Origin of the sequence: Streptomyces sp. AC555_RSS877, assembly GCF_019049245.1 — a bacterium.
GTDB lineage: Bacteria > Actinomycetota > Actinomycetes > Streptomycetales > Streptomycetaceae > Streptomyces.
This window is the reverse complement of record NZ_JAGMUK010000023.1, coordinates 1-45,203: the sequence shown is the minus strand read 5'-3', so window position 1 is coordinate 45,203 and position 45,203 is coordinate 1. Positions and strand designations below refer to the sequence as shown.

56 protein-coding genes, 1 tRNA gene and 2 pseudogenes are annotated in these 45,203 nt (G+C 70.1%); 13 read left to right on the top strand and 46 right to left on the bottom strand.

Annotated elements, in window-relative coordinates:
- A pseudogene (locus KUM49_RS10455) lies at window positions 1–232 on the top strand (hypothetical protein); the annotation flags it as partial.
- Between the two features lie 141 nt (window positions 233–373).
- Here KUM49_RS10455 and KUM49_RS10450 read toward each other — a convergent pair.
- Window positions 374–985 carry a hypothetical protein gene (locus KUM49_RS10450; RefSeq protein ID WP_217236458.1) on the bottom strand — a complete coding sequence of 204 codons (612 nt, stop codon included), beginning with the start codon at window positions 983–985 and terminating at the stop codon, window positions 374–376.
- Here KUM49_RS10450 and KUM49_RS48215 point away from each other — a divergent pair.
- Together KUM49_RS48215 and KUM49_RS48210 are read left to right on the top strand one after the other, a co-directional pair.
- Window positions 975–1,259, top strand: a complete 285-nt coding sequence (locus KUM49_RS48215; RefSeq protein ID WP_254401034.1) for a hypothetical protein — start codon at window positions 975–977, stop codon at window positions 1,257–1,259. The two genes, KUM49_RS10450 and KUM49_RS48215, sit on opposite strands and share 11 nt — an antisense overlap.
- 232 nt (window positions 1,260–1,491) lie before the next feature.
- Window positions 1,492–1,911: a protein kinase gene (locus KUM49_RS48210; protein ID WP_308406597.1), complete on the top strand. Its 420-nt coding sequence runs from the start codon at window positions 1,492–1,494 to the stop codon at window positions 1,909–1,911.
- A 94-nt stretch (window positions 1,912–2,005) separates the two neighbouring features.
- On the opposite strand, the gene KUM49_RS10435 is transcribed toward KUM49_RS48210, so the two are convergent.
- Both KUM49_RS10435 and KUM49_RS10430 read right to left on the bottom strand, forming a co-directional pair.
- The gene (locus tag KUM49_RS10435; RefSeq protein WP_217236457.1) at window positions 2,006–3,271 is read right to left on the bottom strand and encodes an XRE family transcriptional regulator; all 1,266 of its coding nucleotides are present in this window, start codon (window positions 3,269–3,271) and stop codon (window positions 2,006–2,008) included.
- Between the two features lie 227 nt (window positions 3,272–3,498).
- Complete coding sequence (locus KUM49_RS10430) at window positions 3,499–4,929, bottom strand: Twin-arginine translocation pathway signal (RefSeq protein WP_254401032.1); 1,431 nt, start codon at window positions 4,927–4,929, stop codon at window positions 3,499–3,501.
- A gap of 377 nt (window positions 4,930–5,306) precedes the next feature.
- Here KUM49_RS10430 and KUM49_RS10425 point away from each other — a divergent pair, with 377 nt between their 5' ends.
- The 10 genes from KUM49_RS10425 (at window position 5,307) to KUM49_RS10380 (ending at window position 13,665) form a co-directional block, all read left to right on the top strand.
- A complete protein-coding gene (locus KUM49_RS10425; protein ID WP_217236456.1) occupies window positions 5,307–6,005 on the top strand; it encodes a PIG-L deacetylase family protein in 699 nt (232 codons plus the stop codon).
- 114 nt (window positions 6,006–6,119) lie between these two features.
- On the top strand, window positions 6,120–7,016 hold the full coding sequence (locus KUM49_RS10420; protein WP_217236455.1) for a 2-keto-4-pentenoate hydratase: 897 nt from the start codon (window positions 6,120–6,122) through the stop codon (window positions 7,014–7,016).
- A 68-nt stretch (window positions 7,017–7,084) separates the two neighbouring features.
- Window positions 7,085–7,954 (top strand): acetylating acetaldehyde dehydrogenase, encoded by an 870-nt coding sequence (locus KUM49_RS10415; protein WP_217236454.1) that lies wholly within the window; start codon window positions 7,085–7,087, stop codon window positions 7,952–7,954.
- Window positions 7,955–7,959: 5 nt separating this feature from the next.
- The gene (gene dmpG / locus KUM49_RS10410) at window positions 7,960–8,982 is read left to right on the top strand and encodes a 4-hydroxy-2-oxovalerate aldolase (protein ID WP_217236453.1); all 1,023 of its coding nucleotides are present in this window, start codon (window positions 7,960–7,962) and stop codon (window positions 8,980–8,982) included.
- Window positions 8,979–9,989 (top strand): beta-ketoacyl-ACP synthase III, encoded by a 1,011-nt coding sequence (locus tag KUM49_RS10405; RefSeq protein ID WP_217236452.1) that lies wholly within the window; start codon window positions 8,979–8,981, stop codon window positions 9,987–9,989. The genes dmpG and KUM49_RS10405 overlap by 4 nt, the downstream gene beginning before the upstream one ends.
- Window positions 9,986–10,225 (top strand): acyl carrier protein, encoded by a 240-nt coding sequence (locus KUM49_RS10400; protein ID WP_217236451.1) that lies wholly within the window; start codon window positions 9,986–9,988, stop codon window positions 10,223–10,225. The genes KUM49_RS10405 and KUM49_RS10400 overlap by 4 nt, the downstream gene beginning before the upstream one ends.
- Window positions 10,222–11,079, top strand: coding sequence for a CoA ester lyase (locus tag KUM49_RS10395; RefSeq protein ID WP_308406596.1), 858 nt, complete (start codon window positions 10,222–10,224; stop codon window positions 11,077–11,079). Before KUM49_RS10400 ends, KUM49_RS10395 begins: the two co-directional genes overlap by 4 nt.
- Before the next feature lie 28 nt (window positions 11,080–11,107).
- A complete protein-coding gene (locus KUM49_RS10390) occupies window positions 11,108–11,638 on the top strand; it encodes a MaoC family dehydratase (protein ID WP_217236449.1) in 531 nt (176 codons plus the stop codon).
- Between the two features lie 10 nt (window positions 11,639–11,648).
- Window positions 11,649–12,824 carry an enhanced intracellular survival protein Eis gene (gene eis / locus KUM49_RS10385; protein ID WP_217236448.1) on the top strand — a complete coding sequence of 392 codons (1,176 nt, stop codon included), beginning with the start codon at window positions 11,649–11,651 and terminating at the stop codon, window positions 12,822–12,824.
- Between the two features lie 142 nt (window positions 12,825–12,966).
- Window positions 12,967–13,665 carry an NUDIX domain-containing protein gene (locus KUM49_RS10380; RefSeq protein ID WP_308406595.1) on the top strand — a complete coding sequence of 233 codons (699 nt, stop codon included), beginning with the start codon at window positions 12,967–12,969 and terminating at the stop codon, window positions 13,663–13,665.
- Between the two features lie 406 nt (window positions 13,666–14,071).
- Here KUM49_RS10380 and KUM49_RS10375 read toward each other — a convergent pair whose 3' ends face one another.
- From KUM49_RS10375 to KUM49_RS10165, 43 genes and pseudogenes are all read right to left on the bottom strand, one after another.
- Window positions 14,072–14,281, bottom strand: coding sequence for a DUF6207 family protein (locus tag KUM49_RS10375; RefSeq protein ID WP_217236446.1), 210 nt, complete (start codon window positions 14,279–14,281; stop codon window positions 14,072–14,074).
- Between the two features lie 1,007 nt (window positions 14,282–15,288).
- The gene (locus tag KUM49_RS10370) at window positions 15,289–16,239 is read right to left on the bottom strand and encodes an ATP-dependent DNA ligase (RefSeq protein WP_254401031.1); all 951 of its coding nucleotides are present in this window, start codon (window positions 16,237–16,239) and stop codon (window positions 15,289–15,291) included.
- A 182-nt stretch (window positions 16,240–16,421) separates the two neighbouring features.
- The gene (locus KUM49_RS10365; RefSeq protein ID WP_217236444.1) at window positions 16,422–16,631 is read right to left on the bottom strand and encodes a DUF6207 family protein; all 210 of its coding nucleotides are present in this window, start codon (window positions 16,629–16,631) and stop codon (window positions 16,422–16,424) included.
- 82 nt (window positions 16,632–16,713) lie between these two features.
- Complete coding sequence (locus tag KUM49_RS10360; RefSeq protein WP_217236443.1) at window positions 16,714–16,917, bottom strand: hypothetical protein; 204 nt, start codon at window positions 16,915–16,917, stop codon at window positions 16,714–16,716.
- 524 nt (window positions 16,918–17,441) lie between these two features.
- Window positions 17,442–18,353: a replication-relaxation family protein gene (locus KUM49_RS10355; protein WP_217236442.1), complete on the bottom strand. Its 912-nt coding sequence runs from the start codon at window positions 18,351–18,353 to the stop codon at window positions 17,442–17,444.
- Window positions 18,354–18,872: 519 nt separating this feature from the next.
- The gene (locus KUM49_RS10350; RefSeq protein WP_217236441.1) at window positions 18,873–19,571 is read right to left on the bottom strand and encodes a hypothetical protein; all 699 of its coding nucleotides are present in this window, start codon (window positions 19,569–19,571) and stop codon (window positions 18,873–18,875) included.
- Between the two features lie 127 nt (window positions 19,572–19,698).
- Window positions 19,699–20,046, bottom strand: a complete 348-nt coding sequence (locus KUM49_RS10345; RefSeq protein ID WP_217236440.1) for a hypothetical protein — start codon at window positions 20,044–20,046, stop codon at window positions 19,699–19,701.
- Window positions 20,047–20,299: 253 nt separating this feature from the next.
- The gene (locus tag KUM49_RS10340) at window positions 20,300–21,331 is read right to left on the bottom strand and encodes a phosphoadenosine phosphosulfate reductase (protein WP_254401030.1); all 1,032 of its coding nucleotides are present in this window, start codon (window positions 21,329–21,331) and stop codon (window positions 20,300–20,302) included.
- Window positions 21,332–21,422: 91 nt separating this feature from the next.
- A complete protein-coding gene (locus tag KUM49_RS10335; RefSeq protein WP_254401029.1) occupies window positions 21,423–22,322 on the bottom strand; it encodes a hypothetical protein in 900 nt (299 codons plus the stop codon).
- Window positions 22,319–22,801, bottom strand: coding sequence for a DUF6248 family natural product biosynthesis protein (locus KUM49_RS10330; RefSeq protein WP_217236439.1), 483 nt, complete (start codon window positions 22,799–22,801; stop codon window positions 22,319–22,321). Before KUM49_RS10330 ends, KUM49_RS10335 begins: the two co-directional genes overlap by 4 nt.
- Window positions 22,798–23,430: a hypothetical protein gene (locus KUM49_RS10325; protein WP_308406594.1), complete on the bottom strand. Its 633-nt coding sequence runs from the start codon at window positions 23,428–23,430 to the stop codon at window positions 22,798–22,800. Before KUM49_RS10325 ends, KUM49_RS10330 begins: the two co-directional genes overlap by 4 nt.
- An 85-nt stretch (window positions 23,431–23,515) precedes the next feature.
- Entirely contained in the window at window positions 23,516–24,739 is a 1,224-nt protein-coding gene (locus tag KUM49_RS10320) for a hypothetical protein (RefSeq protein WP_217236438.1), read from the bottom strand.
- A 142-nt stretch (window positions 24,740–24,881) separates the two neighbouring features.
- The gene (locus KUM49_RS10315) at window positions 24,882–25,706 is read right to left on the bottom strand and encodes a DNA-processing protein DprA (protein ID WP_217236437.1); all 825 of its coding nucleotides are present in this window, start codon (window positions 25,704–25,706) and stop codon (window positions 24,882–24,884) included.
- A gap of 88 nt (window positions 25,707–25,794) precedes the next feature.
- Window positions 25,795–26,322, bottom strand: a complete 528-nt coding sequence (locus KUM49_RS10310) for a single-stranded DNA-binding protein (RefSeq protein ID WP_217236436.1) — start codon at window positions 26,320–26,322, stop codon at window positions 25,795–25,797.
- Between the two features lie 43 nt (window positions 26,323–26,365).
- Window positions 26,366–27,166: a hypothetical protein gene (locus KUM49_RS10305; protein ID WP_217236435.1), complete on the bottom strand. Its 801-nt coding sequence runs from the start codon at window positions 27,164–27,166 to the stop codon at window positions 26,366–26,368.
- 41 nt (window positions 27,167–27,207) lie between these two features.
- Window positions 27,208–27,822, bottom strand: a complete 615-nt coding sequence (locus KUM49_RS10300) for a cell envelope biogenesis protein OmpA (protein WP_217236434.1) — start codon at window positions 27,820–27,822, stop codon at window positions 27,208–27,210.
- A 63-nt stretch (window positions 27,823–27,885) separates the two neighbouring features.
- The gene (locus KUM49_RS48205; protein ID WP_254401028.1) at window positions 27,886–28,728 is read right to left on the bottom strand and encodes a hypothetical protein; all 843 of its coding nucleotides are present in this window, start codon (window positions 28,726–28,728) and stop codon (window positions 27,886–27,888) included.
- Between the two features lie 176 nt (window positions 28,729–28,904).
- Window positions 28,905–29,279, bottom strand: a complete 375-nt coding sequence (locus KUM49_RS10290) for a hypothetical protein (RefSeq protein ID WP_217236433.1) — start codon at window positions 29,277–29,279, stop codon at window positions 28,905–28,907.
- Window positions 29,280–29,396: 117 nt separating this feature from the next.
- Window positions 29,397–29,723 (bottom strand): hypothetical protein, encoded by a 327-nt coding sequence (locus KUM49_RS10285; RefSeq protein ID WP_217236432.1) that lies wholly within the window; start codon window positions 29,721–29,723, stop codon window positions 29,397–29,399.
- 78 nt (window positions 29,724–29,801) lie between these two features.
- Window positions 29,802–31,322 carry a ParB N-terminal domain-containing protein gene (locus KUM49_RS10280; protein WP_217236431.1) on the bottom strand — a complete coding sequence of 507 codons (1,521 nt, stop codon included), beginning with the start codon at window positions 31,320–31,322 and terminating at the stop codon, window positions 29,802–29,804.
- Window positions 31,323–31,444: 122 nt separating this feature from the next.
- The gene (locus KUM49_RS10275; RefSeq protein WP_217236430.1) at window positions 31,445–31,777 is read right to left on the bottom strand and encodes a hypothetical protein; all 333 of its coding nucleotides are present in this window, start codon (window positions 31,775–31,777) and stop codon (window positions 31,445–31,447) included.
- Window positions 31,778–31,793: 16 nt separating this feature from the next.
- Window positions 31,794–32,279: a hypothetical protein gene (locus tag KUM49_RS10270; RefSeq protein ID WP_217236429.1), complete on the bottom strand. Its 486-nt coding sequence runs from the start codon at window positions 32,277–32,279 to the stop codon at window positions 31,794–31,796.
- A 207-nt stretch (window positions 32,280–32,486) separates the two neighbouring features.
- Complete coding sequence (locus tag KUM49_RS10265) at window positions 32,487–32,681, bottom strand: hypothetical protein (RefSeq protein WP_217236428.1); 195 nt, start codon at window positions 32,679–32,681, stop codon at window positions 32,487–32,489.
- A gap of 102 nt (window positions 32,682–32,783) precedes the next feature.
- Window positions 32,784–33,233: a hypothetical protein gene (locus KUM49_RS10260; protein ID WP_217236427.1), complete on the bottom strand. Its 450-nt coding sequence runs from the start codon at window positions 33,231–33,233 to the stop codon at window positions 32,784–32,786.
- Between the two features lie 170 nt (window positions 33,234–33,403).
- Window positions 33,404–33,703 (bottom strand): hypothetical protein, encoded by a 300-nt coding sequence (locus KUM49_RS10255; RefSeq protein WP_254401027.1) that lies wholly within the window; start codon window positions 33,701–33,703, stop codon window positions 33,404–33,406.
- A 115-nt stretch (window positions 33,704–33,818) separates the two neighbouring features.
- Window positions 33,819–34,400, bottom strand: coding sequence for a PP2C family serine/threonine-protein phosphatase (locus KUM49_RS10250; RefSeq protein ID WP_217236425.1), 582 nt, complete (start codon window positions 34,398–34,400; stop codon window positions 33,819–33,821).
- 182 nt (window positions 34,401–34,582) lie between these two features.
- Window positions 34,583–35,281, bottom strand: coding sequence for a hypothetical protein (locus KUM49_RS10245; RefSeq protein ID WP_217236424.1), 699 nt, complete (start codon window positions 35,279–35,281; stop codon window positions 34,583–34,585).
- A gap of 59 nt (window positions 35,282–35,340) precedes the next feature.
- A complete protein-coding gene (locus KUM49_RS10240; RefSeq protein WP_217236423.1) occupies window positions 35,341–35,580 on the bottom strand; it encodes a hypothetical protein in 240 nt (79 codons plus the stop codon).
- Window positions 35,581–35,641: 61 nt separating this feature from the next.
- Complete coding sequence (locus tag KUM49_RS10235) at window positions 35,642–35,986, bottom strand: hypothetical protein (RefSeq protein WP_217236422.1); 345 nt, start codon at window positions 35,984–35,986, stop codon at window positions 35,642–35,644.
- A gap of 156 nt (window positions 35,987–36,142) precedes the next feature.
- On the bottom strand, window positions 36,143–36,841 hold the full coding sequence (locus tag KUM49_RS10230; protein ID WP_217236421.1) for a hypothetical protein: 699 nt from the start codon (window positions 36,839–36,841) through the stop codon (window positions 36,143–36,145).
- Between the two features lie 163 nt (window positions 36,842–37,004).
- Window positions 37,005–37,646: pseudogene (locus tag KUM49_RS10225) on the bottom strand (hypothetical protein); the annotation flags it as partial.
- A 59-nt stretch (window positions 37,647–37,705) separates the two neighbouring features.
- Window positions 37,706–37,779: transfer RNA gene (locus KUM49_RS10220), tRNA-Ile, on the bottom strand.
- Between the two features lie 188 nt (window positions 37,780–37,967).
- Window positions 37,968–38,579 carry a hypothetical protein gene (locus tag KUM49_RS10215; RefSeq protein WP_217236420.1) on the bottom strand — a complete coding sequence of 204 codons (612 nt, stop codon included), beginning with the start codon at window positions 38,577–38,579 and terminating at the stop codon, window positions 37,968–37,970.
- Window positions 38,580–38,589: 10 nt separating this feature from the next.
- Window positions 38,590–38,793, bottom strand: coding sequence for a hypothetical protein (locus KUM49_RS10210; RefSeq protein ID WP_217236465.1), 204 nt, complete (start codon window positions 38,791–38,793; stop codon window positions 38,590–38,592).
- Complete coding sequence (locus KUM49_RS10205) at window positions 38,790–39,083, bottom strand: hypothetical protein (RefSeq protein WP_217236419.1); 294 nt, start codon at window positions 39,081–39,083, stop codon at window positions 38,790–38,792. The genes KUM49_RS10210 and KUM49_RS10205 overlap by 4 nt, the downstream gene beginning before the upstream one ends.
- A gap of 51 nt (window positions 39,084–39,134) precedes the next feature.
- A complete protein-coding gene (locus tag KUM49_RS10200; RefSeq protein WP_217236418.1) occupies window positions 39,135–39,506 on the bottom strand; it encodes a hypothetical protein in 372 nt (123 codons plus the stop codon).
- Between the two features lie 55 nt (window positions 39,507–39,561).
- On the bottom strand, window positions 39,562–39,804 hold the full coding sequence (locus tag KUM49_RS10195; protein WP_217236417.1) for a hypothetical protein: 243 nt from the start codon (window positions 39,802–39,804) through the stop codon (window positions 39,562–39,564).
- Between the two features lie 289 nt (window positions 39,805–40,093).
- Window positions 40,094–40,873, bottom strand: coding sequence for a hypothetical protein (locus KUM49_RS10190; protein ID WP_217236464.1), 780 nt, complete (start codon window positions 40,871–40,873; stop codon window positions 40,094–40,096).
- A gap of 280 nt (window positions 40,874–41,153) precedes the next feature.
- Complete coding sequence (locus KUM49_RS10185; protein ID WP_217236416.1) at window positions 41,154–41,369, bottom strand: hypothetical protein; 216 nt, start codon at window positions 41,367–41,369, stop codon at window positions 41,154–41,156.
- Window positions 41,370–41,512: 143 nt separating this feature from the next.
- Window positions 41,513–42,001 carry a hypothetical protein gene (locus KUM49_RS10180; protein ID WP_217236415.1) on the bottom strand — a complete coding sequence of 163 codons (489 nt, stop codon included), beginning with the start codon at window positions 41,999–42,001 and terminating at the stop codon, window positions 41,513–41,515.
- Window positions 42,002–42,349: 348 nt separating this feature from the next.
- Window positions 42,350–43,528, bottom strand: a complete 1,179-nt coding sequence (locus KUM49_RS10175; protein ID WP_217236414.1) for a DUF932 domain-containing protein — start codon at window positions 43,526–43,528, stop codon at window positions 42,350–42,352.
- A 125-nt stretch (window positions 43,529–43,653) separates the two neighbouring features.
- A complete protein-coding gene (locus tag KUM49_RS10170) occupies window positions 43,654–44,229 on the bottom strand; it encodes a hypothetical protein (protein ID WP_217236413.1) in 576 nt (191 codons plus the stop codon).
- Between the two features lie 159 nt (window positions 44,230–44,388).
- On the bottom strand, window positions 44,389–44,757 hold the full coding sequence (locus KUM49_RS10165) for a hypothetical protein (protein ID WP_217236412.1): 369 nt from the start codon (window positions 44,755–44,757) through the stop codon (window positions 44,389–44,391).
- Window positions 44,758–45,203: the final 446 nt, after the last annotated feature.

The window sequence follows — 45,203 nt, the reverse complement described above, 5'->3', positions numbered from 1 at the left end:
AGCCGACACCCCAACCGCAGAGCCGGTTCTGGGACGGCTGGGTGGCGAACCCGACTGGATCCAAGGTGACGAGACCCCCGGCTGTCCCTCCTGCGCCGGCCGTATGACATTCACGGCCGAACTCGAAGAGGGATCCGACTTCGCCACCTCCGCCAACTTCGGCGGAGGCGGCCGCGGCTACGTCTTTCACTGCCACCCCTGTAGCGAGGCCGCCTTCCTCTGGCAGCGATGAAGACTGCCTGCAAGCTCATATTCGGAGCCAGAGCCGGATCGCTGGGGACTGCTGCCGGGTTGATTCTCCCTCCTCGCCACTTCGACACGTCAACCACAGGACCCGCGAGCCGAAGCTCGACGGCCACGGGCCGTGGAGCGGTCAGACAGTGCGGTCGAGGAATTCGCGGACTGCCGGGAGCTGCTGGTGGGCTCGGAGCTTGGTTCGTAGACCGGTAAGGACAGTTGTGCCACGTGCGGAGGTGACGCCGCCCATAGCTTGTACAGCCTGGTCGGCCGTGTGCACCGCGGCGTCCACGTCACGAAGTGAGAGGTGGGCGTCGGCTTCGCGGCTCAGGCGCAGCGCGCGCGAGCGGGGGTAGGCATCGTCGTCGTGCGTCTCGGCCTGGTGGGGTGTGGCGATGGCGGCGTAGTGGGCAAGCGCGCGGCGGGGGTCGTTGAGGTCGGATGCGTTGCTCGCGGCCCAGCTGTGGAGTTCGGCCCGGCTGACCCAGTACACGCAGGCCGGTTCGTCGTCCGGATTGCCTGCGCGGTCGTAGACGGTGAAGGCCGCGTCTTCGGCGCGTTGGCTGGCGCGCAGGTCACCGGCCTTGGCGTGGGCCCGCGAGGCCCGTGCATGGACCATGGCGATCATCCGGGGGGAGCCGGTATGGATTGCGTTCCTGAGTGCTTCTTCGGTGTAGCTCAGGGCGCCGGAAATGTCGCCGTCGCTGTAGCGGGCCATGGACCAGAAGGCGAAGACGTTGGCTTGCACGACGGGGTCGTGGGCGCTCGCGGCCGAGATCGAGAAGCTCGGCGCCTCCGTACGCGGCGACGACCCCGAGCATCCCGCCGCCGAGCCGGCCGAGCCCGCCGCCGTCGAGCCGGTCGTCGAGCCCGAGCCCGGCGAGGAGCCGGTCACCGCCGCTGCGGCGCCCGAAGGCCGCGCCCTGGACCTGTCCCGGTCCGCGTCCACCAGCCGCGCGTTCCCCGAACCGGACGTGGTCCCGGCCGACGCGCCCGTCCCGATCGAAGTGACTCGTGCCTAGCGCCGCCGCCAGGCCGCGGCCACCGAGGCCGCCGTCCTGCACCGGGCTCGGCAAGAGCGTGCGGCTCGGGAAGCCGGGGCGCCAACCGTCGGTCCGCCGACTGCACTGCGGACCACCACCTGAGCCGAAACACCGTCAGCACTTCCCTGGTTACAGGTGGTTGTCCCGGCGTAGCGTGACGGGTACACGCCTGGTACCCGTGTGTATCGGTGCGCGCGGAAAGGGGGGAGTCGTGCAGGAAGGGACCGTGCTGGACGGGCGCTACCGGCTGATCGAGGCGATCGGTGCGGGCGGGTTCGGACAGGTCTGGGCAGCACACGATCCCAAGATCGACCGCCTGGTGGCGGTCAAGGTGCTCACCGGTGACGCGGGTAGCAGCCGGCAGGTGGCCCGGTTCGCCCGCGAAGCCGCAGTCGCCGGCGGCCTCGCCCACCCGAACATCGTCACCGTCCACGACTTTGGCTCCACGACACACAACACCATGCCCCGGCTGTCGAGTTCTGTGCGGCGTGGTGAGGGGATGCCGCCGGTCAGCAGTGACACGGACCGACTCGCGACCGTGGCGGAAGCGCGAGGACCGGGCGGCGCGGACCGCGTCACGTGTCGTCGGCGAACCGGATCTGGCCGAACCAGGCCCGGAAGGCGTACGTGAGGGCGGCATCCCGGGCGAGAAGGCGCCGGCCCGCGCCAGCCCCATCAGAACCGGGTTGCTGACTCGGTTCGAAGCCGGGCTACTCGTCTTCGCGCTATGCGGCAGCGAGTTGGAGGAGTTCCGGAACGCCCTGGGCGTCCTGGTAGGGCTGGAAGCGGGGGAGCAGGTCGTCGACAAGCTGCACGCAGCGGGGTGCTCCGATGCGGCGGGCCAGGAGCAGGGACCGGGTGGCGGCGGCCGCGGCGGGCTCGGGTTCCTTCAGATCCAGGTAGCTTGCGGCGCGGTAGGTGAGGAACACGCCGCGGGTCTTGTCCCGGGCTGCGGGTAGCAGCCGTTCGCCTTCGGTTATGAGTTGGTGGGCGCGGCCGGTGTCGCCGAGGTCCAGGAGGGCCTGGCCGGAGTCCACGGCGAGGTCGGCCTCGGACACCCAGGCGCACCAGGCGGGCCGGTCGGCGCCGGCGTCGTTGAGGTGTTTCTCTGCCGCGGCGAGGGCGCGCAGTACGGCGCGTCGTTCGCTTCGGTCGCCTCGTGCGGCGAGGGTGCGGGCGAGGCGTAGTTGGAGCAGGCAGCGTGCGGCGGGGTTGTGGGCGCGGGTCAGTGCGTGGTGGAGGATGCTGGCCGCGGTGGCCTGATCGTGGCGCCAGGCGGCCTGGTAGGCGAGATCGCCCAGGAGGCCGGCGCCCATGTCATGATCACCCGCGGCGTGAGCGTTGTGCAGGCCAGCGATCCAGCTCTGACTGGCGTGTGTGTGGCGCCCTTGGTCGAAGCTGTGCCAGGCGACGGTCTGCGACAAGGAGGCCGCCAGCGTGTGCAGACGCAGCCCGAGGGCGGGGGTGTAGCGGCCGTGTTCGAGCAGTTCGGTCACCGTGGACAGGTGGGCCTCCAGCAGTTTGGCGGTGTGCTGGCGCTGCTCGGTGGCGAGCGAAGCGAGTTGCTGGGTGGTGGTCTCCAGGAAGGCGACGAAGTCTTCGCCGATCGGTTTGCCGTCGCGGGCTTGGGCGAGTGCGGTAGCCGGGCTGACGGCCCAGTCCGCGGCCAGGGCGGACAGGGCGGCGCCGGAGACGGTGAGGAAGGTGCGGCGTTCCATGGCTGTTCGCAGGGCCTCTCTGAGGGCGGGCGCGGAGCTGTTCGGTCCGAGCGGTATGACGCCGTCGGTGGTGAGTGGCAGCCAGTGCGGCCAGTCCTGGGGGCGGATGATGTCCGCGGGCAGGCCGAGGGCTTCGGCGAGGTAGAGCTGTGATTCGCCGTTGGGCTCTACCCCGCGTTCCCACTTGCGGATGCGGGCCTTGTCGGTGCCCGAGCGCAGCCCCCTGCGGTGAGCGGCGGCCTGGACGCCGGTGGCGAGGGCATCCTGCGTCATGCCGCGGGCTGTGCGCGCGACGGCCAGTGGGTGACGAACGGTCTCTTCCACACCGTCATGCAATCACTCACCGCGCATGGCCGGTGACTGCTTCCCGGAGCGGGACTCCTCAGGGACTCCCTTTCAAGCCATCGAGCCCGGTTCGCAGTTTGTGGAACGTCCGCCGGAGGCGCCGGAGGCGGAGGCGTTGTTCTTGCCGGGGGGCAGGCTGGCCGCTTTGGGTGCGGTCAGGATGAGGCGGTGCCGTAGGCGTCGACGGGCGGCGGGAGAACACGCAGCCGGTCGTGGAGGTCGTCGGCGTGGCCGCCGGGGCGGGTGGCGAGCAGCCCGTCGAGGCTGTGCAGTCGGGCGCGGGCGGTGGAGCGCAGGCGGCTGGACGGGACCCGGTCGAGCACGTCCAGGCCTCGTTGGGCTGCGTCGGACGGCTGGGTGGAGGCTTCCGCCTGGGCCAGAACGAGGGTGGCGGCCGCCCATCCCGGGGTGCCGGTCGTGCAGGCGGCCGCGGATGCCTCGGCCCGGGAGCGGGCCTGGTCGGTGCGTCCGAGGGCGAGGTGGGCCTCGGCCTGGTGCAGCGCCAGCTCGGCTGCGTCGAACCCGAACCGGCCCGGCGCCTCACCGACAGGGTCGGCTTCCAGGTGAGTCAGGGCTTCCTGGAGGGCGGCGTCCGCTTCCCGGTCGCGGCCCTGGCGGGCGAGCGTGGGCAGCAGGGCCCAGGCGTGCAGTTGGGCGGATACAAGACCGTGGGGCGCGGCGGCGCTGCCGCGTTCGGCGTGGGTGAGGGCGGCGGGGAGGTGGCCGGCGGCGCGGGCGACCATGCTCAGTGCCCCGTAGGCCCAGGCGGCCAGGGCTGCGTCACCGCACCGCTCTGCGTAGGCCACCGCGGTGCCGAGATGGGCTCGGGCACCGGAGGGATCATCAAGGTGGAAGGCGAGATTGCCCAGGAGAGCCGACAGGCGGCCGACCTGGCGCCGCATTTCGGTGCTCGCCTCGCCCGACGCGAGGACCGGGGCCAGCAGGGCGCGGGTGGCGCGGACCTCGGTGAACAGCACGGGCACCGGATGCCGGGAGTAGTTGTGGGCGTAGTGCTCGGCTGCGGCCTCGGCCAGCTCCTCCACCAGGGTGCTGCCGACCGGTTCGGCCAGCAATGCCAGTTGGAGGGACTCACGGACCGACGGGAGTCCCGCATCGGTGGTCATCTGCTCCGCCCCTTCCTGCCGGTCGGACCGGGCGACGCCGGCGTCGTGGCGACCGTACCCGATCAGCTCCGTCGTCCACGCGGACAACTGCCGTACACGCCCGACCTGGTGAAGGCCGAGTTGCTCGGGCCGGGCGCGGTAGACCCGGCACAGCATCACCGCGTAGTCGGGCCCGGGCCACTCGTCGGGGTCGTGTTCCCACCGGCACAGCATCGACTCCGATAAGCCCGGAGGCATCAGACCGTCCGCCCGGTAGAGCTCACCGATCTGGGTGACGGTGTCGGCCCGGGACCAGCCCAGCGCGAAGCGCCATGCCTCCAGTTCGGTGACTTCGGGGAATGCAGTGCGCAGGGCCGCGACTGTTTGTTCGGTGCGGTAGCCCGCCCGCTGGCACCGCATTCTGATCCGGGCGGCTTCCCGCACGATGGCGGCGCGGCGCGAGCGGGTGATTGAGGCGGGCATGGCACCCCCGGTCAAGCAGTCCTGGAAGTCCTCACGGTAGCCGAGTGCGCGGCCGGTCCGGCAGGGCGATGACGCTCATTGCGGGGGCCCGCAATTCGCGCCCCCAACAGGCGCAATGACCTCCCGCGCGGGCTGCGTGACGCTGTCGAAAGCGGCTTTTCGCTCTGGGGGAGGGGACTCCCGGGGGACTGCCTGACACTCGTCGACGATTCGAACGCGTGAGCCCATCCTCGGGGAAGTGGCAGTGCCCAACAGGGCCGGACACTGCACCGCCTGCGGGCATCCCGGGCCGCGTCGGTACCGGGCCGCCCGCTGGTGAGCCACAAGCAATGGCCGGCTCCGACCGGCTGGCACTACTCCTTCGTGAGGTGAGGTAGTTGACTCGAGTCCTGGTCTTCGCACCGCATCCGGATGACGAAACACTCGGCTGCGGGGGGAGCATCGCCCACCACACCGAGATGGGCCGGTGCGTGAGCATCGTTTTCCTGACCTCGGGAGAACAGGGTGTGGCCGGCACCGTGCCTCAACTGGCCGGTGAGATCAGGGAACGGGAAGCCGAGGCTGCGGCAGGCAAGCTGGGAGTTGCGCCTGGCGACGTCCACTTTCTGAGGTTCCCGGACGGCGGCCTCGACCCGATGGACCGCGCGCAGTTCCTGCGGGTTCTGGGCATGGTGCGCCAGCTCCGCCCCGAGGTGGTCTACCTGCCGCATGCGGCGGACGGCTCTCATGACCACCAGCAGGCCTTCCGGCTCGTGTGGCGCGGCTTGGAGAAGTGCGCGAGCCGCAGCTACCCGCAGGCCGGTCCCCGGCACTGGGTGGGGACCGTCCTGGGGTACGAGGTCTGGTCGGCGATCGGCGCCCCGTCCTTCCTCCAGCACATTGCGCCGGCCCACATCGAGGCGAAGCGCGCGGCACTGTCCTGCTACTCCACGCAGGTCAAGGGGGAGGGGGAGGCGGACTACGCGGGCGAGGGAGGAATCGCGCTCACCCGGTTCCGCGGGGCCATGAGCTTCGGCGGCTACCGCGAAGCCTTCACCGTGCTCCGGCTCGCCGACCTGCCCTGGCAACCAGCCTGACCGGCTTCCCGTCCGAGCTCCGCTCGGCGCCCGTCGCCGTACCCGGTGGCGGTGCGCCGGGCGGATCCGTCCCGAACCTGACGATCACGTCGTGTCCGACAGAGAGGCACACGCATGAAGCTCTCCGAACCTCCCGCCCCCGGCCCGGGCGCGGACAATGCGGCAGTGGCCGACGGCAGTTGGCCGCCGCTGCTGGGCGCGTTGCACGTCTTCACGTCGCCCGGCCGGCTGCAGGACGACTGGCTGGCCGCGGCCGCAGCCGAGCTGTCGGCCGCCGAACGCTCCCGCACGCCGGTTGCGCACCTGACCCGGCGCCGTCCCGGCCTGACCCTGGCCCAGGCCTACCGGATCCAGTGGACCAACGTGTACCGGCGCGTGGCCGGCGGTGCCCGCGTCGCCGGGCACAAGGTCGGGCTGACCTCAGTGGCCATGCAGCAGCAGATCGGGGTGGACCAGCCCGACTCCGGTGTCCTGCTGGACGACATGGTCCTGCCCACCGGCAGCACCCTGAGCCTTGACGGCCTGCTGATGCCCCGCGTCGAAGCGGAGATCGCCTTTCGGCTCGGCCGGGACCTGCGCGGCCCGGACATCGACGCGTCCGACGTCCACCTGGCGGTAGACCAGGTGCTCCTCGCGCTGGAAGTGATCGACACCCGGTACGGCGACTGGCGGATGACGCTTCAGGACAGCGTGGCGGACAACGCGGCCGCAGCCCGCGCCGTGCTGGGCACGAGCGTCCCGCTCAGCCCAGGCCTCGCCCTGGCGTGTGAACAGGTCAGCGTGCGCGTGGACGGGGACACCGTGGTGACGGCGCCCGGAAGTGCTGTCCTGGGCAACCCGCTCAACGCCGTTGCCTGGCTGGTCCGCCAGCTGAGCAACTACGGCGGCGGGCTGCGCACCGGCGATCTGGTCCTGGCCGGGGCCGTGCACGCCAGCCTCCCGCTGCGGGCAGGCAGCGAGATCGAGGCCTGTTCACCCCACCTGCCCCCCGTCCGAGTCCGGGCCGTGTGAGCGCCGACGCGGCACCGCTGAAACAGGCCTTCGCGCTTCCCCCACCCCTTCTCTGAGAAACGGTGGCCATGCACACCAACCAAACCCTGAACGTCGCTGTCCTGGGCGCCGGATTGATCGGCTTCGACCTGCTGCAGAAGATCCAGCAGTCGCCTCACCTTGACTGCCGGCTTGTCGTCGGGCGGGACAACAAGGCCCTGGGCCTGCGCCGGGCGGCCGAGCTGGGCTGCGCGACCTCCGCGGGCGGGGCCGCAGCTGTGATCGACGCCGGCCCCTTCGACGTTGTCTTCGACGCCTCATCGGCGGCCGCCCACCACGAGCACTGGGCCGAGCTCGCCGCGACGGGGGCGCTGCTGGTCGACCTCACACCCAGCAGCGTCGGCACGCCGGTGGTGCCCACCGTGAACGGGCACGACGCTGTGCACTGCCCCCACATCAACCTGATCAGCTGCGGCGGCCAGGCGTCCATCCCGCTCCTGCACGCCATCGCCCAGCACTGCAAGCCCGACTACGCCGAGCTGGTGACCACCGTGGCCAGCCCCACCGCGGGACGGGCGACCCGCCTCAATTTGGACGAGTACATCGACACCACCCAGAACGCCCTGCGCGCGTTCACCGGTGCCCACGCCGCCAAAGTCCTGGTCAACATCAGTCCCGCCGTGCCGCCGCCGCCCTTCCGGGTGTCGATGACGGTCCTGGCATCCGGCCTGGACCGCCGACGCGTCCGGGCAGCCGTCCAGGCCGCGGCGCAGAAGGTGCAGACGTGCACCCCGGGATTCGAGGTCACCTCCTGCACCGTCACCGAGGAGAAGGCCACGGTTGCTGCCGAGGTGACCGCCATGGGCGCCCGGCTGCCCCGCCACGCAGGAAACCTCCACATCATCAACGCCGCCGCCGTGCTCCTGGCGGAGCAGCGCGCCACCGCGAAGGCCCGGTGAGAGTCATGACCTCCACGACCGGCAACACCCCCCAGGTGCGGATCTACGACCCGACCTTGCGCGACGGCCACCACGCCGTGCGCCACCAGCTCGAGGCCGACCGGCTCCGCGCCTACGCGGCGGCCGCCGACGCGGCACACATCCCCGTGGTCGAGATCGGCCACGGCAACGGCCTGGGCGCATCCTCCCTGCAGATCGGCAGGGCCCGGCTGAGCGACGACGAGATGCTCAGCACGGTCCGTGAAGCCCTCACCCGCACCAAGATGGGGGTCTTCATGGTCCCGGGCTGGGGCACCTCCACGGACCTGCGCAACGCCGCCTCCCACGGCGCGGACCTGGCCCGGATCGGCGCGCACTGCACCGAAGCCGACGTCACCGAACGGCACCTGAACCTGCTGCGGGAACTCGGCGTCGAGGCCCAGGGCGTGCTGCTCATGAGCCATATGGCCAGCCCCGCCCAACTCGCCGAACAGTGCGCCCTGATGGCCGGCTGGGGAGCGCAGGCGGTCGGCATCATGGACTCCGCCGGCCACTACCTCCCGGCTGACGTGACCGAGCGGATCAGCGCCATCGCCACGGCAGTCGACGTGCCCGTGATCTTCCACGGGCACAACAACCTCGGCATGGCCGTCGCCAACTCGGTCGCCGCCGTCACCGCGGGCGCTACCGTCATCGACGGCTGCGCACGCGGCTTCGGCGCCGGCGCCGGGAACACGCAGCTGGAAGTCCTTGTCGCGGTCCTGGAACGGCTGGGCTACCGCACCGGCATCTGCTTCAAGAGCCTGCTGCACGCTGCGGACATCGCGCAGGAGTTGCTGATGCCTGCTCCGCCGACCATCGACTCGGTGAGCCTGGTCAGCGGTCTGGCGGGCGTGTTCTCCGGATTCAAGCGCCCCGTTCTGGAGATCGCCGACCGCGAGGAAGTGGACCCGGTGGACCTGTTCTTCGCGCTCGGCGAGCGCGGCGTCGTCGCCGGCCAGGAGGACCTGATCCTCGAAGCCGCCCTCACGCTCAAGAAGACAGCATGACCAGCGACCACGCCGGCCAGGCCGCCGTCTTGTGCGGCCTCGGCGCGGCGCTTCCCCCGCGAGCCGAGTCGAACGTCGAACTGTGCAGGGCGCTCGACACGAGCGATGAGTGGATCCGCACCCGCACCGGCATCACCCACCGGCGCATCGCCGACGCCGGGGTGTCCACCGCGGACCTGGCCACCAGCGCTGCCATCCAGGCACTGGCGTCCTTCGGCCCGCACCCGGTACAGGCCCTCGTCCTGGCCACCACCACGCCGGACCACCAGATGCCCGCCACCGCACCAGCCGTCGCCGCCCGCCTCGGCCTTGAGGGCATCGCCGCCTTCGACGTCGCCGCCGTGTGCACCGGGTTCCTGTACGCACTGGCCACCGCGGCCGGCCTCATCGCCTCCCACACCGCCAACGCCGTCCTGGTCGTCGGCGTGGACCGCATGTCCCTTCTCCCCGCTCCGGACGACCGCACCACCCGGCCCCTGTTCGCGGACGGAGCCGGCGCCGTGGTGCTGCGCCGCGGACCTGCAACGGAACCAGGGGCCCTCGGGCCCCTCGTGCTCGGCAGTGACGGCACCCACGGCGATCTCCTTGTGGCGCCGCACGGTGGCCACATGCGGATGCAGGGCCCGGACCTCTTCCGGCACGCGGTCGACCGGATGTGCTCCGCCTCCACCCACGCCGTGCAGAAAGCGGGCTGGCGCATCGAGGACGTCGACCGGCTCGTCCCGCACCAGGCCAACGCCCGCATCACCTCCGCCGTCGGCCGACGCCTGGGCATCGGCCCGGACCGGCAGGTGCAGAACATCGAGCACATCGGCAACACCAGCGCCGCATCCATCCCGCTGGCCCTGGCCCAGGCATCTACGCAAGAAGCCCTCCAGCCGGGCCACCGCACCGTCCTGACCGCGTTCGGCGCCGGACTGACGTGGGGCGCCACCACGCTGATCTGGCCCGACCTCAAGCCAGCCGACCACAACCCGTTCTACGACACCCCCAGGGAGCGCACGTGAACCGCGAACTCGAACGCATGCTCGTCGACGACCTGAACATGGACCCGGCAGAACTACGCCCGGACGCCAGCCTGGAGGAGGCCGGGCTCGACTCGCTCGCGCTCGCGGAACTCGCCGAGCTCCTGTCCCAGCGACTGGGTGTGCAACTCAGCGACGACGCGCTGAAGAAGACCACCACCGTCGAAGCCCTCGGCCTCCTGGTCGACACCACGCTGCCGGCCGGTGAGCCGCGGTGAGCCGGCACGGAACGCGGCCGGTCAGGTCCTGGCTCATCACCCCGGCAATGGCCGCCGACCGGTTCGGCAAGGCCCGGACCTCCAGCGCCGACGTCGCCCTGGTGGACCTCGAAGACTCCGTCGCCCGGGCGCACAAGGCCGCGGCCAGGAAGGCAGCACAGCACTTCTTCCTCCCCGAGACGAGTCCCGCACCCGCCCCGATGCTGGGCCTGCGCCTGAACTCACCGCTGACTGCCGACGGAGTACGCGACCTCGCCGCGATCGCCGACTATCCCACCCGGCCGCCCCTCGTACTCGTCCCCAAGACAGAGACGGCACGCGACATCGAGATGGTCGCCGGTGTGCTGGACACCGGCGACCACACCCCCGAGATCTACGCACTGATCGAGACCCCGCGAGGCATCGAGCAACTTCCCTCGATCCTGCGCGCCGACCGCCTCGGCGGCCTGCTGTTCGGGGCGGCGGACTACGCCGCCCTCGTCGGCTGCGCACTGGGCTGGGAGGCACTGCTGTATGCGCGCTCCGCCGTGGCCAACAGTGCCGGCACGGCCGGCATCCCGGCGATCGACAGCCCGTACTTCGACCTGCACGACCTCGACGGCCTCAAGCTGGAGTGCCAGCGCGCCAAGGAACTCGGCTTCCTGGGCAAGGGCGCCGTCCACCCCGCGCACCTTCCCGTCATCACCAGCGTCTTCACCCCGTCCCAAGACGAGATCGCCGCCGCACACGCCATCGTTGCCGCCGGCCAAGAGGCCCACACGGCCGTCACAACCGTCGGCAGCCAGATGGTCGGCCCGCCCTTCGTCGCCGCAGCGCAGAGTCTCGCCGCCCGGGCGGCCACCGCATCCCACTGATGTCCCAGGAGCTGAAGGAGCCTTCACCATGAGCAGCGCAGTCCCGCAGGGCTACCGGCGCATCGATGACCACAGGGTGCGCGAGAACGTCGGAGCCGGCCTCCACGACTTCGTCGTCGGCCAGGTCATCGAGCACCGGCCCGGACGGACGGTGACCGAGACCGACCACGTCATGACGCTGGCCCTGACCGGCAACCCAGCGCCGATCCACTCGGATGTCCGTTTCTGTTGGCTGCTCGGACGGGACCGGGTCCTGGTCTGCGGCATGGTCACGCTCGGGATCGTCCTCGGCGCGAGCATCCGCACCACCAGCGGCCTCACCACCGCCAACCTCGGACTGGACGAACTCCGGCTCGAACACCCCGTCTTCGTCGGCGACACCCTCTACGCGGAGACGGAGATCCTCCAGGCCCGGCAGTCCCAGAGCCGGCCCGAGTACGGCATCGTCACCTGCAAGATCAGCGGCTTCAACCAGGACCACGAGCGGGTCATCGCCTTCCAGCGGACCTTCTTCGTCCCCGCCGATGCCGAGTCCGTCCGCCACACGACCAACTACTAGAGGACGGCTCATGGCCGAGTCCACCACCGTCGTGCAGGCGGATGAGAACCTGCTCCACGAATACGACGCGCTGGCCACCCGCAGCTACGGCCACCGCATCGAGGACATCACCCGGCTGGGCCCGTACGCGGACATCCGCGTCGCCCTGCGGGAAGGACGAGTCGTCGCGGGCGGCCTGGGCCTGCTCATGCCGCAGTTCTTCGGCGGCCGCCCGGTGCCCAGCGCCTGCCTGGGCTCGGGATGTGTCGCCCCGGAAGAACGCGGGGAACACCTCACCGTCCGCATGCTCAACGAGCGGATCCGGCCCCTGCAGGAGCAGGGCGCCGTGCTCGCCACCCTGTGGACATCCTCCAACGGCTACGCACGCCGCATGGGCTGGGAAGCACCCACGGCGGTGTTCTCGTGGTCCGTGGACACCGACGCCCTCAAACGCAGCTTCGACCCGGGGGACATCGACATCGAACACGGCCTCACCCCGGGCATCGAGAACCTGCAACAGGAACTCGCCCAGCAGTTCAACGGGCCGCTGCTGCGGCCCGACTGGTGGACCCCGTCCCAGCACAAGAAACACGACCTGACCTGCTACCGGTTCAGCAGGCCGGGCCGGCCCCCGTCCGGCTACCTGTCACTGGCCACCCGGCCACGCGAACAACACGGCGCACACCTCGCCATACACGATTTCTGGGCCTCCGACGACAGCACCGCTGCCGCGATGCTGTCCTTCCTCGGCCGCCACAACAGCAGAGTCGCCTCCGTTGACTTCCAGCGCACCAGCCTGCCACCCCACCCGATCATGCTCCACGGCCTCCACCGGTACCGGGCCGCTACAGCCCAGGCGTGGCATCCGTGGATGCTGCGCATCCTTGACCTGCCAGAGGCGGTACGGCTGCGGGGATGGCCCACAGACCTGGACGTCACGATCCCCATCGGTGTCGGCCAGGAAAACGGCGACGCCTACGACCGCTACCTGCTGCATATCTCATCCGGAGCAGCCGAACTGCACCCCACCTCAATCGAGAGCCAAATACGGCTCACCCGCCGCCAGGCCGCGGTCTGGTACGCCGGCGGATACCGCAGCACCGCCGCGGCCCGCATGTCGGGAGTCCAGGCCACCAGCCCCCACGAGCTCGCGGCGCTGATCCGCAGCACTACCGAGCACGAGTCGTGGCTGCCCGACCACTTCTGACCCGACAGCCGCCAGAGGCTACGCCCACACGGTCGAGTTAGTTAACGAAACGAACAACACGGTGAGAAGGAGGTGGCCTCTGTGACACCCTGCGGCGGTGAGCCAGCCCTTACCGCAACCATCCGTTGACATCCTCGACGTAGTGGAACTCCGCCTCGTCGAAGCCCCACCGCCGCAGCTCTCACCCGAACACCAGACGGCCAGAGACCGAGCCTGGAACCAGGCCGTCCAGGCCAACCCCTCCCTCTTCGACGGGCCGGTCGTCGCCTGCACGCACTTGGACCAGTCAGCACCACATGAACTCGCGCTCCACTGGACCAGGGTGACCTACCGGAACTACGCCCTGCGCTGGGTCCCCGGCGCTACCACGCTTCCGTCGCTGTTCGTCGACGTCCTGCAGCCCACCGACGACGGGGCCCTGCTGACCGCCCGCATGTCCTCAGCAACCGCCGCCCCCGGCCGCTGGCAGTTGCCCGGCGGATCAGTCGAACCACCCGACGACGGCGCCCCCCTCGACACCGCGGCCCTGCGCCACAACGCGGCGCGCGAGCTCCTCGAGGAGATGGGAATCGACACGCCTCCAGACGACCTGACGTTGTGGGCCGTCACGCGTGGCACAAACGGGAACATCGGCGTGCACTTCATGGCCCCACCCCAGCCGGCCCCAGTCCTGCATGACCGATTCACCGCAGTCGCGTCCGCAGCAGAAGCAGTCGGCCAGACTCCCGAGCTTGACCAGATCGCCCTCGTCCACTCACCCGCCGACCTCAAAACCCTCCACGGCCCGCACGTTGACTACCTCGAACCGATCGTCGGCCGGTACGCACGGATACTCCGTTAACGCGCTGTTGTCCTCGACCCCGAAGGAAGCAGCGCGGTGCCTGGCCACGGCGTTCTACCCGGCTTCCGGGTCCGGGGCATCCTGCCGGTGGGAGCGCCGCTGCACGGCCGCACGGGCGTTCCATTGCGCCAGGTGGTTCGCGCGGGCAAGTACCTCTTGGCCCACGGTTGGCGGTGGCATGCCCGCCCACCCACCCCGGCAGCAGCACCGGATCGGGGACAGAGGCAGCGAGGCAGCGTCCACGTCACACCCCCATGCCTTCCACCCAGACCGCCCGTCCGCAATCCGAGAGCACCTGGTGCAGACCCGACCACAAGCCCGACCACGGGCTGGGCGGCGCCGACCATGACCCCGACCACGGCAGGTCAGCGCACTAGGACACCTGCTCGGTCTCGCACCGGTCCGGCTACGACGGCAGCTCCTGGCGCACGTCCAGATAGCAGCGCAGCCTGACGCCGGGCTCACCCGCTACCCGGGTCGTACGGTCCGCCGTCGCGGTCGCCCACCGCGCCGCCAGCAGCTCCTGGACGGTGAGGGCGGTCTTGTCATCACACGCCGCGATCTCCACCACGGCCAGCCCCGGCTGCGCCACATGCGCTTCGCTGATCGGTCCCATGCACAACACGACGCTCGGCGCCCGGAGAGGGGTTCTGCGCCCGGGCGGACTTTCACCCGACCGGGTACACGGAGGGCCGGCGGCTAGGACTTGTCCGCCCGATCATGTGCGAAGCCAGATGATCGAGCGGACAAGTCTCAATCCAAGCCCGTGCCCTGGCGCGCCTTAGGCGCGGACGGGTGGTGGGGCGGTCCAGCGAGTCCAGATGATGGCGGCCAGGTCTGCCTATGCGCACCTCACGGTTCACCCATACGTACGCCACAGGTTTACCCACAACTCCAACCAGCGTGGGATGGCATCGAGCACCTGGAACGCCAGGCTCTTCCGTAGAGCCGGATCCTTCATCAAGGAGATCAGAATGCGTATCAGGCGGCGTATCGCAACAACTGTGACCTCAGTCGCCCTGGCGACTGGGGGACTCCTCGCCGGGGGTGCCTCTCCTGCTGCCGCAGCAAGCTGCACGCCATGGAGTGACGACAACACCATCGGTGTGACCTGCACCGGCTTCAGCGGTGAGTTTCGCGTAAGTGCCGCGTGCAACGACGGGGTCAAGAAGTACGGGCTTTGGGTTTCTCCCGGCAAGTGGTCCTACGCGTACTGCTCGGGCCACAAAGGATGGTCGAGCGCGAATCAGCAGTTCAGGTAATAGACGACGAGGCCCTGCTGACCTACCGCAACGACAAGGAGTTCAGCGCCGCGTAGAAGGCTGGCCTGCACCGATACTGGAACCGGTCGGCGTCCTGGCATCGGCAGGTGACCGCCCGCGCCGCCGCGCAGACCGGCGCCCGGGTCGACTACGTCGAGTAGACGGACGCGGACGAGCAGCCGGAGGAGACACAGCGGTGAGCGCCGCCGCCCGCTGTACCGCGCGCGGTACAGCGGGCTCGCCGACTCCGACGAAGGGGAAGTGCCGCGAGTGCAGGAAGCCGACGCCTGCTCGTGCAGGCGGGCGCCGAAGCTCCGCGAGCGACAACCCTGCCTAGTGCGGCCGCGCGGCGGCGGCCGCACTAGGCAGGGTTGTCGAAACGTGCGGTGTCGTCGGGGGAGAGGTCGGGGCGCGGGCGGTACCAGCGGGCAGGGTGACGCCAGCGCCCGGCACTGTCCCGGGCGACGTCGACGCCGACCTCCACCACCAGCTCCGGTTGCACCAGGGTCACGGTCAAGGTCTCCCTCGTTCCCCACCCGGCAGAGAACGTCCAGCCCGTCCACGGATGCCCCACTGCGGCAGGGGCCAGCATTCCGGCGACGGCGCGGCCGGCCGCCTGCGGAAGCGTGGTGGTGCGGCCGGTGTACCGCAGCCGCCCGCCCTGGTCATACCGTCCCAGCAGCAGAGTCCGCGGCCCGGTCGAAGGCCCGGTGACCGCGCCGACGATGGCCTCCTGCGTCTCGCGCACCTTGTACTTGCGCCACCCGCGCGCCGACGGCTCGTACCTGCTGTCCAGCCGCTTGAAGACGATTCCCTCCAGACCGACCGCCGACCACGTCAGCCACTCGCCGATCGTGTCCCCGTCGGTGGTCGATGGGCACAGCGCCCACGGCGCCGTCAGCGTGCGCTCGGTGAACAGGTCCTCCAGTGCGGCCCGGCGTCGTCGGTAGGGCCACCGGGTGGTGTCGGTGCCTTCAAGGCGCAGCAGGTCGAAGGCGACGAAGTGGGCGGGCCACTCCGCAGCGAGCCGGGCCGCACCGGCACCGCGCCGTTGCAGCCGGCCCTGGAGCCGCTGGAACGCGAGCCGTCCGGACTCCCACACGATCAACTCCCCGTCCAACGCTGTCGCGTCCGGCAGCTGCCCGCTCCCGGTTTCAATCTCCGGGAACGACGCGAGCAGGTCCGTGCCCTGACGCGAGCGCAAAACGGTGCGCCCGGCCTCCACCGAGACCAGGGCCCGCCATCCGTCCCACTTCGGCTCGCCTGCCCACCCCGGCAGCAGCACCGGATCGGGGACAGAGGCAGCGAGCATCGGTTCCGGCAGCGTCCACGTCACACCCCCATGCCTTCCACCCAGGCCGCCCGTCCGCAATCCGAGAGGACCTGGTGCAGGCCCGACCACAAGCCCGACCATGGGCTGGGCGTCGCCGACCATGACCCCGACCACGGCAGGTCAGCGCACTGTGGCACCTGCTCGGTCTGGCACCGGTCCGGCTACGAGGGCAGCTCCTGGCGCACGTCCAGATAGCAGCGCAGCCTGACGCCGGGTTCACCCGCTACCCGGGTCGTACGGTCCGCCGTCGCGGTCGCCCACCGCGTCGCGAGCAGCTCCTGGACGGCGAGGGCGGTCTTGTCATCACACGCCGCGATCTCCACCACGGCCAGCCCCGGCTGCGCCACGTGTGCTTCGCTGATTGGTTCCATGCCCTGCACGACGCGCGGCGGCCGGAGAGGGTTCTGCGCCCGAGCGGGCTTTCACCCGACCGGGTACGCGGCGGGCCGGTGGCTAGCCGCGCGTGCTGATGAAGCGCACGCCCGGGCCCCACTTTTCCATCACGGGGGCCATGCACCACTTGCAGAGGGGGCTGCCGCCGCTGCCGTACTTGTGAGTGGAGCGCTGGCATCCAGAACAAGGACCGACCAGGCTGCCGGGGCAGACCAGGGCGGAGGGATCCGGGTCCGTGATCGGGGGAATGAGAGTGGTGGTCATCGGGCGGTCCTGTCCTGGGCGATGGTGTGTGTCACCGCGAGGCAGCATACGACCCGGTTGGCACGAGAGTTCGACTGAAAGGGAGACGCAGGCCGTCACGCTGCATCGTCGGTGATCCTTAAAAGCACGCCCTCGCCACCTCCAGCTGCAACGGATAGGCGGTTACTGCTCGTAGTGGGCCTGCCCTGCGCTTCGTTGTCTTGGCCTGTTCGCGGACCTTACTTTTGCCGCTCCAAACAGCCCTTGGAGGAGTAATGAGCGGACAGCACGACCGTCGGGAGCCGCAAGAGCCGCACGACCAGCAGGGGCCGCAAGAGCAGTCGCCGGGCGACCGTCGGGAGTTCGCGAGGAAGGGAGCCCTGGCCGCGATCGCAGGCGGGTGCTCAGGAACGGCAAAGGCAGTTTGGCTGCACGTCCTCGGGGATGGTGGGTGAGCCTTCGCCTCTCGGAGCAGGTCACAACGGGGTGGTCTCGCAGGGATCAGTTGGACGGGACAAGCAGCATTACTTCCTCGAGCTGGGGACTCACAGGTCTGTCCATGGGCGAGGCTTGCCGCCGGCCAGCGGTATCCACACGGCCTGAGCGGGACCTTGTTCTTCAAGGTCTTCCAGCACGGCGGCTGCGAGGGGGACTTCACGGGCGAGGCCCGCTACGAGCGGGTGCTGAGCCACCATCGCCTGCAGATCGCTCATCCGGTTCTCCAACCTGTTCCGGGAGGCGCCGGTCAGCACGAACAGCACGCGCGGAAAGACCGGGTACCAGCGCAGCCACGACGGTCCGGCAGAGGCCGGCCTGTGACGGCCGACCGGCTGTGCCTCGTACCGGAACAGGCGGGCGTACTCGATGAGCTTCACGGCCAGCCGTTCACTGCTCATGGTCGTGCGGTCAACTTCGACGAAGGCACGCAGCTTGCGGCGCTCTTCACCGTCGACGGCCGTGTAGTACATGAGCGCGTCGGCCACGATCCGCTCACCGTCACCCATCGCGTGAGAGACCTCCGGAGTCCAGTCCCAGGGGCCGTGCTCGTGTCCCAGCCGCCGGGCATCCGCCGCGAAGGCCAGGTGCGAACGCACCACAGCGAGCGTGTGCGCCGTCTTCAGCGACGCAGCGGTTTCCGAGGTAATGGGATAGGCCTGCCGGCCCCGCAGGACAGGCAGGTCCCGGGTCAGGCGGGCACCGTGGGGGGTGAGATACCAGGCCTTGGTACGCGACCTGCCCGGCTCGGGCAGCTTCGTCCAGTCGATGAAGCCATCGGCGCGCAACTTGCTCAGGACACGGGACATGACTTGCCGCGTGCTCAATGGGCACAGCATCTGGTGCAAGTGGCCGGACGTGGCGATGCGATGCTGAGCGAGCGCGGCCAGCGCCTGGTGGCGCAGGGGCTCAGAGTTCGACAGCACTCGCGTGGCACGTGTGTCCTGCGCTGGGCGGGTCATGCAGCATCCCTTCGACGCATGTCGCAGCCCCGGGGCGTGCGACGCTCCCGGCGCAGCAGCGAGAGAAGCGGCGAGGAGCGCATCCCCGGGGACTGTGGTGAGGTACGGCCCGCCGGCTGTGTGAACTCGTCGGGACCTGATGCCGACGAGGGAATCACTGACCCCCGACCAGACTCCCGACCACAAGGCCCCGACCGCGGTCACGAATGCGAAACGGCTCGTGATCCGCGGAGGGCCAGCGCCGTCCATGGACCCGACCACGGGCCGCGCCGTTGAGCGAGCCGGCTGCGGAGGGACGAGTTCCGGGACGGGTGCGCAGGCAGAGCCGGGTCGCTCCGCAGGCGCGGAGGCCCGGCAGAAAGGCGCGACGGCCGGTCCGCAGCAGCCGAAACTGCTGCGGGGCGTGGTGGCGAGCCACGCCATGCCGGCCGTCGTTGCGGCACCCGGCCCGCAAGGGACAACGACCCGTAACCGGGAACCGCGTTCAAGGGGCGGTGGGACAGGGCCGCACCGCCGGGCCTACCTTCTGTTCTTGCGCTGAGCGGCCTGCTCGAGGATCCGCTTGCGCGTCCACCGCCGGCGCCCGCCCTTTTCGGTGAGGGCGTCGGCGGTCTGCAGCAGGGGGAGATTGCCCTGGGCAAAGCTGCTGGAGAAGGAGCCGACGCTCTTGTAGCCGAGCAGCGCCGCGGCCTGGGACGCGCCGAGAAGCTCTTCGGGATCGCCGTCGACAGGAACCTCAGGCAGTGCCGGCGCCTTCCGGGTGGAGCCAAGATGCTGACCGCTGCCGGGCCGGCTTGCCTGCCAGTCGAGAAGAGTCTGCACCCGCCACAGCTTCCGGCGGTACGGACGCTCCGGCGAGCCCATTTCCTCGACGACGTCCGGGTCGGGGAAGTACCCGGGGTGGTCACGGAGGAAGTTGTTGACCTGGCTGATGTTCTTGTAGCCCAGGAACCTCGAGGCGTCCGCAGCGTTCAGGAGGTCTTCAGGGTCCCGGGAGGGTGGCGTGTGGTCGGTGATCCTCGCCAGCTCCCGATGGGCAAACCACTTGGTGACGGCGTCGTGGTCCCACAAGCGGGCGCGCCGGCGCATGCCGGCGATCTCCGGGAAGTTGTTCTCAGAGCGCTTGTTGTAGAGGTTCGTGACCTGTGCGGAGGTCAGGTTCTGCTCGGCCGCGATCTCGGCAGCGTCAGCCAGGCGAGGCGTACGTCGCGAGGTCATTGGCGGGACCGTCCGTCCAGTCGGCGAGTGGGCCGGACAGCCCGGCTCACAACTCCGATAATGGCAGAAGATTTGGATGCCGGTCCAGCCTGCTGCCCAAACTTCCCGGGCAGCAGGCAAACGAGTGTCAGAGTTCGGGAATCATGCACACGCCGCGGCGGGCGGCGTCCTCGGCCATCTCGGAATAGGCGAGGGCCGCGGGAGTCATCTCCCACTCGGTGAGGGCGAGCAGCAAGATCAGCTCGTCGCGGTCCTGCGACGCGTCGCACGGCAACCCGGCCGCCTGCAGGGCCGCCACCAGGACCTCGGGCGACGTTCCGTCGACCCGTCTCGCCACGACACCGCGGAGGGTTTCAAATCCCTGCTGGTAGAGCGCGTTCGCCTCTTCCAAGAGCTTCAGCAGCAGGTCCTCATCGTGACTGGCCGGTGCGATGGCGGCGAGGTCGAGGAGTCGCTGAGTGGTTGTAGTCACCATGACAGTGTGCCTCTCGGAAGTGAACGGAGGGAGCGCCCCGCCCTGCGGAACGGGCTGGGGCGGCCAGGGCTCGCTGCAGCGGGGCGGTCCAGACGGCGTGCGAGGCCGGTGGCCGCGTCCTTCGCTGGAGACAGGTCAGGCCTCGTTGAAGTGATGGGTGCCGACGGTGTGCGTGGTGAATGGACTGGCAGACCCAGCCATCGGGGCCGTCGCCCCTCGCGGGGCGCCGGCCGCGGCGGCGCCGATGGAACCGCTATTGCTGTACCGCGCAGTCGCCGCACAAGGCCCGTCCGCGCTTGCGGGCCAGGTCGGGCTCCTTGCGAGGCTCCAGTTTCAAAGCACCACGGACCTGCGCCTGGAGCGCCGCGAAGTCGGGCCCGTCATCCGCACAGACGACGCCTGGGTCGGGCGCCCCGCAGGTCCTCGCGTGCCGGATGAGGTCCGAGATGCGCCAGTCGGCTCGGAAGCTGTCCCCCCGCACCCGCTCAACCTCGGCATACAGCTCCGCGAGCCGCGGCCGCCGCCCGCTGGCCAGCAGCAGGTCACGGCGTGAGGCGAAGACACACAGCGAGCAGGAACACCGGGAGGTTCCGGACCAGTCTCCGGCGCCGGGCACGGAGTCGTACGTCCAGCTGTACGGCACCGGAGCGTCGGTGTGCCACTCCTTGACCGCGTCGGTCGACCAGTCTTTCACCGGCAGCCACTCGTCCACGATCCGCGCGCTGTTGGCCTGCACCGTACGGAAGGCCGGACGTTTCTTGCGGTCGGGTCCCTCGTCGCTGCGCAGACCCATGACCTTCAGGAGCCGCACCGGGCGGCCGAGCTCGCGTTTCAGGCGGCTGACGATCGGCGTCCAGGCGCTGGAGACCACGCTCTCCTTCGCGGCCTTGCGGCAGTACGGGCTGCCCATGCGGGGGAAGCGCCCGTAGGCGGCTATCTCGGTAAGGAGGCTGTGCGGCATACGGGTGCCGTCCGGGCCCGACATCGTACGGGTGACCTCGATGTGCCGGTCGGCCGGTACACCGAAGGCGGCACTCTGCATGGCGGCGAGCTCGGACACCCCGGGGTAGCGGATGCCGTCGAAGACCACGGGCGGCCACTCCAGCACCCCGAGGCTGGCGTGGTACGAGATGACCCGGTCGTCCACGCCGGCGGTTCGGGCCGCGTCCATGAACACGGCCATCATCACCGCGCTGTCCTTGCCACCGGACAGCTGAGGCGCGAGGAGATCGTACGAGGTCAGATCGGGTGTGCTGGACGGGCGGTTGGCGGAATGCGAAGGCATGTCAGCTCCAGCGAGTCGGACAGTGGGCGGTGAGACTGCGCGCACAGGACGGCATGCAGTCCGAGGCGGGCGGTGACGACTGGGTTGTCGCTCAGGTCGCTGTCGGCTCGGGGTCGGGCTGCTTGGGGTAGGGCCGGGCGGCGGGGAGGCCGAGCTCGATCTCCTCCCGCTCGCGGCGGGTTCGGCCAAGCCGGAATACGAACCGATGGGCGCCGCGGTGCCGGATGTTGCGGGCGCCGACCGCGGCCAGGGCCTCGCGCAGCCACAGAGCCGGGTCGCAGCCGGGCCGCGGCCGCGGAGCGCCGAGCACGACGAGCTGGGCTGCGGCGTACTCACAGCCCTGCTCCTGGCGGCGGATCTTCTGCGCCGCACGGTCGTGAAAGACCGTGCCGTCCGGCAAAACCTTCACTGTGCGTGCGGTTGCGCGGCCGGCGTACACCGCGTTCGTCGCCGCGTAGATGGTCCCGACGTGCCCGGGCATGACCAGGACACCGGAGGCTGTCCGGCGCGGGACGGGGTCGGCGAACGAGACGACGCCGCGCACCCCGTCAGCGAGCAAGGCGTCGAAGCAGCGGGCGAGGAACCACGACTCCGCGTTGCCTGGGCACTCATCGAGCAGGACGAACCGCAGACACACCAAGGACTCCGTGTAGGGACGCAGATACGGCAGTGGATTCGTCAGCACGGCCTCGCTGACGGGGACCCCGAACACGGCGACACCACTCAACCGCTCCTCACCCGTGGACGTTTCGTACAAGGCGAGGCGCTTGGTGGCCGCAGCGTACGAGCCGGAGTAGTGATGGGTGATCACGAACTTCTCGGCCGGCTTCTCGTCGAGCGGGGCCACCGTGAAGTGGCGGGCGTTGAATCCTCCGTCGTGGACGTGCCGCCAGGAATGCGTGCGTTCACGCCACCGCTGGCACCAAGGCGACACGGTCGGCATCTCCGGCAGGTCCTCGAAGGGCAGGGTCTCCTGTACCGGGGACCTCATAGTGCCTCCCTGTTCCCGCGCTCCCGCGGGCCGTTCGCGAAGAGGGTGAGCTGTCCCTCCGGGGCGGCAGGGGGTTTCTGGGCTTTGCCCGTGTCGGCGGTCTCTTCGACGTCCGCCGGGTGGGGGCAGGGGCAGAGCCAACGGCAGTGGCGCTGGCCCGGTCCGTACCGGATCACGGCGACGACGAACCCTTGGGCGTCGGTGACGGTGTCGGCGTGTTCGTCGACGCGGGGGCCGCTGGCGCTGACGCACCGGTCGTGGTGCCCGGAGGCACAGCCGGGGCAGATGCCGCGCTCGCAGGAGCACCAGCGGTGGAAGCCGCGGGGGTAGGCGTCGTCGATCTTGCGCAGTCCCTTGGTCCAGGCGTGCGCGCGGACCCAGGCGCCTTCCTCCTCGGTCATCGGGGAGGGCGTGGTGGAGGGAATGGGGTCGAGGATGCCCATGATCGCGGCGCCGATATGGCGCAGGCGGGTCGTCATGTCTCGTCTCCGAACAGGGTGGGGGTGGTGTGGAGTTCGTTCATCCAGGCCAGGAGGCGGGGGAGGTTGGTGTCGGGACCGAAGGCGAGGTAGGTGCCGTCGCAGCTGGTGCAGCCGAAGGCCTGCGCGATGCGCAGCCGCCGGCGGGAGTTGACGCGGCCCATGTGGACGGCCAGGCCGCGCTCTTGGGCCTCAACGGCCAGCCGGTGGGCGGCCGGTGAGGTCTTCCAGGCGGTGGAGCCCGCCAGGAACAGGACGTCGATCGAGTCCCAGGGGATGAGGCCGTGCTCGCTGCCGTCCTGGGCGGCGAACGCGGCCGGGATGCCCAGGGCGCGGATGGGCTCCAGCCAGGGCAGAGACTCGGCGAGGGTGGCCGCGGCGTCCATCGGGACGTCGGGGGCGACGGCCCATAGACAGCGGTCGGGGCCGTAGCGGTTGACGGTCGCAGTCAGCCAGACGAACCAGGCCTGCTCGCCGGGCCATCCCTTGCCGAACTTGCCGTTGTCGCACGCGTACAGGGCGCCGGGCGGGATCACGTTGCCCTGGGCCGGGGTCGTCATGCAGGCCAGGAGTCCGGCCCGCATGACGGCCCGCACGTCAGCTCCGGACGGCGTGGCCAGGTACAGCACGGCGGAGAAGCAAAGGAGGAGCAGGGGCTGAGGGCAGGGGTGCGCGCACGGGAAGTCCTTCCGGAGGGTGGCGGTGAGGGGCGGTTCAGACGAAGGGGAGTTGGGCGGCGGAGCCCGAGACGAGGGCGTCCCAGTGCTGCTCGAAGTTCTTGTCCTGCTTGTCGATCACCCGGGCGGGGGCGGTGGCGAAGAGCTCCTCCGCCATCGGCCAGGCCGGACGGCGGGGGCGGAGCCAGGCGCGGGCGCGCCCGTACTGGTGGTCGCGTTCGACGGCGATACCAAATCGCTGCGACACGGCGGTGACCTTGTGGGCGAGTTGTGCGGGGCTGCCGAGGCCGATGCGTTCGGTGGAGCGCATGACGGGGCGGTGGCCGCCGTCGGCGGAGAGCAAGAAGAGGCGTCGGACGCGGTAGAGCGCCCAGGGCATGTCGAGCTCGCGCTGGAAGGCCTCCAGGCAGGCTTGGTCCCGCTCCTGGGTGGGGTCGAAGAGCCCCAGGAGGCTCTTCTTGCCATAGAGCTTGGCGTTGGGGTTGAGGCTCATCGCCGTGTACTCCAGCCGCAGCACCTCACCCGCGATGCCCGGGTGGTTACGCATCCGCTCCATGTGCGCCGGCAGGGAGCCCATGGAAATCGGGAAGCAGCAGAACGTGCAGTAGCTCTTTGGCCAGTGCACGTTGAAGCGCTCCAGCAGGTAGCCCTCGCACTCCCTACGGCCCCAGCCCCAGTCGACGAGCGGGAACTCACCGGTGCGGCCGGCGAGCTTGGAGTTGGCCTGGTCCTTCAGGCAGCGTCCCGCTTCGTCGGCGTTGAACCCGATGATCTGGCGGAAGGGCCGCCCGCCCATGACGGCGCAGATCCACCGGTCTCCGACGTCGCCCTTGGCCCGCAGGCTGCACTTGCGGGTGCCAGCCTGCTGGGGAACGGTGCCGACGGTCTCCATCTCCTCCCACAGCGTCCACGCCCCGCGGGTGTGGAGCCGTTCGGCGTGGCGGGAGTCATCCAGGACCGTGATGCCGTCTGAGGCGAGGTGACCGTTGCGGGCGAGCTGGACGAACCTGACGCCGTGCTCGCGCAGCAGCGGCAGTATGAACTCCTGTGCCAGGAGCCGGGTTTCGGGCCACTCGCTTCCGGTGGCCATGTAGAGGACAACGGTGCGGTCCAGGTCGATGCCATGGCCTGCCGGGTCGGTGAGCATCCGCGCCAGATAGGCCGAGGAGTCGGCGCCCAGGCCCCAGTTGATGACGGTGTCGATGTCGTCGGTGGCGGTGAGGCCGGGCAGCTGCAAGGGGTAGGCGGTGCGCGCGGGCATGACAGGGGTCCTCACCGCTGGCGAGCGGATGGGGGCCGCGAGCGGGTTCAGCCTGTTGCGGTGGTCGGTCATGGTGCGGTCCTTCGCCTGGCCCGTGCCCGGATCGGGGGAGGTCCGGGCACGGGCGGTATCTGGGGTGCGGTCAGAGGAGTTCGAGCGCTCGCGCGGGGCTGGGGCAGGCGAGGGCGAGATGTTCGGCGAGCAGACGGGTGTTGCCGCCAGCGCGGATGCCGCTGGGGGACGGGACGGCCAGCAGGGTCCGTTTGAGATCGATGGCGGCCTCGGCGGTGCGCAGGGCCTGCGCGTGGTCCAGGGCCTCGATGAGGATCACCGCGCGGGAGAGGGCGGCGAGGAGCGCGGCGCTGGCCTGGAGGGTTGCACCGCTGGTCACGGTGCCCGGCCGGTAGAGGCTGAGGGCCGCTCCGCCGTTTTCGGTGATGGCGTTCAGGAGCGGGCCGTGGTTGTGGGGGTATGCCTGGTCCAGTCCGCGCGGCAGGACGGCCAGCGTCGGCCTTCCCATGAGGTGGGCGGCTTCGTGGGCGGTGGCGTCGACGCCGTAGGCGAGGGATGCGGCGACGGTGTAGCCGGCCTCGGCGACCGCCGTGGCGAACGCGGTGGAGCGCTCGACGGCCTCCGGGCTGGGTGCGCGGTTGCCGGTCACCACGACGGTGCTCGTGGTCAGTTCGGGCAGGTGGTTGTGACCGCGGACCCACAGGCCCAGCGGGCAAGCGGGGCCGAGGTCGGCCAGGGCGGAGGGCCACTGCGCGTCGGTGGGGATGAGGAAGCGGCAGGTCAGCTCTCCGCTGGAGAGCTCGGTCTTTGGCCGGTACTGGGACAGGCGGCCGGTGTTGTCGAGGCGGACACGCTGCGCCCACACCTCGACGGGGGAGTGCTGGGCGAGGTCGGCGGCGACCTCGGCGGGCGTGAAATGGGCGGAGAGCGCTGCGAGGGCGGCACGGTCGGACATGGCGGCCTTTCGGGCACGGCGCGGCACCGGCAGGCGAGCCGGTGCCGCGCCCGGTGGGCGAGGGAGAGGGGTGAAGGGGAGGGGACGGTCAGCTGCCGACGCGAAGGGGAGAGGCGTCGGCTGCTGTCGAGGCGCCGGACTCGGACCAGCCGGATGCCCGCCGCTGCTCCCACCAGCCGGGCGGGTTGCCCGGTCGCCTGGTGGCCGGTTCGGGGGCGGCCTGCACGGCGGGCTGCGGCACGGGGGGTGGGGTGACGGGGGCGGCAGCGCCCGGGCCGGGAATTCCCGCATCGGTGTAGGCGATGTGCTCGCGCAGGCTGAGACCGAGGTCGTCGACGCTCAGACGGATCGCGTTGTCCTTGATCTCGGTGATGCGTCCACGGACGAGGACGGCCGTTCCGTCGACGAGTGACTCGGTCGCGTTGCGGGCGATGTCGCCCCAGGCGGTGCACACGTAGCGGATCGGAGTGCCGTCCATCCACTTGCGCGCCGTGGGGTCCCACTTGCGGGGAATTTCCGTGAGGCGGAACCGGCAGACGGCGAGGCCTTCTTCGGTGAAACGGATCTCGACGTCGCTGGCGATGGTGCCGGACACGTGCGTGATGGGCGGGAACATGCGAGCACCTCCAAAAACAATAATAGTGCATCTACGGTGAGCGTCAATCCTCCCTCCACCAGCACATCCACCGCACCCAGTCCGCCAGCCTGCTCATGCGGCCTGCCCGGGACTTTGCCGGAACGGCCCTGGAACCCGCGCTGAACACGGTGGCGTTCCCGACCTCGACATGCAGGGGGATCGTCGCGTCGCCGCGCACCAACTGTTCGACGGCGGTGTCGAGATCTACCGACACCCGTACGGCCTCCATGTCCGGGTCCAGGTAGGCGAAGACCAGGACGCCGCCGGCCTCGATGCAGGGCAGGCCGTCGTCATCGGGACCGGTCATCGGGTGGAAGACGGCCGTGCTGTTGGCCTGGGCGCAGAACTCTTCGCCCGGGAAGCGGAAGCCGTCCGGCTCGGGCATGGTGGAGGCGAGCCTGCCGATGTCGTCGGCGTACAGCCAGTAGTCCTCATCGCCGCGTTCGTCCTTGGGCCCGTAGTACAGATCGACGGCCCTGCGGTCGCTGGCGGGCGGGGAGTCGGGGATGCCTTCGCCTCCCCACACGTTGTCCCAGTTGGCGCGGGCGTGCTGTGCGAGAGAGGCGAGCGCGGAGGCCTCGTCGGTCCACAGGGTCACCACGTCCTCGTGCCGGTCCTGTCGGCGCAGCACCCAGGCGCTGCCCGCGACGCATCGTGCGGGGGCCGGCACGCGGGTGAAGTCGAAGTCTGCGAGCCACGGGCCGAGAATGTCGACGACTTCGGCGCCGGGCCACTCGCCGGTGCGGTTTTCGAGGTCTTCCATCTGCTCGTGCAGGTCGATGACGGCGGCGCCCTCGGGTGTCAACGGGTCGGGGATGATCACGGGTGTCTCCTTCAGTGATGACGGCGCCTGGGAGCGGGAGGTCACCCGGTCCCGTCCAGGACGGAGCGCAGCAGGTTCAGCAGGTCTTCCTGCTCGGGCGGGAGCGTCGCGTTGCGCAGGAGCCGCTTGCGCAGGGCGGGAACGGCGGTGCTGATCCCGTCGATGACTCCTGGCTGGTCGTCCGGGCCGGTCAGGAGGTAGTCGCGGGTGTGGATCATCCAGGCCTCGTACCGGTCGGCCCGGGCGCCGCTGCGGGCGGTGTGGCCCTGGTCGGGCGAGAGGGAAGGGCACGGGCAGGACGGGTCGGTGCAGGGGCGCCCGGCGGGATGGCCGGTCAGGACCGCGCGGCTGCGGTAGTGCGTGACGGTGCCGTTGAGCATGGGGCAGTGCGCGGCGGTGTAGGGCAGGCACTCGGGGTGCAGGGCGGGTTCAGGTGAGATGCCCCGGACGATGTCAGCCGGGCGGACGATCAGGAAGCAGCGTTCCTCCAGCCGTTCGCCGCAGATCTGGCACAGGCGCCGCACCAGAGCGGTTCGTGCCCGCTCGGCGTCGAGGGTTCCGAAGGCGGCGTGGCCGCCGTGGATCAAGGACACGTACGGCACGACCAGGCCGCCCGACAGTGGCCGGCGCGCGCAGCGTTGAGGTATCGGATGCATCGGCACGTCCTTGGATCAGGGTGGGCGGCTGACTGTTGCGGCGGCCGCCCGCTGGAGGGGAGGTCAGTTGCCGGTCGGCGGGGGCGGGTCGGAGATGTCGCCGGTCAGGAGGTCGTCCAGAGGGAGGTACTGGCACTCGGTGGCGTCATGCATGCGCAGGTGCAGCCAGCTCAGGTCTTGTCCGGCCCTCAGAACGGCCTCGGCGGCGATGACCGCGCCCCGTGGATAGGTGCTGGCGTCGTCCAGGTCGGCGCAGACGACGATCAGGCCCGGGCGGCGCGGCATGTGGCGGAGCTTGAAGGTGGCGTAGCTGCGGTCATCGAGGAGTACGAGCGGGGCGAGCTGGTACTCCTTGGCGGTGAACAGCACCGACGGCAGGTGGCGGAGCGGCACCCGGCAGGGGTGCAGGCCCACCGGATCGTCGGAAAGGCTGTCGCTGATGACCAGCACCGGCTGGAGGGGCCATACGGGGTGGACGTCGTCGTCCGGGAGGCGGAACTCCGCGTTGAGCGCCGTGTCGGTGATGACCCACGGTTCGGGATCGTTCCCGTGCCGGGGCCGGTGGGCAGCGTCATGGAAGGAACGGACTTCGCGGATCTCGGCGCCTGCGGCGAGAGCGGACATCAGGCGCTCGCGGTGGGTCTGCTGTCGCGGTCCGAGAATGTACGCGGCGTCGAAGCTGCGCGAGTCCTCCCGACGGGGCCCGTCGCCCGCAGATGCGAAGCGGAGCAGGAACGAGGCGGCCTCAACCATCTCGGCGCTCATGTCCACTCCGTAGCGCTGGTCTGCGAGCGTGGCGGTGTCCAGGGCGGTGCGAAGGGTGTGGCTTCCGCGCACGGGCCGGCTGCCGAAATGCAGGTGGTCGAGCAGGAGGTCACGCTGGGCGGGAGAGAGGCGGACCAGCATCGCAGGCCGTCCTTTCAGTGGAAGTTGTCGAAGCCCGCGGTGCCATGCGGCGGGTGAGGGAGGCCGGTCTCGGCGGGATCTCACGGAGCCGGAAATCGGCGCTGTTGCTCCACGCCGGCGGGCTGGGGTGCAGGCTCCGGGGGCAGCACGTCGCGCTGCCCCCGGAGCGCGGACTCCTAGGAATCGGCTTCGTCCGTGAGCTTGATACAGCCCACGGGTATGCCCGTCAGGCGAAATCGCTCCACGTCGTCGGGGATCGTGTGCCAGCGGTTGGTCTGGTCGCTGCGCAGGCGCTTGGTGGATGCCTCGTCGAGGAGGATGTCGAACCGCCTGCCGGTACGGTTCGGCTGCTGGACCGTGCCGGTCAGGAAGCGCAGGCAGGCCCTGCTGATCGTGGAGTCGATCTCGGCAGACCGGCCGGGCGTGATGACGGGACGCTTCTCAGCGTCCAGGTCGAGGAGCCGCGCGGTGGCGGCCTCCTGAATGGCGACCAGGGACTTGACGTCGGTCAGGTCGCGGATGTGGTCGCGGACCTCGGGCGTGGTGAGCATGCGTGGTACCTCTCGTGTCGCGGGGGTGACCGGGCACTGATCTGCCCGGAGGCTCAGGGGCCGGACGTCGGCCGGGCCCGGCGGGTGCCATGCACCCGCCGGGGCGAGGCGGGGCGGTCAGTCGAGCGGGTAGAGAACGAGGGCTGCGACGGCGTTGTCAGGGATCTCGGGGAACAGCTCGCGCAGCTCGCGGTCTTCCGCCAGTTCGCTTTCCAGGGGGTAGATGTCGCCGGTCAGCCCGTAGATAGGGGCGTATCGGCTACGGCTGTAGGTGCTGAAGGGCGAGTAGCGGTTGCCCTCGCTGTCACCGGAAAGGACAACCAGCGTCTTGCCGGGGAGACCTGCCCAGTCCTGGCGGACGAGCTGGCGCAGGCGGGCGAGGGTGAGCGGCTGGTCTCGCCGGTTCGTGGTCTGCTCGGGTTCGGCGGGGCTGGATGAGGGCATGGCGAACTCCCTTTGCGCGTGTCTGGTTCGGGGGAGAGGGCCGGGGCACGGTGTGCCCCGGCCGGAGTGCGTGAGGGGTCAGGCGGCGTCCGGCGTCTTGGGCCGGTGCTTGGCCACGGCCTGGTCCTCGACCTCGGAAAGGGCGTAGCTGCCGTTGTCGGCCTGGCCGAGTGCTTCGAGGAGCAGCAGGTAGGCGGCCTGCTGGGGGCTGGGGGCTTCCCAGAGGTAGGCGGGCTGGTAGCGGGCCATGTCGTAGGTCTTCGGGTCGCGGATGTCGGCCTCGAAGGCGGCGGCGACCTGTGCGAACAGCACGTTCGCGAGCTTGGCCTTGGGCAGGGCGGCGGCCAGTTCCGCCGCCGTGGCGTCCTCGCCCTCCTTGGCCCCCAGGAACCGTGCGACGTCAGCGGTGTTGCCCTTGCTGGCCCACTTGCCGTAGAACTCGGGCAGCTCCAGCAGCACCTGCTGAGCGAAGGTCCGCGCCTCGTCGGGGAGGCTCTTGCCTTTCACCAGGCGGCTGATGAACTGCTGGCGGGGTCCGGCTGCGGCCTTCCAGGCGCGGTTGCAGGCGACCACGCGCGCCCGCTCGGCCGACTTCTCTGCCGCCTCCGCCTCGTCCTCCGCGCTGCGCGGCGGCTTGGGCTGCTTGCGGACCTTGTGCCCGCTGGCGGCCGGGTCGGCGCAGTGCCAGACGGGCTGGTTGTCCTCGTCCAGCGTGGCGCAGTGGCCGTGGCAGCCGTGGTGGTTGTCGGCGGTGAGCGGGGCCCCGAGACCGGTGGTGAGGTCGGTCAGCGGCTTGGCCGACTGCCGCTGCTCGCGGGGGAGGGAAGACAGCAGGGCGACGCCGGACTCCTGGAGAGCTGCTGTGGCGTCCGCGCGGGCCTTGGCGCTGGCCTGCTCCTCCATCAGCAGGGCGAACTCCTGGTCCCAGTGCCCGCGCCCGCCCCGGCCCTCTTCCTGGTCTTTCGCCAGGGCCCTGAGCAGCCGGTGCGTGGCGTTGGAGATGCCCTCGACCTCGGTGAGCTGGGCGGTCTGTTCCAGGTCCATGCCTCCGGCCGTGGCCTGCCGCAGTACAGCGTCATTCAGCTTCTGAGCCTTGCGCAGGTGGTTGACCGCGCCGCGCTTGAGGCCCATCGCCTTGACGGCCCTGGCCTGGTCGACCTCGTCCATGCCGACCAGGGACAGTTCCTGGGCCTTGAGGGTGTCCCGGGCGTCCATCTCCTGGCGGTGGTCGTTCTCCACCAGCGACAGAAACCGGGTCCAGCCATCCCGGCCGACCAGATCCGCGCACACGAACGCCTTGACGGTGCGGACGGGGCGGCCGTCCTGCTCGGCCGTGGCGTTGGCGATCTGCGCCGCCTGGGCACGCCGCCACCCCTTGAACACCCCGTAGGTGCCGTCCGGGTTCGGCCGGACGCTGATGACCTCCTCGACGCCCAGTTCCTTGACGGACGAGATCAGCTTGGTGTCCGGCTCGGTGTCGTGCTCGCGGGCGTTGCACTCGTCGCGCACGAGCAGTGCCGGGTCGAGGTGGACGAGGTGCTGTGCGGTCTCCTCGAAATCGTCGGGCTTGTCGGTCTGGGGCGAGACGGCGGTGGCCATGTGGCTCTCCTCTTCCTTGTCTCAGTGGGGAGTTGGGGGAGCGTCTCCCCGTCGTCATATTTCAATAATAGTGCAGTTCTGGGATGTGGCTAGACACCCTCTGACCTGCAAAAATGCGTTGCTCAGCTCAGGTCGTGAACCAAGAGCCACGACGGCCCTGACAGAACTGGCAGGCCGTGCCGCTCGGTGAGACTGAGCAGGGCGTCGTTCCATAGCGGGTCGACGTCGAGGTCGGACATCGGCCGGTACTCGTTGGGCTCCAGCTCCTCGCACGCCGTGCCCAGGATGATGTGCTCACTGTCGCCGACACGGAAGAGGCCGACGCGTACGAACCCCGGGGCCGGACTGGCAGTCTCGGCGGGCCGGGCTTCCAGCGCGGCGTGGAGCGCGCCGAGGTCATGGGATGGGGCAATTGCAATGCCGTAGATCGCGTACACGGACGACTTGACGGACACGGCGGGCCTCCCTGGGTCAGGCCGTCACGCGGGTGACCTGGCGGGTCGGCAGGTGGACCCGCAGCACGTCTTCGAGTTCGGGCGGATCGATCGCTGCGAGCCGGTTGAGCGCGGAGGCCAGCTCCCGGTCGGCGAACAGCGCGTCGGTGAGTTCTGCTTCACGAACCGGTACGCGGACTGCCCGGGTGTGAGTGTGCCGCAGGTCCGGCGTCTCCTCGGTGGTTGTGAGCGCTGCGATGAACGGGTTCCAAGTGACGCCCTGCGCCGCCCTCCGTTCCGTGGGCGTGAAGTACGCGGCCACCGGTGCCGGGACGTCCTCGCTCTGCTGCGCTGCGAAGGCTGCGACCCGGTCGACGACGACTTCGCGGAGCTTCTCCTCGGTCGCGGTGAGGGCCTCGATGGTCAACGACTCCAGGGACTTGAGTGTGAGACGGGTGAGGGCCTCGCGAACCAGTGGCGCGGTCGGCGTGGCAAGCGCTGAGGCCAAGTCGTTGGACTTCATCCGTGATGTCCTCTCGTGCTGATGGTCACGCAGGTGGAGGGTGGCCGGCAGTTCCAGGGTGCGGCCGCCGGTGTAGGTGATCCGCTGGCGGTCGGGACTGCCGCCGGTCTCGGCGAGAGGGACTCCAGGCCTGGCGGTGGTGGTCCAGGAGCGGGGCGCTCCTTCAGGCGCGGCAACTTCGTGGCCAAGGTGGCTGGTTGGGGAAATTCAGACGGTGGGCGGGCTGGTGGGGCTGTGCTGCTCGCGTCGTTCGGCGTCCCGCTGTGCGTCCTGTGCGGTGTATCCGGTGTCGCAGAGCGGTCGGCAGAGCTGCCCGGCGGGGGCGTGGCAGGTCTCGCAGGCTTCGGTGAAGTCTTCGGAGGGGATCCACGGGCGGGGCTCGTTGCGTGGGGTGGCGGGCATGGCTGAGGGGCCTCCTGCGGCGAGAAGATCGGGGCGGCCGCGCCTCGTCTGGTGGCGACGGCCGCCCGCGCGCACGTCCAGTTGGGCTCGGCGGTGGGCCTGTCAGAAGGTGCAGGTTCCGGCGAGGGCGGGGCGGCTCGCGGTCACAATGGACGCGCAGCCCCGGACGCGCAGGTCGCCGGTGTGGTCCCAGTCTCGCCACCACCGGGTGCGGGGGTCCCATCCGCTCTCGCCGACGATGAACCCGAGCAGGGTGCCTCCGCCGTGCTCCCGGTACTGGCGCAGTCCCCAGGTGTCGGGGTGTTGGGCGGCGACGGGGGAGGACAGGACGGCTTCGAAGATGACGCGCACGGTGAGGGCGGGCCAGGAGTCGGCCGGGTGCGGGTCGGACTCGAAGAAGATGCCGCGTGCCTCCGGGTCGATGCCCTTGCGTGCGGCTATGGCGAGCGGGCGGGCGACATCGTCGGGGACGACGGCGTACAGGCGGCCCATGTGGTCGGTGGCGACCGTGACGGCGTCCGCGGTGAGGATGGGCGAGGTGGCTGCGGCCATGGGGGTATCCCTCCGGGGCGTACTGGATGACTGGGTGGCCCGGTCTCAGGCGGGGAACTGTGCGGGCGCGACGGCTGTGGGGGTGACGACGTGGTGGCCCTGGACGCGGAGCTCGGCGGCCCCGGCTGACGCTGTGGGCGTCGTTCGTCTGCGGGGTCACGGCGTCCGGGTCAGATGACGCGGATCGTGGGATCGGCTTCCAGCACACCGAGCGCTGCGCGGATGGCGGCCCGGGTTTCTTCGCTGGGGCGGGAGTACGGGAACTTGAGGGCGCGCACGGCGGTGTCGAGTTCGTCGTCGCTCAGCTCGTCGAGCTGCTGGCCGCTGCGGTACAGGGCCACAGCAGTGCAGGTGGCCACACGACCCCGGTTGTAAGTGACGGCCTGATCCGCAGTGAGGTCGGCGCCGAATACGTCGCGGGCGGTCGGCGGCAACGGTGGGATACCCGTGTCGAGCGCACGGGCGCTCATGCGGATCAGGGGCGGGAGCAGGGCACGGAGCAACGAAGTCAGCAAGGCAACTCCTGGGCGTTGAGGGGCGATGGTCTAGCCCTGGGGGCCGGGTCCGGGGAGTTCCCCGGACCCATTACATAAATAATAGTGCATTACTGCTGAGTGTGAACCCACCTCTGACCTGCGGTTCACTCCCGCGAGCGGGCTGCGGGGAGGTCGGTAACCAGGACGGTCGCGTTGTCCGCGTAGCTTGAGGCGTGTCGGACTCCACGGCTCCCAGGTAGGACGTCACACGATTGCGGCTGCCATTGAAGACGCGCCGCATGTTGTGGTCAGCAGTGAGGCACTGGAGAGTGCGGCCGGGGGTGAGGACGTAGGCGCGGACGTCGCCGCACCATGCGACGGTCAGCGGCTTGCCGGGGACGGCGACAGCGACGGCGGCGCATGCGTTGGGCAAGTCCGCGTACGGGTCGCTGCGCGCGGGCTCGGCGGCGTACCGGTCGTAGACGGCGCGGAGGCCGGCCTCGGCGTCGCCGCGTCGCGCCGCGGCCTGAGCGACGCGGCGGGCGGCGGCGCTGGTCCAGGCCTCCACCTCGTCGCTGGAACCGATGCCGTCGCACAGGACGTACGCGCGGGTTCCGGCGTGGGTGTAGGTGGCGGTGGCGTCGCACTGGTGGGAGCGGTCGCCTATCAGCTGCGCGGACGCGTGGGCCATGGATGCTCTCCTTGGCTGGGGCGGAGTAGTCGGCCTGCTCGGCCGGACGGGGGGCCGTGGCATCAGTGTCGGGCGCTCGGTCGGATAGTGCCGGGAGTGGGAGGGGGTGGGGGGAACCCCCTCCCGCATCATCAATAATAGTGCTTTTCAGGGGTGTGTGAACCCACCCCTGACCTGCGGTTTTACGGCCAGTTGTGCTCTCGGCGGGGCGGTAGCGGGAAGGTGCGCCGGGGGTCCATGCGTACGCAGCGCTCGCAGTAGGCCGTGACGCGGTTGGCGTTGCAGTCGCCCCACTGGCACTCGAAGTGCTCACGTGGCCCGCAGATCAGGCACCGCCACAGGGTGATCCCGTGCAGCTCGCACGGCTCGTAGCGCTTGCGTGAAGGGAGCAACTCCAGGGCGGGGCGGGGGCGTTCGAGGTGGGCGACGTCGGCGGCCGGGAACGACTCGTCGCCGCCGCGTATCCAGCGGGGCGACAGCTGGGCGTACCGCTCGGGCGTGGTGTAGTACGGCAGACCGGCCGGGCTGAACACCATGGCCAGATGACCGCCGGAGATCAGGGTCTCCAGCCGGTCAAGGCTGAACTCCCCGCGCAGGGAGAGCATTTCGTCCTGACGCAGGCTCCAGGCGTACCCGTACCGGCGCAGGATCCGACGCTCTCGGGCGGCCGGGCCCGTCAGGGCGGCGTCGAGTTCCTCGACGGCTTCGATCGCGGCCGTCGGGCTGGCGGTCAGCTCGCGCACCGCGTCCTCGGCGGCCGCACGCGTGGCGTGGCTGCTGAGCGCGTACCCGTGGAGCTGGTCCACGGCCTGGTGGCGTCCGTCGTGCTCGGCGGCGGCGTACCGGACGGGCCGCTGCGGCTGGGTGCGGCGTCGGGTCATGGCGGAACTCCATCTGCGCAAGGGGCGGGAGGTGGCGGCGGAGGCCGGCCGGGCGCCGGTCAGCTCCTGGGTAGCGGCCTGTAGGCGGAGAAGACGTAGTGGCCCAGCTCGCGCAGCATGCCGGCGGTGTCGTCCACGGCCGCGGGGTCGTGGTCGGCCTGGCGGGTGTACGCCTCGATCTCGTCGTTCCAGGCGAACCCCTGGGCGGCCAGGGACTGTTCGGTGAGGGGTGTGAGGTCGTCGGAGGACTGCGGGGCGGCAACGAGTCCGTGAGCGGGGTCGGGTACGACGAGGAACACCGGGCTCCTTCCGTGTGGGCCGCCCTGGTCGGGGCGGCCCACGGCCGGGGCGGACGAGGGGTCAGCGGGTGACGGTGACGGTGCGATCGGCGTCCAGGACAGCGAGCGCGGCACGGATGGACGCGCGGGTCTCCGCGCTCGGGACCGAGTAGGGGAAGTCCAGGGCGAGCACCGCGTCGTCCAGGTCGTCGTCGGTCATCGGCAGCGTGTATCCGCTGCGGTAGAGGGCGACGGCGGTCGCGGTGGCGACACGGACGCGGTTGTAGGCGATGGCTTCCCCGGCCGTGACGTCGGTGCCGAGCGCTTCGCGCGCGGTGGGCGGCAGTTCCGCGATCCCGGCGGCGAACCGGCGGGCGGGAATGCGGAGACGTGCCGGTCGCAGGGCGCGGCGCAGCGTTCGAAGCATGGCAACTCCAGGGGCTGGGAGTGGGGAAGGGGGCCGTCACCAGGTGAATGAAGTCGAGGGAAGGGACGGCGCCCCTCGGATAGTGTCTTTTGGGGTGGTGTGAACCCGCCCCTGACCTGCGCAAACGGCGAGGTGCGCGCGTCCGCGCGCGGCGGGTCAGAGCTGCGGCGCGTACGCGGCCAGGGACTTCGGTGCCGCCCTGGTGTAGATGCCCTCCAGGCCGGACGGGGCGATCAGGCCCCAGGTGAAGGTGGCGGTGTCGACGTGGAACTGCCCGCGCCGGGGGTGCGGTGGGATGAAGGCGCGCAGGACGCCGACGCCGTAGGCCTCCAGCGTGCCGTCAAGCAACGCGTCGCGCTGCTCCCCGGTTACCTCCGGTCCGTACTTGTCGAACTGCTCGTCGGCAACGACGGCGAAGACGGGGCTGAGGTTGTCCTCGATGGGGCCGAACATGCTGCGCCAGTGGGCGAGGTCGGCCATGGCCTCCGCGCGGCTGGCGCGGGTGCTGAGGTAGCTCACACCGTCGCGGTGGTCGGCGAACTCGTCCGTGTCGTACAGCCACGCCTCGAACTGGTGCTCTGTGTACATCCCGACGCCGTTGTGGCGGCGGCGCAGGAACCCGAAGGGCTCGCCGTCGACGAGTACGGGGTGGCGCTCCGTGCAGAACTCGCAGGTGACGCCGACGTGGCGCAGGAAGCGCTGCAGGTGGGGGAAGCGGGCGAAACGGGTGGCGCAGTTGCAGCAGGTGTACACCTCCCAGCGGGAGGGGCTCGCGACCGTGTCGTGGCGGCACTGCGGGCACTGGTAGGCCTTATTGCAGTTCCAGTCGATGATCGGCATGGGGGTCACTTGCACGGCAAGCTCCTGGGAACTGGATTCGGGGGAGGGGGGCGGGCCGTCGCCCTGGCGGGCGGGGTGCCGGTGCGGCGACGGCCCGGACTCAGTTTCTATAATAGTGTGAGTCGAGTTGGCGTGAACCCCCCTCTGACCTGCTCGTTTACGGTGTGCCTGGGGCCTTTCAGTGCCGGTGGGTCGACGGCGTGGCTTCGTGCCCGAGGTCCGGCGGCACGCAGTAGTCGACGTCGGATTCCGGGGAGACGAGGCCGCCGGAATCGACGTCCGTGCAGTAGGCGTCGAAGATCTCGCCTGCGGTGAGGGGTTCGAAGTCTCCCTTGCGCAGTCGCCAGCCGTAGACCTGGTCCGGGGCGCTCGGGGTGGTGGTCCGAATGACGAGTCCGCCGGGGCTCCGGGTCGCCAGACCGAGGGCGAGGACCGTGGTGAATTCGAGGGCCTCGGCCTCGTCGACCTGGCTCGCGCCGCCCGGGTCCGTATCCGCGTGAAGGACGGCGACCAGGGTTTCGGGTGCCGCCGAGACGCTGCAGACCAGGTGCCGGTGGCCCGGTCGGGCTGTGTCGAGGATGCGGGCCAGCAGGCCCGAGGACCGGGCGAAGGCCGTTCGGCCGATGTCCTCGCCGCAGCAGGTGCAGGCGCCGAGGCGGGCCAGAAGTGTGGAGGCGTACTCCCAAGTGGCCTGGCGGACGGCTTCGTCGACCAGGGCCTGGACCAGGTCGGCTAGGGGCTGGCCGTCGTAGTTGAAGGCGTCGGGCCGGGTCTCGATCGCGTCCAGGATGGCGGACGCCACCTCGGCGGGCGTCTCGGGGTGCCGGGTGGCCTCGGTGTCGGTCATCGCAACTCCAGTCGTGAATAACGGTGTTGGAGTGGTGCTGGTGGGACTCGAACCCACGACCTCAGGACTTATAAGATCCGCGCTCTACCAACTGAGCTACAGCACCTCGGTGTGCGGTTGTGAGGGCCACGCCCTTCGGCCAGGCCGGGCGGGGCGCGGCCTCGTTCTGGGGGCCGGGCTGAGAGGGTCTGCGGAGGCGAGGCGGGGGCGGGAACCGGTGGGCAGCAACCGTTTCTCGAATTCCAATAATAGTGCCTTTAGGTTGTGAGGGAACCCACCCCTGACCTGCGCTTCTTACTCCCGTGCTGCCTGGGCGAACGCGGCCAGCATGGCAATCATGGAGCTGGGGCGCCCGGACGCTTCGGCCTGCACCCCCTCACCGGAGGGGCCGACGAGCACGGTGACGCTGTCGACCTGGACGGGGCCGTGCTCGCCGGGCGGCCTGGTGTCGTGCTGCCAGATGACCCGGGTGCGCCGGTACTGCTCCTCGATCCGGGCCCCGGGCAGTGCGCCGGCCACGGCTTCAGCGACGGCGCGGCGGCTGCTCTCCTCCGCCTCCTGCCGTGCGGCGATTTCGGCGGCCTGCTGCGCGGCCTCGGCGTGCAGGGGATACAGCCGCCGGGTGATCTCGCGGGCCACATGGCGGGGGCTGCTGGCTGTGACCCCGATCGACGGCGCGGTCATCTTGGTCTCGTCCGGCAGCGCGGCGTGGATCTTCAGGCGATCGGGGCGGCGGTCGTCGGGCTGGCACAAGCGCAGGGCACGGCCGTCTCCGTCAATGACAAGCCGTCCCCAACCGCGCCCGTAGTCGGTGAGTTCGGCCGTACGGCAGTGCGTACCCAGCTCCCGCGCCACTTCCTCGGCGAACGCGTCGAACTGCTCCTGTGTGGTCAACTCGCGTGTCATGGCGCTCTGTTCACTCCTTCGGATAGTGGGGGGGGGTGCTCGGTGCGGGGTCCCTCGCGCTGCCCTGGTCGCGGATCTCGGCATCGCGGCGGGCGTCTTCGGCGGTGTAGCCGGTGTCGCACGGCGGCTTGCACAACTGGCCTGGAGGCGCGCCGCACGTCTCGCACTGGTCGTCGAAGTCCTCGGGGCGCCACGGCCGCAGTGGGCCAGTCATGCGGGGAAAACCTGGATGTGGTCGACGACTGCCCGTGCGGACAGGACCAGAGTCCAGTGCATCGGCTCGGTGCACTGGGCCTGCCACAGACTCGCGGGGCGGGACGGGGTGATCTGGTGGCTGGTGGCCGGGCTGATGCTCCACTCGCGGCCGTGCGCGTCGGTGGCGGTGTAGGTGAGGAACTCGGGCTTGTCTTGACGGCCGTTGTCTGTCCAGGAAAGGCCGGCGGCCGTGAGGGCGCGGCCCAACTGGTCGCAGCGCTCGCGGGTGATGTGACCGAAGGTTGCCAAGGTGTGGTCCCTTCTGCGACGGGCGGCGGTGTGAGGCGGTCAGGCGACCCGTCAGGGTGTGGTGGTCCACAGTGGGAGGCCGGTGGTGGTGCGGGCGCTGATGCCGGGGCGCACTGGGACGTCGCGGTAGTCGGACACCTTCACGTAGCCCCCTCGCTGGGTGTCGAGGCGGACCGGGGCGCCCTCCCATTCCCACTGCGCGATGAGTTCCGCGGGGAGGTTCTCGACGTCGTCGGCCTCCACCTGTACGGCCCACGCGGTCAGCTCCTCGCCGTACTCCTGCCGCCATTCCTTCAGGACGGTGAAGAGCTGGGCGAAGTCGTCGACCAGGGCCAGGGCGCGCGCCTGGTCGGGGGCGGGGTCCTCGGCGTAGGTCGGGACGTCGGGGCGGGTGCGTTCACCAAGGCTCATCAGCCAACGCATGATCAGAACATCTCCCTTGTCGGGCGGGCGGGGCGTGTGGGTGAGGGGCGGTGCGTCAGGGGCGCCCGGACGGCTCGGGCTTGCGGTAGCGGTACAGGAAGCGCGCGGCCCATTCGCGGCTCGCGAAGCCGGGGATGCGGATGCCGCTGCCGGGGCGGTCGCCGGGATACTCGGCCACCCATGCCCGGCAGTCCGCGTGGTACCAGGTGACCCCGTAGCAGGTGGCGCGCTCCCGGCGGTCGAGGACGCGGTAGCCGTACCAGCCGGTGTTGGCAGTGAACGTGAACTCCTCAGGCACGGTGGCTCCTTTGGTCGGCTCCGGGTGCGAGAGGGGGCGGGGCGATCCGATCGCCCCTGGCGTAGGTCGGTGCGTCGGGGCGGGTGCGTTCACCGAGGCTCATCAGCCAACGCATGATCAGAACATCTCCTTCGTCGGGCGGGCGGGGCGTGTAGGTGAGGGGCGGTGCGCCGAGGGCATCCGGACGGGTCGGGTTTGCGGTAGCGGTAGAGGAAGCCGGCAGCCCACCCGCGGCTGGCGATAGCGGGAATGCCGCCGCCTTGCGGGGTTGCCTCCCGTCGCGCCTCCCTCAGCTCTCCGTCGGAGCTGGGTTGGCCCGGATCACGGCCGTGATGGCCTTGATGGACGGGGTGTCGTGCTGACCCCTGCGGTCCGGCGTGACGCACAGCCCGGACCGGGTCCGGCGCGCGACGCCTGAAGCGACGAAATAGGGCAGGTCGTACTGCCACTTCCGGCCCCCGTCGGCCGGTCGGCCTACACGGAGGTTCAGGAGGAAACCCCCGTCAAGGGGCGCCCACGCCTGCTGTGTCTTCCAGCCGTGCGCCTCAGCGAGCGCGAACAGGGCAGCAACCGGCTTCGGCAGGGCGTAGCCCTCCGGGGCAGTATCCGTGATGCCTGCCTCCAGCCGACCCTGCGTGACATCGCGGACGTGCCGCTCGGCGGGGGTCAGAACGCTGTCGCGCTCCAGGGCGGCGGCCAGGGTGACGGTCCGTCCGCTGTAGCGGCAGGTGATCCCGACGCCGTACGCGTCACGGATCACCGCACGCCGCGTGCCGTTCATGTCCCACGTCGACATCGGCTCGTGCGCGGTCAGGACGCCGTTGCGGACGCTCGTCGTATTGCCGCACGGGCACACCGTCTCCACGGTACGCAGCAGGTCGTACCAAACGTTCGGCAGGAGGATCGTCGGATCGTGCTTCTCCCCAGTAGCGAGCTGTTCGAGCATGGTCGGCACGATGTTCTCCTCAGTTTCCCTGGTGCGGACGGCGGTGAACTGGTCCCAGTGCCGGACGTGGTGGGTGCCGGTGACGTGGACGCTCCCGCGCATCGCTTCGTCCAGGTCGAACACGACGGAGTCCGCGGGGCCGGGCGGTGGCGTGCACGGTGCCGGCGGGTGTCTCGACGCTCAGCGTCGAACTCATGGCGGCTGCTCCTGGTGGTGGTCGACGTAGCGGCCGGTGCGCTGATGCGGTGGCCGTGGCCTGGTGGGCGGTGATGGTCTCCCCGCGCCCGGCGAAGGGGAGGGGCGGGCGCGGGGAGACAAGGGCGGCCAGCGGCGATCTGGCCTGGGGGCCGTGTGCCTTCCCCCTTGGGGAAGGTCGGGGAAGACACACGGGGCTTGTGGGCAGCTACGTCTGCGGGAAGTAGCTCCAACAGGTGCAGCCGCTGCCGTCGGCCCGCGAGCGGGGCCACAGGCGGGACAAGTCGTGTTCAGACTTGGGGTATCTGCACTCACCGCAGGGCGGGCCCCAGGTGTCGGGCTCGTCGGCGGGCTCGTCGGTGTAGATGTCCGGCGCGCTCCATGGGAAGCCTCCGAGGTCGAACCTGACGGAGGAGTCGGGCATGAGGTGGGCCCACCCTGCGGGCCACCCGACGACGGGTTTGCGGCGGCATCTGGCGATGGCATCGCGGACGGCGCGGCCTCGCCATATCTGCGTGACGCCGGGTGGCGGGGACGTCGATGGGGTCCGCAGCTGGTGCGGGGGTGTCAGGCACGATCGCTTCCCTCGTCGCTGGCGGTCGGCTCGGGGAGGGCTGGAGCGCTGTAGATCTCGCGGTCCTCGGCGGCGACGCCGGGGCAGGGGGTGAGGGCGACTTCGACGGCGGCGGTATTCATGGGGTGCAGCCATCCGTTACGGACGGTCCAGCCGCAGCTGCGGGGGCGCGGCTCGGCGGCCGTGGTGGCTATGAGAGTGGCGCCGGTGACGGTGCTGCCCTCCAGCGCGAACACGAGAAACACGGCAAGGGTGTAGTAGTCGTCATCGCCGAGAATGCCGCTGAGCTCGATGTTCGTTGTGGGTGAGAATTCGACTGTCTGGCACAGGGGTATGCCGTCGGTCCGCATGATCGCGATGTCCAGCGTGCGTTCGCCAGGGCCGATGGCCTCGAACACGGCGGCCAGCGCGTCCAGTGTGCGATCCATGGCGGCCTCGGTTGCGGCCTTGTCCGGGGGGATGAATCCGGGGCGTGCGGGCATGGCGGATTGCTCCTTGGCGAGAGGTAGTCAGCAAAAGGCCGGCGGGGCCGTGTGGGGACGGCGGTGGGGCGGTGGGCGGTGGGCGGTGCGGCGCGCACCGCGTTCGGGTGTAGTGGGGCTTCCTCGCGCGCGGTCTGCTCCGCAGACGTGCTGCTCTGCTGCTACGCGGCAGGGGCGAGGCGGGTGCGCTCCGCGCTCGGGGGACCGTGTGGGCCGGGCGGGGGCCCCGACCCACACGGGGTCTTGGGTCGCCGTGTCCGGCGACTACTGCGAACGCTCCGCGCTCTGGGGACGGTCGGGCCCGTGCGGGCCGGGCTGGGGGAGTTGCCCGGCCCGCACGGGGGTCTGTCAGCCGTGTGCGGCGGCGGCCGTGAGGGCGGGGAGTGCGAGCGCTTCCAGGGCGGCGGCCTGGTCGGCGTCGGCGAGGGTCTGCGCGGTCGATGTGACGGCCTGCATCACGCCGCCCGCCGTGATCTGCCCACCCCGAATGAAGTGGGCGAGGATCGTTTCCTTGGTCTCGTTGCTGATCTTGAGAGACTTCGTGACGTGCTCGATGGTCTTCGTCGGCTCGGCCACGGGCTTACCGGCGGCGGCCTGAATCTCACCGAGCTTCGCTTCGACGTACTCGCGAGAGAGGAACGTCCGGACCGCGTCGGCGGTCTTGGACGTGATTACCGCGAGTTCCTTCCGCTCGGTCTCCTCCGACCAGGACACCACTCCCTCGTCGTGCTTGGCGCCGATGTGCACGGCGCGCATGACGTCCATGGGCATGGTCAGGCCGTTGGTGCACACCCGCATGACCACACGCGGGGTCACCGACCACGCACCGGCCCCGACTTCGCTGTTGGTGATGACGAATCCGGCCGAAACGATCGGGAGTTCGTCACCACTGCGGCCGTCGAACGGTGAGCGGTACCCGCTGAGCAGCTCGGGCGCCATGACGGCGACCGCTTCGGACTCCACCCGCACGTACATGCGACGGTCGGTGAGATCGCAGCCTGTGACGTTGGTCGGGTGCCCGGACTTCTGCACGCCGTCCAGGGCGGCCAGCAGAATGTCAAGGTTGTCCATGACCTTGTAGCTGTCGGACATCAGCGCGCGGGCCACGCCAGCGGCGGGCGCGGCGCCGGGGGCGCTGTCGCCTCGGAGCGCACGGAGCATGAAACGGCGGTCGGGCTCCTGGCGAAGCCACGCGTTCACGTTCTCGTCCAGGAGCGGGACGTTCTCGGCGCGCATGCGGCGGAGGTAGCCCACCGGGATCTTCAGCTTGTCCGCGATGCCCTCGTCCGCGACGGCGGTGGGGCGGTAGGTGCCGTCCACGTCCGTGACGCCCTCTTCCGTGATCTGGCGCTCGATGCCCTCGACCTGGACGTTTCCGTCACGGAACGACAGAGCGGATGCGGAGGTGACGACGTCCAGCTTCCGGTTCCTGTGGTCCTCCAGGATGGTGACCAGGTCCCGGAGATCGGCGTTCCGGGCGCCCCGGGGGGCTGCTGCCGTGGCGCGCTCTGCGTACTGCTGAGTCATGCGATGTTCCCCTTCGCTGTTGTCTTCTGCGGTTCGGGGGGCGGGGCCACCGCCCCCCGAACAACTTCAACAATAGTGCAAATCAGGGGTGAGTAAACCCACCCCTGACCTGGCGGTTTTGGGTCTCAGCGGGCGCTGGCCTCAGCGGTCAGGGCTTCCTGGATAAGGGCGTCCAGGGCCTGGCCGATGCGTCGCCTCGACCCCAGCCCCATGGGGCAGCAGCCCTCTCGGTCGATCCGCTCGAAGACCGCTTTCCTGGCCTGGCTCGGGGCGGTGATGCCGGGCATGACTCCGGCATCGATTGCCCGCTGCCTGAAATCGCCCCAGACGCCACACCAGCCCTGCGCGTCGGCCAACTCATCCAGCTCATCGACCGTGGCGGGAAGGATGGCCAGGATGCGCTGAGCCTCAGTCCGGTACTCCCCGCAGTTCTCGGCGATCCACTTCACCAGCGGATCGCCGGACGCCTTGAGGGCTTCCCATGCGGCCCTCTGGGCGGCGGCGCTCGTGGTGTAGGCCTTGCGGATCTCCTCGCTGTAGGCGCTGTCCTGGCGACGCCCCTCCTCGCCGTAGCCGTGCCGCTCCGGGTACTTCTCGCCTGCCGCAGTCACGGCTGCGCTCTGAGCCGTGGTGGCCGCTTCAACGCTCTCGACGTACTTCTGTACCTCCGGCAGCATCTGCCGGGCTCCCTGCTCTGCCATTTGTCGCTTCCCCTTCGACGTTGGTTTCTGCCGGGTCGGGGGGCGAGACCGCCGCCCCCCGAACAACTTCAACAATAGTGCAAATTAGGGGTGAGTAAACCCACCCCTGACCTGCGCTTCCTTCCCGTTCCCCCCTCCACTCTCAGGGAGGGACGGCAGCTAGCTCAGAAACCCGCGCGATTCGAGGAACTGGCCCAAAATGAGAGCGATCCCATGCGGCTTGTAGATCTGAGGGAAGCGCCGCATTTCCACTTCGGTCTGACCAGCCTTGTTCGGCTCGGGAAGCTGGTGGACGAGCCGGTAACTCGCGTCACCCGTCGGCATTTCCAAAACGACCGGGCCGAGCTTGGTGTTGACGCGAATCCCCGTGTATTTGTCGTCGACGTTGTGCAGGATATCGGCACCCGCGCGCAGGACGGAAAGCGGCAGGAAGTTCGCGACGGTACGGGCCTGAATGGCAAGGCCGTTCATCGGCGCGTCCGCTCCGGGTACGCGGCTGACAATGCCATCCGAGATCTTGATTTCCACGGTTTCCCCTTCGTTGTTCCTTGCGGTTTCCGGGGGTCGCCTCCCCCAGAACTCAAAGAATAGTGCATCTCGGGTTGGGATGGAACCCCCTCGTTGCGCCTGATGTTGCGTACCGGGGTGCATTCTGACGTTGCGTTAGGTGTTGCGCTCGGGGTTGCGCAACCCATCGGCAGACTCCGCACGAAACCACAGGTCACATGGGCATTCTTGGCGTGGTCGCATTGCTGACATCCCCTCTGCTGCCGCTCTCCCTGCCCGAATGAGAGAGAAAGGGTGGGTGCGGGCTGGGTGGCGCGGCGGCGTCGGGGATCCGGGGCGAGGTGGATGTGTTGCGCGTCGGCGGGGCCTCCGCGCGCTGGGTGTCGGGGCGCCTGGCGAGGCGCCTGACGGGGTGTTGGGTGTGCGGGTGCCCGGAGGGTGCCCACACACCCTCTGTCGTGTTCTAA

Excerpts from the sequence above, each read along its gene's own strand:
- KUM49_RS10335 (WP_254401029.1), bottom strand. The coding sequence starts at position 22,322 with ATGAGGTCCCCGGTACAGGAGACCCTGCCCTTCGAGGACCTGCCGGAG.
- KUM49_RS10270 (WP_217236429.1), bottom strand. The coding sequence starts at position 32,279 with ATGAAGTCCAACGACTTGGCCTCAGCGCTTGCCACGCCGACCGCGCCA.
- dmpG (WP_217236453.1), top strand. The coding sequence starts at position 7,960 with ATGACCTCCACGACCGGCAACACCCCCCAGGTGCGGATCTACGACCCG.
- KUM49_RS48205 (WP_254401028.1), bottom strand. The coding sequence starts at position 28,728 with ATGCTGGTCCGCCTCTCTCCCGCCCAGCGTGACCTCCTGCTCGACCAC.
- KUM49_RS10360 (WP_217236443.1), bottom strand. The coding sequence starts at position 16,917 with ATGACCACCACTCTCATTCCCCCGATCACGGACCCGGATCCCTCCGCC.
- KUM49_RS10260 (WP_217236427.1), bottom strand. The coding sequence starts at position 33,233 with ATGGCCGCAGCCACCTCGCCCATCCTCACCGCGGACGCCGTCACGGTC.
- KUM49_RS10350 (WP_217236441.1), bottom strand. The coding sequence starts at position 19,571 with ATGACCTCGCGACGTACGCCTCGCCTGGCTGACGCTGCCGAGATCGCG.
- KUM49_RS10345 (WP_217236440.1), bottom strand. The coding sequence starts at position 20,046 with ATGGTGACTACAACCACTCAGCGACTCCTCGACCTCGCCGCCATCGCA.
- KUM49_RS10180 (WP_217236415.1), bottom strand. The coding sequence starts at position 42,001 with ATGCCCGCACGCCCCGGATTCATCCCCCCGGACAAGGCCGCAACCGAG.
- KUM49_RS10420 (WP_217236455.1), top strand. The coding sequence starts at position 6,120 with ATGAAGCTCTCCGAACCTCCCGCCCCCGGCCCGGGCGCGGACAATGCG.
- KUM49_RS10210 (WP_217236465.1), bottom strand. The coding sequence starts at position 38,793 with ATGACTGGCCCACTGCGGCCGTGGCGCCCCGAGGACTTCGACGACCAG.
- KUM49_RS10375 (WP_217236446.1), bottom strand. The coding sequence starts at position 14,281 with ATGGGACCGATCAGCGAAGCGCATGTGGCGCAGCCGGGGCTGGCCGTG.
- KUM49_RS10310 (WP_217236436.1), bottom strand. The coding sequence starts at position 26,322 with ATGTTCCCGCCCATCACGCACGTGTCCGGCACCATCGCCAGCGACGTC.
- KUM49_RS10215 (WP_217236420.1), bottom strand. The coding sequence starts at position 38,579 with ATGACACGCGAGTTGACCACACAGGAGCAGTTCGACGCGTTCGCCGAG.
- KUM49_RS10355 (WP_217236442.1), bottom strand. The coding sequence starts at position 18,353 with ATGACCCGCCCAGCGCAGGACACACGTGCCACGCGAGTGCTGTCGAAC.
- KUM49_RS10320 (WP_217236438.1), bottom strand. The coding sequence starts at position 24,739 with ATGCCCGCGCGCACCGCCTACCCCTTGCAGCTGCCCGGCCTCACCGCC.
- KUM49_RS10340 (WP_254401030.1), bottom strand. The coding sequence starts at position 21,331 with ATGCCTTCGCATTCCGCCAACCGCCCGTCCAGCACACCCGATCTGACC.
- KUM49_RS10390 (WP_217236449.1), top strand. The coding sequence starts at position 11,108 with ATGAGCAGCGCAGTCCCGCAGGGCTACCGGCGCATCGATGACCACAGG.
- KUM49_RS10430 (WP_254401032.1), bottom strand. The coding sequence starts at position 4,929 with ATGCCCGCCTCAATCACCCGCTCGCGCCGCGCCGCCATCGTGCGGGAA.
- KUM49_RS10280 (WP_217236431.1), bottom strand. The coding sequence starts at position 31,322 with ATGGCCACCGCCGTCTCGCCCCAGACCGACAAGCCCGACGATTTCGAG.
- KUM49_RS10405 (WP_217236452.1), top strand. The coding sequence starts at position 8,979 with ATGACCAGCGACCACGCCGGCCAGGCCGCCGTCTTGTGCGGCCTCGGC.
- KUM49_RS10250 (WP_217236425.1), bottom strand. The coding sequence starts at position 34,400 with ATGGCCCACGCGTCCGCGCAGCTGATAGGCGACCGCTCCCACCAGTGC.
- KUM49_RS10300 (WP_217236434.1), bottom strand. The coding sequence starts at position 27,822 with ATGCATCCGATACCTCAACGCTGCGCGCGCCGGCCACTGTCGGGCGGC.
- KUM49_RS10365 (WP_217236444.1), bottom strand. The coding sequence starts at position 16,631 with ATGGAACCAATCAGCGAAGCACACGTGGCGCAGCCGGGGCTGGCCGTG.
- KUM49_RS10170 (WP_217236413.1), bottom strand. The coding sequence starts at position 44,229 with ATGGCAGAGCAGGGAGCCCGGCAGATGCTGCCGGAGGTACAGAAGTAC.
- KUM49_RS10265 (WP_217236428.1), bottom strand. The coding sequence starts at position 32,681 with ATGCCCGCCACCCCACGCAACGAGCCCCGCCCGTGGATCCCCTCCGAA.
- eis (WP_217236448.1), top strand. The coding sequence starts at position 11,649 with ATGGCCGAGTCCACCACCGTCGTGCAGGCGGATGAGAACCTGCTCCAC.
- KUM49_RS10245 (WP_217236424.1), bottom strand. The coding sequence starts at position 35,281 with ATGACCCGACGCCGCACCCAGCCGCAGCGGCCCGTCCGGTACGCCGCC.
- KUM49_RS10315 (WP_217236437.1), bottom strand. The coding sequence starts at position 25,706 with ATGTCCGACCGTGCCGCCCTCGCAGCGCTCTCCGCCCATTTCACGCCC.
- KUM49_RS10185 (WP_217236416.1), bottom strand. The coding sequence starts at position 41,369 with ATGCCCGACTCCTCCGTCAGGTTCGACCTCGGAGGCTTCCCATGGAGC.
- KUM49_RS10200 (WP_217236418.1), bottom strand. The coding sequence starts at position 39,506 with ATGCGTTGGCTGATGAGCCTTGGTGAACGCACCCGCCCCGACGTCCCG.
- KUM49_RS10235 (WP_217236422.1), bottom strand. The coding sequence starts at position 35,986 with ATGCTTCGAACGCTGCGCCGCGCCCTGCGACCGGCACGTCTCCGCATT.
- KUM49_RS10285 (WP_217236432.1), bottom strand. The coding sequence starts at position 29,723 with ATGCCCTCATCCAGCCCCGCCGAACCCGAGCAGACCACGAACCGGCGA.
- KUM49_RS10370 (WP_254401031.1), bottom strand. The coding sequence starts at position 16,239 with ATGCTCGCTGCCTCTGTCCCCGATCCGGTGCTGCTGCCGGGGTGGGCA.
- KUM49_RS10175 (WP_217236414.1), bottom strand. The coding sequence starts at position 43,528 with ATGACTCAGCAGTACGCAGAGCGCGCCACGGCAGCAGCCCCCCGGGGC.
- KUM49_RS10330 (WP_217236439.1), bottom strand. The coding sequence starts at position 22,801 with ATGACGACCCGCCTGCGCCATATCGGCGCCGCGATCATGGGCATCCTC.
- KUM49_RS10290 (WP_217236433.1), bottom strand. The coding sequence starts at position 29,279 with ATGCTCACCACGCCCGAGGTCCGCGACCACATCCGCGACCTGACCGAC.
- KUM49_RS10435 (WP_217236457.1), bottom strand. The coding sequence starts at position 3,271 with ATGACGCAGGATGCCCTCGCCACCGGCGTCCAGGCCGCCGCTCACCGC.
- KUM49_RS10415 (WP_217236454.1), top strand. The coding sequence starts at position 7,085 with ATGCACACCAACCAAACCCTGAACGTCGCTGTCCTGGGCGCCGGATTG.
- KUM49_RS10255 (WP_254401027.1), bottom strand. The coding sequence starts at position 33,703 with ATGAGCGCCCGTGCGCTCGACACGGGTATCCCACCGTTGCCGCCGACC.